We start from the raw sequence: 57,671 nt of genomic DNA, 5'->3' as shown, positions 1-57,671 counted from the left end.
CTGGCCGGGGTCGGGGCCGCGGCCGACGATCACCGCGCGCAGCGGGTAGGGCGGGTCGCCGCACAGGTGGTACCAGCAGTAGCCGAACGGCTCCAGCAGGGCCATCAGCCGCTCCGCCACCCCGTGCTCGGGGCGGACCTCGCAGAAGATCCAGGGCCGGAAGCGCCGCAGCACCTCCAGCGCGCCGGCGACCACGTCCGGCTCGGTGCCCCCGGTGTCGATCTTGACGATCGAGGGCGCCGCACCCGCGCGCTCGCGCCAGTGCGACAGGGACTCCACCGGCACGAGCACCCGGCCGAGCTGCGGGCGGTTGTCGGCGGCCAGGGAGCTGGCGGTGTCGGAGACGGGCGAGAGCCGCAGGGCCGCGGTGCCGCTGTGGTTGCTCAGCGCGAGCCGCTCCACATCGACGCCGAGCCCGTTGGCGCGGGCGACGGCCTCGGCGGTGTCGGCGACGCGGGGCGCGGGTTCGAACGCGAAGACGCGCCGGCTGCTGCGAGCCGCCGCGAGCGCGGAGTAGAGGCCGATGTTGGCGCCGACGTCGAGCACCGCGCCGGGCCGGGCGTGCTCCAGCGCGGCCAGGAAGCAGGCCAGCGTCTCGGGCTCGTAAGCGGCCAGGCCGCCGTGGTGCAGGCGCCGCGCCACGCCGTAGTCGCCGGGCGCGGTGATCGTCAGGGACGGGGGCCCGGTGCCGGACCAACCCTCGCGGCGGGGCAGGGCAAGCTCGAACCGACGCTCCCACGGGGGGACGTGCGCCGGATCCAGCCCGCCGAGGCGCTGAGGCAGTCGGATCCGTATCTGGCGGGTGGCGTACCGCACCGCCGGGTATCGGTGGACGAAGGCGCGCATCTGGCCGTGTACCACGGACGGACCCCCACTCGTGTACCTCGCTGCTGCGATCCGCACGGGCTGCGTGTCGGTCGCGGCGCACCGGCGCGGTCGCCCGGCAGCCCCCCAGCGGCCGGGTCGCGCCCCCTCCCAGGTCCGTGCGCCGCATCCGGCGTGCTTTCGCGCAGACGTGACCGGTTCTGAAGTTACTCCGAAACCGGGCAGCGCGCAGGGCGTTTCATCCGAAGATGGAGCGCGTGTCACCGAAAAGTCCGCGTCCGTTCCGTGCGGCGAGTCCGCCCTGCGTGAGCACCTAGACTCGGTCGACGTGAGCCTCTCCATTGGGATCGTCGGTCTGCCGAACGTCGGCAAGTCCACGCTGTTCAACGCCCTGACCAAGAACGAAGCCCTGGCGGCGAACTACCCGTTCGCCACCATCGAGCCCAACGTCGGCGTCGTCGGGGTGCCCGACCACCGGCTCGGAACACTGGCCGGGATCTTCTCCTCGGCCAAGGTCATCCCGGCCACGGTCGACTTCGTGGACATCGCCGGCATCGTCCGCGGCGCCTCCGAGGGCGAGGGCCTGGGCAACCAGTTCCTGGCCAACATCCGCGAGAGCGACGCGATCTGCCAGGTCATCCGCGCGTTCGAGGACCCCGATGTCACCCACGTCGACGGCGACATCCAGCCCTCGCGCGACATCGAGACGATCAACACCGAGCTGATCCTCGCCGACCTGCAGACGCTGGACAAGGCGCTGCCGCGGCTGGAGAAGGACGCCAAGCGCAACGCAAAGGACAAGGCCGCCCAGGAGGCGCTGGCCACCGCACGCGAGGCGCGGCGGGTGCTCGACGAGGGCGTGGGCCTGTCGGTGGGCGCGGCGCCGGCCGGCATCGACGTGTCGCTGCTGCGCGAGCTGAACCTGCTGACGGTCAAGCCCTTCATCTACGTGTTCAACCTGGACACCGACGAGCTCGGCGACTCCGCGCTGCGCGCCAAGCTGTCGGAGCTGGTCGCCCCGTCCGAGGCGGTCTTCCTCGACGCCAAGATCGAGGCGGAGCTGGCCGAGCTGGAGGAGGACGAAGCGGCCGAGCTGCTGGAGTCGATGGGCCAGACCGAATCCGGGCTCGCCCAGCTCGCCAGGGTCGGGTTCGCCACGCTCGGGCTGCAGACCTTCCTCACGGCCGGCCCCAAGGAGTCCCGCGCCTGGACGATCCGCAAAGGCGCCACGGCGCCCGAGGCGGCCGGGGCCATCCACACCGACTTCCAGCGGGGCTTCATCAAGGCCGAGGTCGTCTCCTACGGCGACCTGGTCGAGGCCGGCACCATGCAGGCGGCCAGGTCGGCCGGCAAGGTGCGCATGGAGGGCAAGGAGTACGTGATGTCCGACGGCGACGTGGTGGAGTTCCGCTTCAACGTGTGAGCGCGGAGTCTCCACGGTCGCTGACCTCCTACGGCGCGGCGGGGGCCGCGGCCCGGCGCGCGTCGGGCGCACCGGCGCCCGGCCTCTCGGCGAGGCCGGCTCCGTGTCTCGACGCCCGTCGTGCCGATCGGCCGATCGCGTCGGCGCGGCCGGATGCTCGCGGGTGAGCGGGAGTCCCGCACCGGCATCCGGCGTGTCGATGCGCCACCGGTGCGGTTCGCCTCACCGGGGACGGAGCTGCCCGTTTCGGACAGCTTTTAAGGCTCCCAATCTCTGTCCGGTTATCGGACCGTTTCTGCACTGTGCGTAGTATCCCCAGTTCAGGGGATTGTGGTCGGTGCGGCGTGAATCCGTCGGGAACTCCGGATGAATGACGTCACATCCGTCTCTCGGCGACCGGCTCCGGAGCATGTCCCACCATGGGACCGGCGATCATTCGTGTGGGGAAATGTGCAGGTCGACGCCGTATTCGAGTGTGAAGCGCGACCTCTCTGCAGACGTAAACGCCAGAGGGGGCTTCCTGCTCGGCGGTAGCTTCCTTTCCGGTCGGCCCGCAATCGGCACGTTGACCGTGCCTGTTTCCTGGGTTTTGCTGGTATTGCCCGGCGTGCCTCGAACGCCCCTTGATCACGAGGTGTGCCGGGAGTACACCGAGGCGTCCGGCACGAAACACGGAGGAGTATTGGCGGCTGAGATGCGGAACAATGGCGCACCATAGGTGTGGGGTAGACATGGCACCGGGAATCCGGCCGGTGCACTGTGCCCACGAGGGGATGGGGAGGCGTGATGGCGCGCAAGCCGACCGCGCGACGCGGCGGCGGACCCGTTGGGGAGCCCGCTGAGGCGGACGGCCTCTACGAGTTCGGCGACCCCCCGCGGCGCAGTCGGCGGCCCCGCGCCGGTGCCGGCGGGCGCTGGTGGATCTGGGTCGGCCGGGCGGTGCTGTGGGCCTTCATCATCGTCGTCCTCTTCAACGGCGTCTGGATGCCGCTGCGCCAGGGCATGGCCGAGCCCTCGCCCGAGGAGGAGGCGTCCTCCGGCGGGCCCGAGTTCCCCGAGACCGCCGCATCCGGCTTCGCCGCGCGCTTCGCGGACGTCTACCTGAACGCCGACGGCCTGCAGAGCGAGGAGCGCGCCGACGCCCTGGCCGCGTTCGTGCCCGAGGGCCGCGCCGCGTCCTTCGCCGGCGAGGGGGAGTCCTTCACCGGCGACGACATCGGGGTCGTCGGCGTGCAGGTCCGCGACGACCACAACGCCGTCGTCACCCTCAGCGCCGACGTCAACGGATCGCCGATGAGCCTGGACGTCCCGGTCTACGCGGCCGACGCCGACAACTTCGTCGTCTCGGGCCGGCCGGCCCTGCTCGCCGCACCCGGCCGTGCGCAGCTGCCCGACCCCGAGGTCTCCGAGACCGACGCCGCGGCCCGCGAGGAGCTGCTGCCCCGCCTGGAGCGCTTCTTCGGCGCCTACGCGGAGGACCCCGACTACCTCTCGGACTTCGTCGAGCCCGGGGCCCGGATCGACCGGCTGCCGCCCGAGACCCTGGAGTTCGTCGAACTTGTGGACATCGCCGTCCCCGCCTCCGGATCGGGGGACAATGAGGGGCGGCAGGTCACGGCAGAGGTGGTGTGGCGGCCCGCCGGAGCAGACGAGACCACGGCCGCCGAGCTCACCCAGAGCTATGAGCTCACCGTCGTCAAGGACGGCGAGAACTGGTATGTGCGAGAGATCCATGGAGCCCCGCAGTCGTTCGGCGAATAGCCGCGGCGGCATCCGGCAGGGCCCTGAAGCCGAGGAGACGAGAAACCATGCAGCGCAGACGTGAGACGCGAGGGGACGGCGACTGACATGCACCCCCTGGTCACGGGTCTCACCCAGGCGATGGCCGACACCGCGGGCCCGATTGCCCTCGCCGCGACCGAGAACGCCCCGGACACGTCCGGGCTCGCCGATTTCCTCCGCGGCTTCTTCGGTCCCCTCTTCCTGGTCATCGTCTCGGTCGTCGCCATCTTCTTCCTGTTCACCAGGGAGATCACCCGATTCGCGCAGTTCATCATTCTCGCCATCTTCATCGGAATCGTGTTCTACGTGCCGGGGATCATCGAGGTGACCGCGCGGGCCATCGCCCAGGCGATGGGTGTGACGACCGAGTAGGAGGCCCCAGACGTGGACCTGCCCACGTACACCAACATCTGGCGTATCGAGAAGAAGCTCTACAAGCTGTATGACTTCCGGCTCCCGCAGCCGGTCTCGGTCGTCTACATCGGTGTCGTCGTGGGTGTGGGCTTCGTCTGGGTCATGCTGCTGCGGCTCATCGGCGTCCCGCTGGAAATGCCGCTGCACGTCGTCTACATCGTTCCGCCGTTCGTCATCGCCTTCCTCGCCACCCGGCCGGTCGTCGAGGGCAAGCGGCTCAGCGAGCTGATCGTCTCCCAGATCCGGTTCACGGCCGAGCCGCGGGTCTTCACCCGGCTGCGCCCCGAGCGCGAACCCGCCGCGGTCGAGGTCACCGTGCGGGTCTGGCACCGCGACCCCCAGGCGGGGCCGCTGCCCGCGGTCGCCGCGGACGCCGACGTGCGCGAGCGCGGGAGGGAACGCGGCGGGGTCCCGGCGCGCCGGACCTCCACCGGGCCGAACCGCACGGCGGAGCAGGCGCCCTCCCTCGCGGGTGCGCTGCCGTCCGCGCCCCCGCAGGCGACCGGCGGCCCGGCGGAGGAGGAGGGCGCACCCGAGCCGCTGTGGGACGACGCCGTCGCCGCGCCGAAGGCGTCCGTGAACGGATCCCGGGCCGAGCCCCTGTACCCGGCTGCGCGCACCGGCGCGTCGGTCGCCGAGCCCGCGCCTGCGCAGGAACCGGAGCCCGCGGGCCGGGAGCGCGGGGCCGGAGCGGCGACCGAGCCCGAGCCGGTCGGCGCATCCGCGCCCGCACCGGCCGAACCTCCGGACCTCCGGGGCGAGTGGGAGCGGGACGACGGCGCGGAGCCGAGGCGCGGCGGAGCCCGGCGCCGGGGAGTCGGGCTGCGGGTCCTCAACTACTTCGGATTCGCCCTCGACCGGCAGCCGGGCCGCAGCGGTGCGTCCGAACACCGCGGCGAACCGGCCCCGGGAGTGCGTCGGCGCCCGGCCCGCGGCCCCGTATCCGGTCCCGTACCCGGTGCCGCGCGCACGCCGGTGGAGCTCGCCGAGCACCTCGCCGCCGCCGAGCACCCGTCCCGGCGCGAGCGCCCGGAGGAGGCGTCCGGCACGGCGGCGCCCGCGTCCACCGCCGAGGCGGCAGACGCCCCGGCGGTCGCCGAGCGCCCCGAGCCGCCCGGCTCCAGCGCCCGCCGGCGCGCCGAGGAGATGATGGCGGCACCGGCGCCCGCCGAGCCGCTTGCGGCCGCGCCCCCCGGCGCGGACGCATCCGGCGCCGAGACTGCGCGCCCCGCCGCCGAGCAGGGCGGGGCGCCCGCAGCCAAGCAGCGCCCGCAGCGCCGTCTGCGCGGCCGCGCACAGGGAATGGAGGTCGCCCGCCGACTGGAGCGCGAGCGGTCGACCGGGGACGCCTCTGCGGCGGCTCCTACCGCGGAGTCCGCCGCCGGCGCCGAGCGGGCGGTCGGCACCGAACGCGCCCGCGCTCCGCAGCCGGCCCGCCCCGCCCCCGGCGACGGCGCCCCTTCGGGTCGGCCGTCCCTGCGCGAGCGGCGCGCGCAGCGCCGCCCGCACGCGGCCCCGTGGGATCTGCCCGTTCCCCTGGCCGGAGCCGACGCCGACCGGCCCGACGGCGGCGACGAGCGCCGCGAGGGTGCCGAATCCGACGCGGACGGCGCCGCCGGCCGCGTCCGGGAGCGTGGCGCACCCGGCGCTCCGCCCGCCGACGCGCGGCGCCCGGCCGGCGCCGCCCAGGACGGCCCGTGGGCGGCGGACAAGCCCGCCCTGGAGCTTGACCACGGGACGGGCGAGCACGAGAACCTTTCGGGAGTGGTGCGGGTGTTCTCCGCGCCCGCGGCCCCGGACGCGCCGTCCACCGGCAACGGGCACCCGTCCGGAAGTGGCGACGAGGGCGGCGGAGCGGCCGGCGCCCACGGGCCCGCCGCCGCGCCGCAGAACGGCGGGCCCGGCGAGGCCAAGCCTCCTCTGCAGCTCGACCACGGCACGGACGAGCACGAAAGCCTGTCCGGGGTCGTCGGGGTGTTCGCTGCGCCGTCGGACGGAGGCGTCCCGGAGCGGACCGATCCGGTCGCCGGATCCGCGCAGGGCGAGCGCGGTGACCGCGCGGTCGCGCCGGGACCGCCGCAGGCCGTGGACGCCGAGCAGCCGCCGAGCGGCGCTCCGTCGTCCTGGGCCGACGGTTCGGACGACGCGCCCGCCGACACCGCCGACCGCCCCGCGCTCGGATCCGCGGCCACCGGAACCGCCGAGACACCTACCGCCGAACCGGCGGCCGGATCGGACCGGGGTGCGGACCCCGGCACCGGCGTCGACCGCGCGGACGGCGAGCCCGAGGACGGCCGGGACGACGGACGAGCCGGGGCGGCGAGCGGCGCGGGGGCCCCTTCCGACGCCCCCGACGAGCGGCTGTCGGTTTTGAACCGCTACCTGAGCCGTACCGACACTCCGGCGCCGCGCCCGCCGCGCTTCGCCGAGGCCGGCGGCCACGAGCCGCGGCGTCCGGTCGCCTGGTTCACCGACGCCCCCGACCCGCACGACGCCCCCGCAGCCCCCGGCGAGAGCGCCCCCGGCCCCCGCCCCGACCGAGCGGACGCCGTCTCCGTGAGCGACGGCCGCTCTGGCGCGGACGCGCCGCGCGAGGGAGCCCCGGAGCTGCCCTCGGACGGGCAGGACGCGGCGGCGGCGTCGGCGGGTTCCGCTGGTCGGCGTGCGGGCGGTGAGCCGGTCGGCGACGGTGCCTCGGACGAGCGGGCGCCTTCCGGCGTTGGCACCGGTACCGGCGGGTCCGCTGAGCGGGTGGCCGAGGTCTCGGGCGAGGGGCGGTTCGGGGAAGGCGGGTCGTCCGGCGACCGCGAGCCAGGTTCCGCCGTCGGCCACGCCGGGGGCGCGGACACGGCCGCTCGCCCCGAGCCCTCGCGCGAGAGCCGCAGTGGCAGCGACGCGTCGCAGGACGCGGCGGCGGCGTCGGCTGGTTCGGCCGGTCGGCGTGCGGGCGGTGAGCCGGTCGGCGGGGGCGCCTCGGACGAGCGGGCACCTTCCGGCGTTGGCACCGAATCTTCCGCCACTCGGGCGGGCTCCTCCGTCGGCGACCGTGATGGCGACGCCGGGGGCGCGGCCGCTCGTCCCGAACCGTCGCCTGATCACGAACGTGACCGGCGAGGCGCCGAACGTTCCGGCCGACCGGAGCACGTCGCGCAGTCGGCCGCCGGAAACCGGAGCGAGGAGAGAGCGCCGTCCCGGAAAGCTGAAACCTCCGACGGGACCGCCGAGCGCACCGACGCGCTCGGAGAAGGCACTCCCTCCGAGTCCGAAGGGTCCGAGGCCGAGAACACCCCGGAGCCCGCCTCCGGCCTCCAGGACGCCCGCCCGGCGGTCGGTCGGCAGTCGCTCCCGCCGCTGGCCGGGCCACCGGTCGACACCGGACGGACCTCGTCGCTGCGCGGCGACGCCGCCACCGACGACGAGGGCGGCGCGCCCGAAGGCGCCGACACCGGAGCCTCCGGCGGCCGCACCGATGCGGAGGCGGCCGGTACGGGCCCCGACCGCGGCGGCGCCCCCCGTGCCCGCGTGCACGGAGCCGTCGAAGCCGGCCGTACCGCGGGCGGCGACGAGGCGGACGGAGCGGAGCACAGCGCCGCGGCCGCCCAGGGGGCCCTCCCACCGCTGGCCGGCGCTCCTGAGGAGTCCGGCGCCAACGCCCCCGTCCGAAGCGGCGCCGCCGCAGAGGACGCGCTCCATCGCGGCGGGGAACCGGATGAGTCCGGCGAGGGCGGTCGGTACCGCGAGGACGACCGGCCGGGTGCGGCCGCCTCCGGCGCCGAGCGCCGCACCGGCGACTCCGCCGCAGCGCCGCGGGCCGACGTCGCGCCCTCGGTCGCCGTGCCCGCGAAACCGCCGCTGGAGCTGGACCACGGCACCGGCGAACACGAGTCCTTCGGCCAGGTGGACGCTCCCGACCGCCGCACGACCGCGGCCGACCTGGAGGCGGCCGAGGCGGCGGCCATCCGGGCGCGCGCCGGCCGCACCGGGCGGACCGATGCCCCCGGGGACGCGGACGGCGATCACGAGCCGACGCGGGACCGGTCCGACCGCCCCGACCCCGCCGCCGCCGAGCGGGTCGAGCCCGGTCGGGCCGCCGCCGATCGTCCCGATCCTGCCGCCCACCCCGACCGCTCCGACCGGCTCGCACGCACCATCCGGTCCAGCCCCACCGGCGGCTCGCCCGCGCCCGCCCGCGACGCGGCCGACGACGGCGCCCGGCGGAACGAGGGCGGCGACGCGGAACCCGACACCCGCGAGCGGCGCCTCCGCAGTGCCCCGGCCGCCCGCGTGGACGACGGCGTCTTCAGCCGCGTCGCGCAGAACGCCCGCCGCCTCAGCCACCTGTTCGGGCAGACGCCGCCCGGCACACCCCCCGACCCCGCGCCCCGCTCCGAGAGCACGACCGCGGGCGGCACCGCCGGACCGCCCGATCAGCAGGCCGCCGAGCGCCCGGGACCGGCCTCCCCGGCCGACCCCGCCGAGGCCGAAAAGCCCGAGCTCCAGCTCGACCACGGCACCGGCGAGCAGGAGGGGATGGGCCGTACGGCCAAGGGCGCGTCCGCCCGACAGGACCGGCCGAGCAGCGCGGCCGGGACGGCGCCCGGCGACTCCGGGGCCACCCGGGGCTGGCGCCGCCTCGCCCGCGTCGTCACGGGCGGATCGGCGGCCGCGGCCAAGTCCGACCTGCCCGCCGTCGACATCGAGCGGCTGCGCACGCCGCTGCCGAGCCCCCGCAACGTCGTCGTGCTCGGCTGCACCGGCGGCGCCGGCCAGACCGTCACCACCCTCATGCTCGGCCACACCCTCGCCGCCTACCGCGACGAGCGGGTGGTCGCCGTCGACGTCAACCCCGGCAGCGGAGGCCTGTCCCGGCGCATCCGCACCGAGACCCCCGAGACCGTGACCTCGCTGCTGGCCAACGCGGACCGCGTCCACGGCTACGCGGCCATGCGCCGCTACACCTCCCGCGCGGCCACCGGCCTGGAGGTCGTCGCCACCCTCGACGACCCCTACGTGCAGACCCTCGACGACCGTGACTACGCGGGCCTGGCCGGGCTGCTGGAGCGGTTCTACGAGATCACCGTGCTCGACCCCGCCGCGACCGGCGTCGCCCGCTCCCTCCCCGCCGCCGACGGCATGGTGCTCGTGGCGCCGGCCAGCGAGGACGCCGCGCGGGCCGTCGCCATGACCTTCGAATGGCTCGACGGCCACGGCTACTCGGCCCTGCGCTCCACCGCCGTGGTGGTGATCAACGGCGTCAGCAAGCGCAGCCTGGCCGACGTCGACGCCGCCGAGCAGGTGGCGCGCGGACGCTGCCGGGCGATCGTGCGGGTGCCCTGGGACGACCACCTCGCCGCGGGCAAGGTCGTCGACGTCGGCGCGCTCCGCCCCACCACCCGTCGTGCGCACGGAGCCCTGGGCGGGGTCCTGGTGCGCGGCATGGACGGCGGTCCGGCGCCCTCGGGCCAAGCCGTACCGGGAGGCAGGCGACGCAGCCCCTCGGAGACCCGCGGATGACGCGCTCCAGACACCGGCTCCGCACACGCGGCGCGCGCGACCGCACCACCACACGCACCACTGGGGAGGCCACCCGATGAACGGCAGCAGGAGCGGCAGCCGCCTCTCGGTCCGCTACTTCGACGACCGCATCCTGCTCAGCGACGCCGACGCCTGGGCCTACTTCCGGCTGCCCACGGTCTCCTACGAGTTCGCCACCCCCGACGAGCGCGAGGCGCTGGCCACCAACGTCACCATCGCGCTGGCGGCCATCCGGATGAACGACGCGGAGGTGCACCTGCGCGTGGCCCACCGCACCTACCCGGCGGCCGACTGGGCCACCCGGCTCGACGCCACGTCCGACTCCGGGCCGGGCTGGTTCGACTACCTCGACGAGATGTACCGGCACGTGTGGGCCAAGGACTTCTGGACCAAGGAGGTCTACCTGGGCGTGCGCCTGGGCCAGCGCGGCGGCGTGCGCGGCCAGCTCTCGCAGGGCATGTTCGCCCAGCTGGTCAACGCCTACCAGCGGACCGAGCAGGTGCTGGGCATGGAGGACGACGCCACCGACGCCAAGGAGATCGCCCGCTGGAGCGAGCAGGCCGAGCGGCTCGGCCGTGCGCTGGCCGCGAGCTCGCTGCACGCCCGCCACGCCACCTCCGACGAGATCGCGTGGCTGATCCGGCACGCGGTCACCGGCACCATCGAGGAGTCGCGGCGCTCGGCCGCCGGCCGCCGCACCTGGGGCAAGGGCGAGATCGAACAGCTCGTCGAAGGGGTCGTCCACAACGGCCGGTCCATGCTGCGGCTGGACCAGCCCACCGGCTCCACCTACGTCGCCTACCTGTCCTTCTCGCGGTTCCCCGACCTGATGCCATTCCCCGACGGAGAGCCGTGGCTGCACTACGCCGACGCGCTCCCGTTCCCCGTCGAGCTGTCGCTGCGGATGAAGCTCATCCCGCCCGCGAAGGCGAGCAAGGACGTCGGCCGCAAGCTCGCGCACGCCCGCGACATGGACGCCCACATCCGCGAGGCCGGCGTGGCCGCGCCTCTCGCGCTGGCCGAGCAGATCGACGCCGCGCGGATGCTGGAGCACGGCATCACCAAGGAGCGGCTGCCCTTCGTCTACGGGTGGCACCGGCTGATGGTGTCGGCGCCCGCCGAGGACCTGCTGGTGCAGCGGGTGGAGGCCGTCGTCGAGCACTACCGCGACATCGGCATCGACGTCGTCAACTCCACCGGCGACCAGTTCTCCCTGTTCGCGGAGTCACTGCCCGGCGACCGGATCCGGCTGAACGCCTACGCGCAGCGCCAGCCGCTGCGCACGATCGCGGGCGGCATGCCCACGGCCACCATCGACCTGGGCGACCGACGCGACTCCTCCGGCGCGGGGTGGACCGGTCCCTACATCGGCGAGACCCTCGGGCGGGCCCGCTCGGTCGTGCACTTCGACCCGATGGTCGCGGCCGCGCGCAACCGCCCCACGGCGATCGCGATCACCGGTGAACCGGGCGGCGGCAAGACCACGCTGGCGCTGCTGCTCATCCACCAGCTCGCGCTGCGGGGCGTGACCGTCGCGGCCATCGATCCCAAGGGCGACGCGGAGTCGCTGGTGCGGTTGCTGCAGCGGCGCGGCCGCAAGGCGCGGATCATGTCGATGGCCTCGGCCGAACCGGGGCTGCTCGACCCGTTCTCCTTCGGCGACGACCTGTCCACGCAGAAGACCATGGCCACCGAGACGCTGCGCCTCCTGCTGCCGAGAATGAGCGAGGAGCGGGAGTCGGCGATGATCCAGGCGGTCGCCGCCGTCGCCAACCAGCCCCGCCCGAGCCTCGCCAAGGTCGTCGAGCACCTGGAGGACTCCGAGGACCCAGCGTCGCGCAACCTGGGCGCGGTGCTGCGGTCGATGTCGGAGATGCGGCTGGCGAGCCTGTGCTTCGACCCGCAGGGCCAGACCCAGATCGACACCGAGGGCTGGACCACGGTCTTCACCCTCGGCGGGCTGACCCTGCCCGACTCCGCCATCCAACGCGACGACTACTCCTACGAGCAGCGGCTCAGCGTCGCACTGCTGTACCTGGTCAGCCAGTTCGCCCGGCGGCTGATGAACGGCCTCGACCGCCACCTGCCCAAGGCCATCTTCCTGGACGAGGCCTGGGCCGTGACCTCGACCCCGGAGGGCGCCAAGCTCGTCCCCGAGGTCTCACGGATGGGGCGCTCGCGCAACACCGCCCTGATCCTGGTCAGCCAGAACGCGGGCGACCTCCTCAACGAACAGGTGACCAACTGCCTGTCCAGCGTGTTCGCCTTCCGTTCGAGCGAGCGGTACGAGGTGGAGAGCGTCATGTCCCTCCTCGGGGTCGAGTCCTCCGAGGAGCATCAGGCGATGCTCCGCAACCTCGGCAACGGCGAGTCCATCTTCCGCGACCTCGACGGCCGCGCCGGACGGGTCGCCGTGGACCTGGTGTCCGAAGAGCTGCTGGAGTGGCTGGACACCAACCCCACGCGGCATCGGCCGGACGACATCCCCGAAGACGACGGCGCAGGCACCGGTGCCCTGGTTGGAACGGGCGGCACCGGCGGTACCACGAGGATGGGGCAGGACCAGTGACCAACACCGCGACGCCGTCCGCAGCGTTCGGGCGTGAGGACGATTCGCCGATCTCGGGAGAAGCGCCGTCGGCCGACGGGCCGGCGGCGGACGACCCCCCGCGCGGCCGCCGATCGGGCCGGGGCCGGAGGCGCTTCAAGCGCAACCTGGTGATGGCCGGGTTGATGCTCGCCTTCCTGATGAGCCCGCTGGGCAGCGCGCAGGCCGCACCGGTCTGCGAGGGCGAGCCCGCCCCGCAGCCGGAGGCGGCGGGCAGCGGAGCCGACGGCCTGCTGGTGCCGCCGCAGTCGGCCGAGGCGGTCGCCGCGTCGCCGGACGGGCTGCCTCCGGACTCCAGCGTCTACGGCCAGTACGGCACGGCGGGCCAGCAATGGCACGTCATCCGCGAGTCGTGCGTGGACAAGCTGGGGTCGGCGTCCGTCGCCACCCTGAGCAACACAGCTTGGGACCTTTCCAAGACCATCAATCAGTCCACGATCACCGTCTACCAGGCGGCCACCAGCGACGGGCTTCTGGCCAGTTTCAACCAATTGGTCGAAAACGTCATCGGTCAGCTCCGCGAAGGGCTGTGGAGGCCGCTCCTGCCGACGATGATTATTCTCGGGGCTGTCTGGCTCGGCTGGTACGGGTTGATCCGCAAGCGACTGACCCTGACGCTGGAGAGCGCAGTGTGGATGGTGCTCGCGACTACTCTCGGGATCTGGATCCTTGTCAATCCTGGTCAAATATTGGGAATGGCTGGGAGCGTGGTGAACTCGGGAGGGCAGTTGGTGAATTCAGCTGTCTCGCAGGTTACTGTCCCAGGCGTATCTCAGACGTGTCCAGTGGGTGGACCTGAGGCAGAGAAGGCGGAGTGGGAGAGTCCCAGCGACTTCGTCGTCCGGAATAATTCACAGATGCTCTGGTCGGGACTAGTGTGTCAGCCGTGGATGGCGGGAGAATTCGGTTCCGGACCTCAGGCCGCGAGTCTCCAGCAACAGTACGGAATGGACCTGCTGGCTGCTCAAGGCATCAGTAGAACCGAGATGCAGCAGGTCGCTGATGGCGAAGTGGACGCCGCGCAACTCCGCGAAGAGAAGATGGCTGATTATGAGGACATAGCGAGCGACATCAGAGATACTTACCCAGGTGTCTACCCGCTGTTCGAGGGCGAACAACAGAGTAGTCGGTTGGGCGTTGCCACTCTTGCGTTGTTTGCAGCGATATTCGCTGGTGGGCTCATTCTTGCCGCATCTGTGGCGCTCATCGTTTTGAAGATCGGGTTCCTTCTTCTTCTGCTGCTGGCTCCGGTGTTCCTGCTCATTGGTATTCATCCTGGGTACGGGCGGACCGTCCTGCTTAGGTGGTTCGAGATGCTTCTTGGAATCTTGCTTAAGCAGATATTCATAGTGCTGTTGATCTCGTTGCTCGTGATGAGTTACGTCCTTGTGATGGGATCAGCTTTGGGTTGGGGACTTCAAATCATCCTGCTGTCCTTGTTCACTCTTGCACTATTCGTCTACCGGAAGCCGTTCGCTCACCTGTTCGCCTCCATCAACGCCAACACCTTCACGTCGCGGATGGTCAGCGATGCCGTGTCGAGCAGTGCTCTCAGCAAGAGCGCGAACGTCCTCCCACCCGTCGCCTACATGCGGGCCCAGAAGTGGGGGCTCAAGCGGAGTCCCCAACTCGCTGCGGCCGCGGCGGCGGTCCCCGCCGGCGGCGGTGGAGCGGCTGCCGCGACGCCGGAAGCGGGCGAAGCGGTGCGCGGTGGAGCCGCACCGACCGCGGCCGAAGCCGAAGGCGGCCGCGTCCGAGGCGACGCGGGACGAGCGCGCGCCGGCGGGGGCTACGGCCGAGTCAGGGGCAACGCCGCTCCTCCGCCGCTCAAACTCGGCCAGACCCAGGACCAGGACCGAGGCCAGCAGCGCGCCGCCGCCGCGGCCGGCCGTTCCACCTCCGAGGCCCCCCGACTCAGTGAGGCCGCCTCCGGAGGATTGGGCGGGAGCGCCCGCGCGGCTTCCTCCGGCAGGGGCAGCATCCCTCCGCGCCCCTCGGGCGGTTACACCGGCACGGGCGACACAGGCTGGGCCTCCGTCTTCGGTCGCGGGGGAGGAGAGCAGCGCTCCGCCCCGCCGCAGGGTGCCGAGCAGGCGCCGTCCCGCGAAGGCCAACGCGGCGCTGACCCGAACACCGGCGCCGGCATCTTCCGCGGCCGGGAGGCCACGCCTCCGCAGGGCAACGTCAACCGCGGATCGAGGTGGGGCGGTCCCCGCTCCAAGCAGGGTCGCGGCGCTCCGCCGCCGCGCCAGCAGCGTCCGGCACCCTCCGGTGAGTCCCGCGAAGGCGGTAGCTGGCTCACCGGATCCCGCGACGGCAAGAACGACGCGCCCATCAGCCCCTTCTGGACCGGCGCGGAGTCCCAGCGCCGCCGGGACGTGCGCCGCGACGTCCCGTTCTGGCTGCGGGACGAAGACTGACCCGATACGCCACGACCGCCCTCGCGAGGAACCCCCGACATGCCCAAACCGCTCAGTGAAGGACAGCAGCGCTTCGTTTTCGGCGCTCTCGTCGTCGTCCTCGTGGTCTTCGGCGTCTATCTGACCCTGGGCGGGTGGGGCGACGGCGCAGACGAGGGCGGGTCGAACGAGGAGTCCTCCGCCGCAGGAGACCGGAACGGCGGTCAGGACGCCGCCGGCGACGTCGCGCCGCCGAGCCCGATTCCCACTACGGCCGCTCAGGACATGCAGGTGATGGACTGGTTCCCCTTCAGCGAGGAGGAGTTCAAGTCCGCGGCGGCGACGGCGCAGGAGTTCGCGCGGGTCTACGGCACCATCGATTACTCGCAGTCGCCCGAGGACTATTACGCGAGTATGCAGGAGCTCGCGACCGACGACTACGCCGAGACGCTGGCCCAGAGTTCCGGCGCCGGGGCGATGTGGCAGGAGATGTCGAGCAAGGAGGCCGTCGCCGAGGGCCGGGCGAACGTCGAGTCCATCCGCACCTTCGGCGACGAGTCCGTCACGTTCGTGGTGACGGCGCAGTCGATCACCGAAGGCGGTGGAGGCGCCAGCGAGGACCTCGGAGAGTTCGCGGTCACCGTGGTGGAAGAGGGCGGCGAGTGGCGGGTCTACGACTTCCAGCCAGCCGATGCCGGAAACCTGGGCGACGTGCCCGGCACGCCGGGGCCGGGAGATGCGGCGGGTGAGTGAATGATCGCACTGTTCGCCGGACCTGAAGTGAGGGACGCGGAGAGGGGGGCGTGCGTCACCCGACTCGCGATCGCGATCGGCGTTCTCATGGTGGGAGCGATCGCGGTCGGGGTCGTCATCATCCCCATGACCGCGCTGAATCCGGGAGTTATCAACGCTGTCGGTGCGCTGCAGTGCACCTCCGACCAGTCCGCCCAGCAGGCGGAGAGCAGCGGTTACGCCGAGGACTCCATACCGGAGAACTACCTGGAGATCTACAAGTCCGTCGGCGAGGAGAAGGGGATCCCCTGGAACGTCCTCGCCGGTGTCGGGCAGGTCGAGAGCAAGCACGGGCGCTGGGAGGGGCCGGGGATCACGGAGGGCCACAACGACTGGGGCGCCGCCGGCCCGATGCAGTTCGGCGCCCTCGACGGTTCGGCCGCGGGCAACAGCTGGGGCGGCGACCCGATCATGGACACCGACGACCGCCCTGAGAACGGATACGGGCAGGACGGCAACGACGACGGTGTCGTCAACGTCTACGACCCGGCCGACGCGATCCCCGCCGCCGCCGACTACCTGATCGCCCACGGCGCACGCGATGACATGCGCGAGGCCGTCTACGGCTACAACCACGCCTGGTGGTACGTCGATGACGTCATGAGCTGGGCGGACCAGTACGCCGAAGGCGACTTCGAGACCAGCGGTTCCGTCGAGCAGGCCGTCAACTGCGAGGTCACGGCCGAGGGCGAGCCGATCGGACAGGCGCCGAACGAGCTGGCGCAGGCGGTCGTCGACTGGGCCCTGAACCAGCGCGGAAAGCCCTATCTGTGGGGCGGCACGGGGCCGAGCGCCTTCGACTGCTCGGGACTGACGATGCGCGCCTACGAGAGCATCGGGGTCTCCATTCCGCGGGTGTCGCAGGACCAGTGGACGTTCGGGCCCAAGGTGCCCGAGGGCGAGGAGCAGCCCGGCGACCTCGTCTTCTTCGACGTGCACCAGCCGGGCGCCGGAAGCCCGGGGCATGTGGGCATGGTCATCGGCGACGGGCTGATGGTCGAGGCCTGGTGCACCGACTGCGGACCGATCGCGGTTCACGACTACCATGCTCCCGGGCGGTCCGAGATTCTCGGGTTCACCCGCCCTCTAGAACACCCCGACGTGAAGGCGCAACTGGACGATCAGGCGCAGTAGGCTTCGATCGCTTCCCCGTCACCGCTGAGGATCGAAAATGTCTGAGAATAAGAGTGCGCCCCGGAGAAAGCAGGGAGTCCACGGGTGGCGTGCCTTTTTTCTCATGTTCGGGTGCGGAACCGTCGCTGCTCTCCTAGTCGTGGGAACTTTTGTGGGGGTAGTTCGCCTGGCCGCCTCATCGCTCACGGGGGCTGGGAGTCCCGGTGATTCGGGAGCTTCTCCGACACGAAAACCCGTAACGACCATGACTCCCGGAGCGATTGACCTGTGTGAACTGATAGGCGATGCCCCACCCGTCACGCTGACCTCACGGATCGATGAGGCGGATGGCCCAGAGGAGGTCGGAGTAAGCAAGGAAGGCGAGGCATGGAGGGTATCCGATGAGTGCTCATGGGGCTTCATCGGTCAGGACTCGCAGGAGTGGACGTTGCAGTTCTCCTATACGGCGATCATCAAAGCCGGAGGTCATGACCAACGCTTCGATATGGCGCAGGACGAGTTTGGCGAGAATTATTCTTCCGCGCAGGACGTGTTCGGGAAAACCGCATCTGACGAGGAAAGCTCAGATAAAATCGGCCGCCAGCGAGAGCTTTTCGGTACGTTGGAAGACGGAACCCAAGCGTATATCCTGGTTCGTCAGGTAAAGAGCAGCGTCTACGTCGTGGACATCAGGGGAAACCCGTCAAGCTCTGGTAGCGAAGATTACCGGGTGCATCAGTTCGCTTCTCAGGCCTCCGCGGTCTCGACCCTGGTCGACAACCCGCTTCGTGACGTGGTTCCGGACTGACAGGCGGAAGTTATCCACAACCCTGTGATCCGAGTGGCCCATCCGGCCTGAGGGCTCCGACCCTTGAAGCATGATCTTCAAGCAGTCACTCCCGTGCCAGGGAGACGAAGCCGTCGCACTCTTCGCGGCGGCTCAGTTCGGACTCATCAGTCGGGCGCAGGCGCGGCGGGCGGGGCTCTCGCCCGACGACGTCGCTGTTCGCCTGCGCCGCGGAATGTGGGCACGCACACTGCATTGGGGCGTGTTCCGGGTGCTGGGATTCGGCACGCTCGCCTCGCCGCTCAAGCGGGCCGTCGTCGCCGCCCAGCTCGCCCTGGCCCCCGGCGCCTTCGCCTGCCGCGACACCGCGGCGCGCCTGTGGCGGCTGGACGGGCTGCCGCCGTGGGACGGGCACACGGTCGACATGGGTGTGCGCTCGCGTTCGGCCGCGGTCGGCGTGCGGGCCGTCTCCCCGGCCGTGCGCATCCACAGGCTGCGCGTCTCCGAGGGAGACGTCGTCCGCCGCGCTCCCATCCGGCTGACCGGCGTCGGCCGCACTCTGCGCGACATGTCGACATGCAGCGGGAAGCGCACGCGCACGCGGCTGTGCGGGTCCGCGGTCGGGCGCGGACTGGTCGTGTCCGGCGGAACGAAGCCCCGTCCCCATCGCAGGCTCGCGGCCTCCCACGGGCGCGGACTGCACGCGACGCCTGTTACCGCCGCCCGGAACACGGGGCCGCCTCGTGCCGACGCGGCCGGCGACGGGGACCGGACCGGCGGCCGGACGGCGGACCCGACATGACCGAACCCGATATGAGCGATCCCGCCCGCGTGCCGAACGCCCACCACGCACCGCCGCAGCCGTCACCCCGTCGGCCACAGCCGCGCCAGACCGCGAGTCAGACCGTGCGGCAGCTCGCGCGGCGGTCGTGGAAGCCGCACGTCGACCTCGTTCCAGTGGGTCCTCAGCATCTCGCGGACGGCGGCCGGTATCGCGGCGCCGGTTGGAGGCGGCTCGGCACCGCTCGCGGCGAGCACCTCCCGCAGCAGCACCGTCGAGTCCGGGCGCGCGGCGGGGTCCTTGGCGAGGGCCGAGAGCACGAGCCGCTCCAGCCCGGCGGGCAGGCGGTCGAGGTCGGGCTCCTCCCGAAGCACCCTGCGGGCCAGCTCCTTGGGATGGCCGTGCCCGAACGGGTTGTGGGCCGCCGCCGCGAACGCCACCAGGCAGCCCCACAGGAACACGTCCGACCGGTCGGTCGCCGGCTCGCCCCGGTACTGCTCGGGGCTGATCCAGCCCGGCGTGCCCAGGCGGTCGCGCGGTCCTTCGGCGGGCCGCTCGTCGGGCTGCGGCAGCCCGTCCGGCGCCCGGACCCCCAGGCGCCGCAGCCCGTCGCGGAAGCGGCGCAGGCGTATCCACCGGGTGGGGTCCTCCGGCGCGGTGGGACGGGCGATCCCGAAGTCGAGGATCTTGGGTCCCGGCGGTGCGATCACCACGTTGCTCGGCTTGAGGTCGCGGTGCACGATCCCGACCGAGTGGACGGCCCTCAGTGCTTCAGCGGCACCCGCCGCCAGGCCGACGAGCATGCCCGGGCCCAGCGGACCGTGGCGTTCGACGTGGTGGCGCACGGTAGGGCCGGGCACGTACTCGGTGGCCAGCCACGGCGGATCGGCCTCCACGTCCGCCTGCACGAACCGGGCCACGCACGGGCTGTTGACCCGCGCGAGCAGCCGGGCCTCGTGGGCGAACTGCCGGCGGAACCCGGCGGTGGCGGCGTGCTCGCCGGCGATGACCTTGACGGCCAGGTACCCGCGGATGCCCGGCGCGGTGGCGGCGTAGACGGTGCCCATCCCGCCGGCGCCCACGCGGCCCACCAGTTCGTATCCGCCCACCTCGGCCGGGTCCTCGGGAAGCAGCCGACCCAGGCGCCGAGTCCCCCGGGCCTTCATCGCGCCTCCAGTGCCCATCACGGCGGAGCCGCTCCCACCGAACCTCGCCCCTTACCCCCGGGCCACGTGATCCGGCGCGGGCATCGAAGCGCCAGTGCACCGGAGGAGGACGGTCCGGGGAACGGAAAGGATGGCGGCAGCGCGCTTTTCAGTGGATCGGAGTCTAGCGCCGAACCTTCCGGACCGCCGCGGTCGCCGGATGCCGGTGTTCTCGACGCCGGACGGGATCAAGTTCCCCGACCTTCGAGCGGCGGCGAGAACACCGGCTCCCTGCCGTTAGTCCTCGCCTCCGCCCAGCAGATCGGCCAGCCGGCGCTTGATCTCCAGGGCGGTCTCGCGGGCGCGGCCGAGCCAGAAGACGCGGTCCTCGGTCGCGTCGACCAGCTCGTCCAGCAGGCCGCGCAAGGCGCGGCGTTCGACTTCGGTGAGGCCGTAGTCGGGGGACGGCGGGTGCAGTGCGCGGTGTTCGTCGGCGTTCACAGGACCACCCCCGCGAGACCGGGGCGGGTCGCCGGTCGCGATTCGACGAGCCGGAGCGTCCCGGCGAACGCGCGGACGCCGGTGTAGCGGCGGTTGCTCCGGAGCGCGGCGAGGGCGTAGGGGCGGATCACCGGCCCGCGGCGCCGGCGTGCGGGAGCCGTGGGCGCGGTCGGCGGGGGAGGGCAGGGGCGAGGCGCGAACGCTCGCACCCGCGCCGCCCTGCGGCGGGCGGCAGGAGGAGGGGCGTCGGTAAGGGGGGCGGGCGTGCGCATGTGGACACGCCGAGGACGTAGGCAGCGCAGCGCGCAGCCGCTAGGGTCGGTCATGTCATCAGCTCCGTGTTAGCTGGTGGCCGCGCCCCGGGGCCGTTCCAGCGGTCGCCGGGGCCTTGCATGGTCAGCTTAAAGGAACCTTACTACCCCCGTCTAGCCCCGTGGGTGGCTATGGCGGGAAGACCCCCCGCGACTATGGTCGGCGTTCATGACCATCGACCGGGAAGGCCCTGTTCCGCCGTATCGCCAGATCGCCGCAGCACTGCGTGAGCGAATCGCGGACGGAACCATCCCTCCAGGTCGGCGGATCCCGAGCTTGGTCGAACTCGAAGCGGAGTTCGGGGCCGCCCGCGACACTCTGCGCAAGGCGGTGCAGCTCCTCAAGGATGAAGGGCTCGTCGAGACGGTCCAGGGCATGGGCATCTTCGTGGTCTCGGACCGGCCGCAGAACGACTGAGCCGTCCCCGGAGTGCACGGTGATGGGTAGAGGGACATTCGTCGCCGAAGACGGAGAACTCCGGGCGCCGCTGACACCGCATCCGGACCGCTCGCCCGTCTCGGTCCGGGCAGCGGAACCGACTTGCGGAATCCAGTGCAGCGGTCGCGGGGATCTCTAGCATTATTGCGCCCGTGAGCGAGCAGGATGTAATCCCGGAGTTCGATCCTCAGGGTCCCGACCTTGTCTATGCCGCCCTTGCCGAGCACGTCGTGGCGCGGGTGGAAGCCGGTGATCTGGTGCCCGGGGCCCGCTTGCCCGCGGAACGCGATCTGGCAGAGGAGTACGGAGTCGCCTATATGACCGTCCGCAGGGCCATGCAGGTTCTTCGCGAGCGCGGCGTGATCGTCACCGTCCATGGCAAGGGGACCTTCATCGCCCAGGACGCCCTCTCGAACATCGGCCGGGGCCGAAAGTAGCGCACTGACCGGCGGTCATCGCCGACGTGGGCGCTCTCCTGTCGCCGCCGGGCGGCATTATGGGGGAACCGAGGTGGCGGAAGGGGTGTCCTGATGGCCAAGGGGTCGCAGCGGTCCGGTTCGGGGGACGGCGGGTTCCGGCCGTCGGTGCTCGAGGGGGTCCTGGAGCGCATCACCTTCGCCAACGAGGAGACGGGCTACACCGTCGCCAAGGTCGACACCGGCCGCGGCGGCGACCTCACCACCGTGGTCGGCGCGCTGCTGGGTGCCCAGCCCGGCGAGTCGCTGCGGATGGAGGGCCGCTGGGGCTCGCACCCGCAGTACGGCCGCCAGTTCATGGTCGAGAACTACACCACGGTGCTGCCCGCCACGGTCCAGGGTGTGCGCCGGTATCTGGGGTCCGGTCTGGTCAAGGGGATCGGCCCGCGTCTCGCCGAGCGGATCGTGGGCTACTTCGGCGTCGAGGCGCTCGACGTCATCGAGCAGACCCCCGAGCGCCTCATCGAGGTGCCCAAGCTCGGCCCCAAGCGCACGCGCCTGATCGCCGACGCCTGGGAGGAGCAGAAGGCCATCAAGGAGGTGATGGTCTTCCTGCAGGGCATCGAGGTGTCCACGTCACTGGCGGTGCGGATCTACAAGAAGTACGGCGACTCCTCCATCTCCGTGGTGCGCAACGAGCCCTACCGGCTCGCCACTGACGTGTGGGGGATCGGGTTCAAGACCGCCGACACCATCGCCCAGGCCGTCGGCATCCCGCACGACAGCCCGGAGCGGGTGATGGCCGGCATCCAGTTCACGCTGTCGGAGTCCACCGGCGACGGCCACTGCTACCTGCCCGAGGAGAAGCTGATCGCCGAGGCGGTGAAGATCCTCCAGGTCGACTCCGGCCTGGTGATCGAGTGCCTTGCGCGGCTGGTGGCCGAGGAGGGCGTGGTCTCGGAGAAGGTCGCCGGCCCCGACGGCGACGGTGTCACCGCCGTCTACCTGGTGCCGTTCCAGCGCGCCGAGGCGTCGCTGGCCTCGCAGCTGCGGGGTCTGCTGAACGCCCCAGCGGACCGGCTGTCGGCCTTCGACGGCGTCGACTGGGAGGTCGCGCTGGGCTGGCTGGGTTCGCGCACCGGCGCCGAGCTGGCCGCCGGGCAGCAGGAGGCCGTCAAGCTCGCGCTGAGCCGCAAGGTCGCGGTGCTCACCGGCGGTCCGGGCTGCGGGAAGTCGTTCACCGTCTCCTCGATCATCACGCTGGCCGCGGCGAAGAAGGCCAAGATCGTCCTGGCCGCACCCACCGGGCGCGCGGCCAAGCGGCTGACCGAGCTGACCGGCCACGAGGCCTCCACGGTGCACCGGCTGCTGGAGCTGAAGCCGGGCGGCGACGCGTCCTACGACCGCGACAACCCGCTGGACTGCGACCTCCTCGTGGTCGACGAGGCCTCCATGCTCGACCTGCTGCTGGCCAACAAGCTCGCCAAGGCCGTGCCGCCGGGCGCCCACCTGCTCCTGGTCGGCGACGTCGACCAGCTTCCCTCGGTCGGTGCCGGGCAGGTGCTGCGCGACCTGCTGGACGAGCGCTCCCCGCTGCCGGCCGTCCGCCTGACGCATGTCTTCCGGCAGGCCCAGGAGTCGGGCGTGGTGACCAACGCGCACCGGGTGAACACCGGGAACCCGCCGGAGTTCGCCGGGATGTCGGACTTCTTCCTGTTCCCCAGCGAGGAGACCGAGGCGACGGCCGAGCTCACCGTCGACGTCGTCGCCAACCGCATTCCGCGCAGGTTCGGCCTGGACCCGCGCCGCGACGTGCAGGTGCTGGCGCCCATGCACCGCGGCCCTGCCGGGGCCGGCAACCTCAACACCCTGCTGCAGCAGGCCCTGACGCCCCCTGGCGAGGGTGTCGCCGAGCGCAGGTTCGGCGGGCGGGTCTTCCGTGTCGGCGACAAGGTCACCCAGATCCGCAACAACTACGACAAGGGCGCGAACGGGGTCTTCAACGGCACTCTCGGTGTCATCACCGGCATCGACGCCGTCGAGCAGTCGGTGCGGGTGCGGACCGACGAGGACGAGGAGATCGGCTACGACTTCGCCGAGCTGGACGAGCTGGTGCACGCCTACTCCGTGACCGTCCACCGCTCGCAGGGCAGCGAGTACCCCGCCGTGGTGATTCCGATCACGACCAGCGCGTGGATGATGCTTCAGCGCAACCTGCTCTACACCGCGATCACCCGCGCGAAGCGGCTGGTCGTGCTGGTGGGTTCGCGCCGGGCGCTGGCCCAGGCGGTCCGCAGCGCGGGCGCCGGGCGGCGGTTCACCGCCCTCGCGCAGCGTCTGGCTGATTTCTGACCCCGGTCCCGAATCGCTGATACCGGGACCTTCGGTTTAGACCACCAGAAATGGTGGCGAATCAATCAGGACCATCCCCATTTCACTCCTAACTTTTTGTGGCAAATCAGACGATTCGGACTGATCCTCTCGCTCGCTTCGACGGAACTTCTAGCGAGATTCGTATAAGTGGACAACTGAAATATCCGGGATTGTGCAGTACTGTGATCCGGGTCGGGCGCGGCGCCGCTCCCTCTCCCCGCGCCGCAGCCCGTCGGCCGCTGTCGCGTCCGATCCCTCCCGGTCCGCGACTCGGCCGGCCGGGGCCGTCGCCTTCCCCTCGGGGGCGGATGTCCGCATCCGCCCGGGTGTCGCGAATTGCGGGGATCGGCGGCGGCACCCGGCCCGTCGCGCCGTGTCCTCCCGGGTTTTTCGATTTCCGCCCCGAGTGCGCTCTCCATTGAATAGGCTTCCGTTATGAAGCGGAAACCGAACGGGAATCCGCGTTCGGCGGAGCGGGTCGTGCCCGCTTCGGCTGCCGGAACCGGCGCCGTGCGCCGGTCGGCCGCCGGGGCGGCCGCAGCGTTCCGGCGGCCGCCGTTTCCCCGCAGGGGCTCCGTCGCCGCAGCCGCTGCGGCACTCGGCTTCGCCGCGCGGGGTAAGCGGTTCCCGCCCGGCCCGCTTCGGGGTGCCGCACCGGACCACCCTCCCCGATCGGTCGCCGTCGGGCGCCCGACCGGACGGTGCCGGCCCCAGGGTCGACAGCGCTGCTTCGCTCGAACGTCGGCGCTCTCGCCACTCCCCCCGGAGAGTGTCGGCCCGCCTCGGGCGCCGGCTCCGGTCGGCGCCCGAGGGTCGCTACCCCGATGCCGACCGGCCTCAGCCGCGCTCGGACGAGTGCGGCCCGCTCCGCCGCAGCACCGCCTTGCCGCACGTGACGGTGAGCCCCGCCCCCTCCCGCGCGATACCGAAGTCCAAGCGCATCGAGTCGGGGTCGTGGTGTGACGCCACGGCGGTCACGAGCGGTTGCGGCCACGGATCGGCGGACTCGTCGAAGTAGCTGAAGTCCGTGACGCCTTCGAGCACCAGCGTGTAGTCGGCCGGTCCGCCCGCCCGCTCCAGACGCAGGCCCAGGGTCACCCGGTGCGCGGGCGCGTCGACCCGGACTCCCGTCAGCGCCGACCCGCGCAGCATGTCCAGCCCCGCCATGCGCGCCACCTCCCCGCTCCGCCGGCGGCGACCGCCGAGCCACGCCGGAGAGTGCCCGCTGGAGCCGGTGCGACACCGCCGCGGCCGGTTCCGGACCTGCTGGAATCCGTCCGGCAGTCTGACCGTCCGCGCACCGGTCCGAAAGGCCGTCGGCGGCCGACTCGCCGACCCGCATCGGAGCTCCGGCGAAGCACGCACGGTCGCCGCGCGGTCACTCGTTGATCGATCTGTGACCGAATCGAAGGCGATCGTTTGCGGTCTGCCGAATCCGGGGATTAGCGACGGCGACGACAGGCGCGCCCGTCGTCGAGCCGACCGCAACGCCGCAGCGGGCGAGCACCGCGCCCGCAGGTGCCGACTGGAAAGGCCGCCGTCCGTGGGTACCCTTTCGACGATCTCCGCCGCAGCCCCCGCGACCTCCGCCGAAGCCGTCTCGCGGTTGTGCGCCCTGCTCGCCGCGCCGGGCGGCCCCCGGCTCTACCCCGGCGCGCTGGGCCCGGTGGCGGTCCTCTCCGCGGGCAGCGACCTGACCGTGTGGTGCTGGGGCGGGTTCTTCCGCTGGAGCGACGACGGCGGCACCCGGGTCACCCACCCCGCCGCCGACCCCGAGGGCGCCGCCCGCCGCCTGGGCGCCGAGCGCCACTCCCACGGACAGCGCACCCGCACCGCGGCCTGAGGGCGGGCACCGAGGCCGCCCCGATGCGGCTCGCGGATCCCGCTGCCGGACACGGGCACCGGAGCGGGGCCCGACGTGTCGGGCCGGAGACGTCGGGCCCGAGAGGAGGCCGTACGACCGATGAGTTTCCGCGCGATCCGCAGTCATCCAGGGCGAGCCGGTGGACGCGGCGAGGCCGCGCAGACGGAGCGGACACCGGCCGACCGGCTTCGATCAGCTACGAGAACCCCAGGAGACCCCGGATGCGCACTCTCATCAGCACCGCGTTCGTATCGCTCGACGGCGTCGTGGAGGCGCCCGGCGGCGAGCCCGGATACCGCAACTCGGGCTGGACCTTCAAGGAGGTCGAGTTCCTTCCGGAGGCGTATGAGCTCAAGGAGAGGGAGCAGGAGGAAGCCGGCGCGATGATGGTCGGCCGGGTCAGCTACGAGGCGTTCAGCCCGGTATGGCCCGGCATGGAGGAGTTCACCGAGTACAACGCGATGCCGAAGTACGTGGTCTCCACCACGCTCACCGAAAGCGACCTGGTCGCGAACTGGGGCGAGACCACGATCCTGCGCTCGCTCGACGACGTCGCGGCGCTGAAGGACACCGAGGGCGGCCCGCTCATCGTGCACGGCAGCGCCACCCTCAACCGCGGCCTCGCGGACGCCGGCCTGATCGACCGCTACCACCTGCTGGTGTTCCCGCTGCTGCTCGGCGCGGGCAAGCGGATGTTCAGCGACTCCGACAAGGACACCCAGAAGCTGAAGCTCGTCGCGTACGAGGCGTACTCCAACGGCGTGCAGAAGAACGTCTTCGAGGTCGTCCGCTGACGAACCGCTCCCGCACCAAGCGCGGGGACGCTGTAGGGGCGCGCACGCGGGCGCGGCCGACCGGTCGCCCGGCATAGGTCCGTCCGCCGGGCGGCACCGTGCGCGGCGCGGGCGACGGCCGCGCGGTGCGCCCGCCGCGTCCGGCCCGGAGGCCGGGTCCGGCGGCAGGCTCGCCATGGCGGTCGGCCGAAGCTGCCCGACCCGGCGGGAAGTGCCTCAGTCGCACGAGCAGTCGCAGTCGCAGCAGCCCCCGTCCCCGCCGTCTCCCTCGCCGCCGCTGCCGCCGCCGGTGTTGCCGCCGCAGCCGCAGTCGAGGCAGGAGCCGCTGCGCTCGCCCGACCACGGCCCGGGGTGCGGGTCGCGGCAGCAGTGCTGGCAGGTGCAGCACATGAACAGGGCGACACCGCACCCGGCGAGGAACCCGAGCCTCTTGGGCGGCTCGTAGATCTTCGGCGTCTCGCAGTTGCAGGTGCAGCAGCAGCCGCCCTGGTCGCCGACCGGCCTGTGCCCGTTCCGGGGGCCTCCCGCGCCCGGCGGCGGCTCGACCGGTCCGAAGGCGCTGGTGTAGCCGTGGTCCTGCGGCCAGCGGGGGCCGCTGCCCCCGCTCCCTCCGCGCTCACCCGGAGGCCCGTGCTGCTCCGTCGGCCCGTGATGCCCCGCCGCCGTGAAGGTCCGCGACACCGACCGCCGCAGCTCGTGCACCAGCAGCGCGCGCACCAGCCGCCCGTCGTCGAAGTCCGCCTCGGCCAGCGCGAGCTCGACGCCCAGGGCCGCGTCGTCGCACAGCCGGCGCGCCTCGGCGGCCGACGCGCCGGTCGCCTCCACCGGGTTCCACGCCCCCGCCGCGCGGTCGTCCTCCAGATCCTCGACGGCGTCGAGCAGGTGGGCGATCCGGCCGAACAGCCGCCCCGCCTCCCGCAGCGGACCGCGGTTGCCGGGGCGCCCCGCCAGGACCGCCGTGTGCGCGAACGCCTCTCCCGTGGCGAACTCGGTGGGGCGCGTCGCGGCGAGGACGCCGGCGCCGTTCTCCGCCGCCGCCTCGGCCAGCGGCTGCCCGTCGAGCGCCTCCAGCAGCACGCCGGCGTCGAAGCCCAGCTCGCCGCTGCCCAAGCGGGCGGCGCGCTCCCACCGTGCGGCCAGCGTGCGGGCCGCCGCCCGCACCGGCCCCCGCGCGCAAAGGCCGTCGCCGTCCGTGATGTGGTCGCCGATCCTGGCCGCGGCCAGCAGCAGCGACACCGACGCGGCCAGCTGCGCCCCCGCCCCCTGCGCGACGTCGGCGCCGCGCATCCCGCGCAGGGGGCACGGCCCCGCCGCGCGGGTGGCGGCCGCCGGCTGCTGGGCCGCGGTCAGCGCCGAGACCAATAGTCCGTCGTAGTTGGTGGCGGTGCGGGCGAGCTGGCCGTGTCCGTCGCGCAGCGCCAGGCACAGCCCGCACAGATGGGACACCCACGACGCCGCCAGGTCGCCGGGCAGGGTGCGGCGGCACGGACGCAGGACTCCGAACACCGGACGTCTCCGATCGGTCGCGGGGCGGACACGTCTTCGACCCTCGGACGGCTCCGCCGGTTCCCGCGGGCGCGCGTGCCCAAGTCCCCGGCGTGCGCCGCCGCGCCGGGCTAATCTAGGCGGGTGCCAGACACGCAGATCGTCGTGGGCGCCGCGATCCTTCGCGACGGCGCCGTGCTCGCCGCCCAGCGGTCCCACCCGCCGCAGATGCGCGGCCGCTGGGAGCTGCCCGGCGGCAAGGTCGACCCCGGAGAGTCCGACACCGCCGCGCTCGTGCGCGAGTGCGAGGAGGAGCTGGGCGTGCGCATCGCGCCGCTGCGCCGCCTCGGCGGCGACGTCTCCTTCCCCGCCCGCGTCGGCGGCCCGGCCGCCGTGCTGCGTGTATGGCTCGCCGAGCTGCCCGACGGCCAGCCCGAGCCCCGGGCGCTGGAGCACCTGTCGCTGCGCTGGCTGAAGGCCGACGCGCTCTCCGAGGTCGACTGGCTGCCGGCCGACGTGCCCTTCCTCACCGACATCCGCCCGCTCCTGGTCGGCTGAGCGCGCTCGGCGGCCGGGCGCCCTGCAGAGCTGCACTGACCAGGCCGTTTCTCCGCGGACCCGGCGAGCCCGCATAAACTGGCAGTGTGCCGCGGGAGTCGCGGCTCTTCCCACCAGATGAGATCGAGACACTCGCATGTCCAGCGCCACGCCTGTCGAAGGCTCCGCACGTAGGACTGACATCCGCAACGTCGCCATCGTCGCCCACGTCGACCACGGCAAGACCACGCTCGTCGACGCCATGCTCTGGCAGTCGGGCGTCTTCCGGGAGAACCAGGACGTCGACGAGCGCGTGATGGACTCCAACGACCTGGAGCGCGAGAAGGGCATCACCATTCTCGCCAAGAACACGGCCGTCCACTACACCAAGCCCGATGGCGACGACGTCGTCATCAACATCATCGACACCCCCGGCCACGCCGACTTCGGTGGCGAGGTCGAGCGCGGCCTGTCCATGGTCGACGGCGTGGTGCTGCTGGTCGACGCCAGCGAAGGGCCGCTGCCCCAGACCAGGTTCGTGCTGCGCAAGGCGCTGGCGGCCAAGCTTCCGGTGATCCTGGTCATCAACAAGGTCGACCGGCCCGACAGCCGCATCGCCGACGTCGTCGACGACGCCTACGAGCTGTTCCTGGACCTCGACGCCGACGAGTCCCAGATCGAGTTCCCGATCGTCTACGCCTGCGCCCGCGACGGCAAGGCCTCGCTGGATCGCCCCGCCGACGGCGAGGTCCCCGACAACGGCGACCTCGTCCCGATGTTCCACACCATCCTGGACACGGTCCCGGCTCCGGAGTACACCCCCGGCGCCCCGCTGCAGGCCCACGTCACCAACCTGGACGCCTCGCCGTTCCTGGGCCGCCTCGCGCTCTGCCGCGTGCACCAGGGCGAGATCCGCAAGGGCCAGACCGTGGCCTGGATCAAGGGCGACGGCACCGTCGACCAGGTGCGCATCAGCGAGATGCTGATGACCGAGGCGCTGGAGCGCAAGCCGGCCGAGAAGGCGGGCCCCGGCGACATCATCGCCATCGCCGGCATCCCCGACATCATGATCGGCGAGACCCTGGCCGACCCGCAGGACCCGCGCCCGCTCCCGCTGATCACCGTGGACGAGCCGGCCATCTCGATGACCATCGGCATCAACACCTCGCCGCTGGTCGGCAGGACCAAGGGCGCCAAGGTCACCGCGCGGCTGGTCAAGGAGCGGCTCGACCGCGAGACCGTCGGCAACGTGAGTCTGCGGGTGCTGCCCACCGAGCGCCCCGACACCTGGGAGGTGCAGGGCCGCGGCGAGCTCGCGCTGGCGATCCTCGTCGAGCAGATGCGCCGCGAGGGCTACGAGCTGACGGTCGGCAAGCCGCAGGTGGTCACCCGCGAGGTCGACGGCAAGCTGCACGAGCCCGTCGAGCGGCTCACCGTCGACGCGCCCGAGGACTACCTGGGCGCCATCACCCAGCTGCTCAGTGTCCGCAAGGGCCGCATGGAGCAGATGACCAACCACGGCACCGGCTGGGTGCGGATGGACTGGCTGGTGCCCTCGCGCGGCCTCATCGGGTTCCGCACCGAGTTCCTCACCGAGACCCGGGGCACCGGCATCGCCCACCACGTCTTCGAGGGCTTCGAGCCGTGGTTCGGCGACCTGCGCACCCGCCCCACCGGCTCCCTGGTCGCCGACCGCACCGGCCAGGCCATGACCTACGCCATGTTCAGCCTGCAGGAGCGCGGCGTCCTGTTCGTCGATCCGGGCACCGAGGTCTACGAGGGCATGATCGTGGGCGAGAACTCCCGGGCCGACGACATGGACGTCAACATCACCAAGGAGAAGAAGCTCACCAACATGCGCTCCTCCACCAGCGAGGAGCTGGAGCGCCTTGTGCCGCCGCGCCGGCTGTCGCTGGAGCAGGCACTGGAGTTCTGCCGCGAGGACGAGTGCGTCGAGGTGACACCCGAATCGGTGCGCATCCGCAAGACCGTCCTGGACTCCAAGGAGCGGGGCCGCATGGCCGCCCACAAGAAGCGCGGCTGACACGCGACCGCCGGATCCGGCCGCAGCGGCCGGATCCGGGGCCCGGTGGCCCGCGGCCCAGGCGCCGCGCACACCGCCGGCGGTCGGGAGGCGGCGCCCCGCCGCGCCGCCGCCGGACGCCTTTTCGGAGGACACGCCGAGCCGGCGGCGGCGATAAGTACTCCGCGTTACGTGGCGGCGCCGCACCGGATTCGACCGAAACCCGGTGTTCCGTAGCGCGTACGGGTCGGCGGCCCTAGCCTTGGAACCCCAGGGTTCCGAGTACGGCTCCGGCCGCGGAACCGCGCGTTGACCCCCGCGAAGGACGAGCCCTATGGCAGAGCCGCACGCCGTCGTCGTCGGAGGCGGTATCGGCGGGCTGTCCGCGGCGCTGGCCCTGCGCCGGGTCGGCTGGACGGTCACCGTCTGCGAGCGCGCCCCCGGCATCGAGCCCGCCGAGCTCGCCCTCGCGCTGGCCCCCAACGCGCTGCGCGCCCTCGACTCCCTCGACCTCGGCGAGGACGTCCGCAAGCACTCCGCGCAGCAGGGCGTCGCCGCCATCCGGCGCCGCGACGGCGCGTGGATCCTGCGCGTCTCGGCCGAGCGCACCCGCCGGCGGTTCGGCGACGCCGTGTGCGTCCTGCGCCGCGGCGAGTTGGCCGCGATGCTGCTGGAGCGGCTGCCCGGCTCCGCCGTGCACACCGCCGCCACGGTGACGGCGGTCGAGCCCGGCGACACGCGCCGCCCCGCCCGAGTCGCGACCGACGCAGGCGAGCACACCGCCGACCTGGTGGTGCTGGCCGACGGCGCGCGCTCGGCGCTGCGCACCGAGCTGTTCCTGGAGCACCCCGGCGCCGTCTACGCAGGCTTCGCCTGCTGGAGCGCGATCGTGCCCCGGCCCGAGCCCGCCATGGCCTTCGGTGAGAGCTGGGGGCGCGGCGGCGTGGCCGGGGTGCTGCCGCTCAGCGGCGACGCGGCGTTCTGCTACGCCACCGGCAACGTACCCGCGGGCGGGCGGAGCCCCGACGAGCACGCCCGGCTGGCCGAGCGGGTCGAGGGATGGCACGACCCGCTGCCGCGCCTGGCGGCCGCCGCCCGTCCGGAGTCGGTGGTGCGCACCGACGTGTGGCACGTCGACACCCCGCTGCCCGCCTACCACCGGGGCCGCGTCGCGCTGGTGGGCGACACCGCCCACGCCATGACCCCCAACCTGGGCCAGGGCGCCGCCCAGGCGCTGGAGGACGCGGTCGTGCTCGCCCGCCACATCAGCGGGTCGGTCGCCTACGTCCCCCGGGCGCTGCAGTCCTACTCCGACGCCCGGCTGGGCCGCACCTGCGCGCTCGTGCAGCGCTCCGCCCAGCTGGCCGAGGCGGTGCAGAGCGAGTCGCCGCTGGCGGCGCGGGTGCGCGACACCGCAGCCGCGGTGGTTGGCGCGGCCGCACCGACGCTGCTCGCCCGCTACACCCGCCCGGTCGGCGACTGGCGCTCACCCGGCCGGCTGTGACCGACCGGGGCGCCGCCGATCGGCGCGCGGAGCGCGGCAGGCGTCCCGCACCTCTGCCGCGGCGGGGGCCGCCCCGCGGCGGCCCCCGCTCCGGCTACTGCTCCGGTGCGGAGGAGGGCGTGCGGGTGTTGGGCGGCAGCGGGGTGTCGGCGCCCTTGCGCAGGCCGATCTTGGAGCCGAGCCACACCAGCGGGTCGTACTGCCGGTCGGCGACGCGCTCCTTCAGGGGGATCAGCGCGTTGTCGGTGATCTTGATGTTCTCCGGGCAGACCTCGGTGCAGCACTTGGTGATGTTGCAGTAGCCCAGCCCGAACTCCTCCTGGGAGATCTTGCGGCGGTCGGCGGTGTCCTCGGGGTGGAGCTCCAGCTCGGCGGCGCGCATGAGGAACCGGGGGCCGGAGAAGGCCTCCTTGTTCTCCTCGTGGTCGCGGATGACGTGGCACACGTCCTGGCACAGGAAGCACTCGATGCACTTGCGGAACTCCTGGGACCGCTGCACATCGGCCTGCGCCATCCGGAAGTCGCCGGGCTCGGTGCCCTCGGGCGGGGTGAACGACGGGATCTCCCGCGCCTTCTGGTAGTTGAAGGACACGTCGCACACCAGGTCGCGGATGACCGGGAAGGTGCGCATGGGCGTCACGGTGATGCTCTCGTCCGGTTCGAACGTGCTCATGCGCGCCATGCACGACAGGCGCGGGCGCCCGTTGATCTCCACCGAGCAGGAGCCGCACTTGCCCGCCTTGCAGTTCCAGCGCACGGCCAGGTCGGGTGTCTGCGTGGCCTGGAGGCGGTGCAGGACGTCGAGCACGACCTCGCCCTCGTTGACCTCGACCTCGTACTCGGCCAGGTCGCCTTCGCCACCGCCGCGCCAGACGTGGAACGTCCGCTTGGTCATTCGTTGTCCTCCTTCGCGGTCTCGGCGCCGTCGGACCGGTCCGCGGGGGGAAGTTCCTCCTCAGTGAGGTACTTGCCCAGCTCCTCGCGGTCGAACAGCTCCATCAGGTCGGGGCGCAGCGTGTCGAGCGGCTGGCGGCGCAGCCGGATGCGGTCCTCGCGCAGCGAGAGCACCAGGTTGCTCCGCCGCCACTCCGCCGACATCGCGGGGTGGTCGTCGCGGGTGTGGCCACCGCGCGACTCCTGGCGCTCCAGCGCGGCCCGGGCCACGGCCTCCGAGACCAGCAGCATGTTGCGCAGGTCGAGGGTCAGGTGCCATCCGGGGTTGTAGACGGTGTCGCCCTCCGCGCGCACCCCGGCCACGCGCTCGCGCAGCTTGTCCAGCGACTCCAGCGCCTGCTCCATCTCCGGACCGCGCCGGATGATGCCGACCAGGTCGTTCATGGTCTGCTGGATCTCCTGCTGCAGCTGGTAGGGGTTCTCGCCCGCCTCGTGCTCGAAGGGGGCGGCGGCCTCCGCGCCGAGGCGCTCGATCACGTCGGAGTCGACGGCGGGGCGCTCCTCGCCGAGGCCGTCGAGGTAGGAGGCCGCCCCCAGGCCGCAGCGGCGGCCGAACACCAGCAGGTCCGACAGCGAGTTGCCGCCCAGCCGGTTGGAGCCGTGCATGCCGCCGGCCACCTCGCCGGCGGCGAACAGGCCGGGCACCAGGGAGGCCCCGGTGTCCGGGTCGACCTCGACACCCCCCATAACGTAGTGGCAGGTGGGCCCGACCTCCATGGGGCCGGCGGTGATGTCGACGTCGGCCAGCTCCTTGAACTGGTGGTGCATCGACGGCAGCCGGCGCATGATCTCCTCGGCGGGCAGCCGGGTGGAGACGTCCAGGAACACCCCGCCGTGCGGCGAGCCGCGGCCCTGCTTGACCTCGTTGTTGATGGCCCGGGCGACCTCGTCGCGCGGCAGCAGCTCGGGCGGGCGCCGGTGGCTGGCGGGGTCGGCGTACCAGCCGTCGGCCTCCTCCTCGGACTCGGCGTAGTGGTCGCGGAACACGTCGGGCACGTAGTCGAACATGAAGCGGCGGCCCTCGGAGTTGCGCAGCACACCGCCGTCGCCGCGCACCGATTCGGTGACCAGGATGCCTTTCACCGACGGCGGCCAGACCATGCCGGTGGGGTGGAACTGCACGAACTCCATGTTCAGCAGCGTGGCCCCGGCGCGCAGCGCCAGCGCGTGGCCGTCGCCGGTGTACTCCCAGGAGTTGGAGGTGACCTTGAACGACCTGCCGATGCCGCCGGTGGCCAGGACGACCGCGGGAGCCTCGAAGACGAGGTAGTCGCCGGTCTCGCGGACGTAGCCGAAGGCGCCGGCGATGCGGGTGTCCTCACCGCCGGGCTCGCCGTCGAGCAGCAGCTCGGTGACGGTGGTCTCGGCGAACACCTTGAGCATGGCCTCGGGGTGGCCGAACTCGGCGGCGTCGGCCTGCTGGAGCTGGACCACGCGCTGCTGCAGGGTGCGGATCATCTCCAGGCCGGTGCGGTCGCCGACGTGGGCCAGCCGCGGATACTCGTGCCCGCCGAAGTTGCGCTGGCTGATGCGCCCCTGGGGCGTGCGGTCGAACAGGGCGCCCCAGTACTCCAGTTCCAGGATCCGCTCCGGCGCCTCCTTGGCGTGCAGCTCGGCCATGCGCGGGTTGTTCATGAACTTGCCGCCGCGGATGGTGTCGCGGAAGTGGATCTTCCAGTGGTCGCTGCTGTTGACGTTGCCCAGGGCCGCCGCGGCGCCGCCCTCGGCCATGACGGTGTGGGCCTTGCCGAAGAGGGACTTGGAGATGACGGCGGTCCTCTTGCCCTGCTGTCGGGCCTCGATCGCGGCGCGCAGGCCCGCGCCGCCGGCGCCGATCACGACGACGTCGTAGCTGTGCCGTGTTGTCTCGGACATCTTCCTGACTTTCGTTGCGCCGGTTCCGGCGTGGTCGCGCTCGGGCGCCTGGAGTGCCGGATACCCGCGGTTGGGGGCTGCCTAATGCGGACTCTCGGGTGCTAGCCGAAGATCCGCGGGTCGGTGATGGTCCCGCTCGCGACCAGCGCCACGTAGAGGTCGGCGAGTACCAGCGATCCCAGCGTGATCCAGGCCCACGTCATGTGCCGGGTGTTCAGCCGCGAGATCTGCGTCCACATCCAGTAGCGCACGGGCTTGCCGCCGAAGCTGTTCAGCCGTCCGCCGAAGACGTGCCGGCAGGAGTGGCAGCTGAGCGTGTAGGCCCACAGCAGCACCACGTTGGCGATGAGGACCAGGTTGCCGAGCCCGACCCCGAACCCGTCCGCGAGGCCGCCGTAGAGCGCGAGCCCCGCGTCGTAGGTGTTGATGAGGGAGATGACGACGGCGATGTAGAAGAAGTAGCGGTGCAGGTTCTGGCCGATCATCGGGAACCGGGACTCGCCGGTGTAGCGGCCGTGCGGCTCGCGCACGGCGCAGGCGGTGGGGGCCTGCCAGAACGCGCGGTAATAGGCCTTGCGGTAGTAGTAGCAGGTGAAGCGGAACAGCAGCAGGAACGGCAGGCTGAACAGCGCGTAGGGCAGGAACCAGGGGAACTCCCAGGGCAGGGTCCCGAAATGCGCTGATTCGGGCACGCAGGACGCCGACAGGCACGGCGAGTAGAACGGCGTCAGGTAGTGGTAGTCGGCCACCCAGTAGTTGTCCTGCTGCAGTACGCGGACCAGCCCGTAGACCAGGAACGCGGTCAGCCCCAGCACGGTCCACACCGGACCGGCCCACCAGCGGTCGGTGCGCAGGGTCCGTGCGGCGATGCGGGGGCGCTTGAGTCCGGCCCGCTCCGGCGGGGGAAGCGTCGATGTCATTTCGCTGCGTCTCCATCTTGGCGCGGGCGGCCCCGTCGATGGCGGAGCGCGGGGCTCGGGCCGCTCCCGCAGCCGTCTGATCAGGCAGTGCGGACGGGTTAGGGAAGCCACGTTAGGCCGCAGCGATCACGAATTCAGCTCGAAAATTACCCGAAATGAATGTGAAAAATGCCACGCCGCGTATTCGCGGGTGGCTGGTTTGCGGAGAAGTGGGGCTGTGTGAGGCCCTTTGGGTTTAAGTGAATTTTGTGAAATATGAAGGCATGTGCCCGTTATGTGAAAGTAAGCCGAGCCTTCATGAACAGAATTTATCGCATATCCGCGCCGCCGGTGGGACGCGGCGCGCCGGGGTGGGGCGCCCGCCCGCGTCCGCCGCGCCGTCGGGGCTTTCGATCAGGGGTGCAGCGGCGCGATGACCTCCAGGTCCTCGCCGAGGTCGTCGCGGGTGAGGTGCGTCAGGTAGGCCATGAGGTGCCGACGGAAGGCCCGCGCGGTGTGCGAGGGGTCGACGTCCTTGCGGTGGGCCAGCGCGATGGTGCGCAGCAGGCGGGGCTGGGCCAGCGGCGTGCCCCGCAGCCCGGGCCGGTTCTTCAGCACCATGCTGGGCACCACCGCGATGCCCAGGCCCGCCTCAACGAAGCGCAGCACCGCGTCCATCTCGCCGCCCTCGACCGCGAGCCGCGGCTCGAAGCCCGCGGCGCGGCAGGCGTGCAGCGTCGCCTCGCGCACGTCGTAGCCGTGCCGGAACATCACCAGCGGACGGTCGCGCAAATCGGTCATGCGCATCGACGCGCGCTGCGTGGGCGGCGGCGCGTCGGCCGCGTGCACCACGACCAGGTTCTCCCGCAGGATCGGGGTGGTCACGAACGCCGGGTCGCTGCTCTGCAGGGGCAGGATGATCAGCGCCAGGTCCAGCTCGCCGCGGCCCAGGGCGCGGATGAGGTCCCGCGACCCGCTCTCCTCGACCTGCAGCTCGACTCCGGGGAACCGGTCGTGGAAGCCCGCGAGCGCCTCGGCGAGCAGCCCGGCGCACAGCGAGGGCGTGGCGCCCAGCCGCAGCCGCCCGCGCCGCATCCCGGCGAGCTGCTGCACCTCGTGGCGCGCCGTCTCGGTGTCGGCGACGATGCGCTGGGCCAGCGGCAGGAGCGCTTCGCCGGCGGGCGTGAGTGTGATATTTCCCCGCGCCCTGCTGAACAGGGAGGCGCCCAGCTCTTCCTCCAGGTTGCGGATCTGGCGGCTCAGGCTGGGCTGGGCGACGTGCGAAACCTCGGCTGCGCGGGTGAAATGGCGCGTCTCGGCCACGGCGAGGAAATACGCCAGCTGCTGGAACTGCATGACCATAGCCTACGGCTATCGACACCAGCACTCTCATGACTTAGACGTTGTTCTTTATCAAGTCTTAAAGTGACGAGTTGTGGCGAACAGTACCCTGACCAAGCAGCGATCGGAGGCACTCGGCTCCACGGTGGCCCTGAAGTCCGCGATGGCGGTCACCGGTGTGATCCTCGTGCTCTTCCTGATTGCGCACATGTACGGCAACCTCAACGTGTTCGCGGGCCGGCAGGCCTTCGACAACTACTCCCACCACCTGCGCGAGCTGGGCGAGCCCATGCTGCCCCACGGGGGCTTCCTGTGGATCATGCGCGTGGTGCTGCTGGCGAGCGTCCTCATCCACACCTACGCGGCGGTCGTGCTGTGGCGGCGCGCCGACCGCGCCCGCCCGGTGCGCTACCAGGTCACCAAGCGCGTGCAGCGCAGCTACTCCTCCTACACGATGCGCTACGGCGGCATCGGCATCGCGCTGTTCGTGGTGTTCCACGTGCTGCACCTGACGACCAACACCATCCACCCGGGAGGCCCCTCGGACAGCCCGTACGAGCGGATGGTCTCCGGTTTCCAGCCGGAGTTCTGGTACGTCACCCTGTTCTACGTGGCCGCCGTGCTCGCCGTGGGCCTCCACCTCCGGCACGGGATCTGGAGTGCGCTGACCACGCTCGGCGCCAACCGGCAGAGCCGGCAGCGCTCGCTGAACATCATCGCGACCGTGATCGCGGCGGGCCTGACGATCGGCTTCCTGCTCACGCCGCTCTCCGTGACCTTCGGGCTGGTGGGATAAATGAAGGACCTCTACATCGAAGGCGACGAAATCCGCGACGAGAAGGCGCCTGCGGGACCCGTCGCCGAGCGCTGGGACAAGCGCCGCTTCTCCGCGAAGCTCGTCAACCCCGCCAACCGCCGCAAGCTGTCGGTCATCATCGTCGGCACCGGCCTCGCCGGCGCCTCGGCGGCCGCCACGCTGGGCGAGGCCGGGTACAACGTGAAGTCGTTCTGCTACCAGGACAGCCCGCGGCGTGCGCACAGCATCGCCGCGCAGGGCGGCATCAACGCGGCCAAGAACTACCGCAACGACGGCGACAGCATCTACCGGCTGTTCTACGACACCGTCAAGGGCGGCGACTTCCGCTCGCGCGAGTCCAACGTCTACCGGCTCTCCCAGGTCAGCGTCGAGATCATCGACCAGTGCGTGGCCCAGGGCGTGCCGTTCGCGCGCGAGTACGGCGGCCTGCTCGACAACCGCTCCTTCGGCGGCGTCCAGGTCTCGCGGACCTTCTACGCCCGCGGGCAGACCGGGCAGCAGCTGCTCATCGGCGCCTACCAGGCCCTTGAGCGCCAGGTCCAGGCCGGCACGGTGGAGATGAACACCCGCCACGAGATGCTGGAGCTGATCGTCGTCGACGGCCGGGCGCGCGGCATCGTCGCCCGCGACATGGTCACCGGCGAGATCGAGACGCACTTCGCCGACGCCGTCGTCCTGTCCTCCGGCGGCTACGGCAACGTGTTCTACCTCTCGACCAACGCCATGGGGTGCAACGTCACCGCGACCTGGCGGGCGCACCGCAAGGGCGCGCACTTCGCCAACCCCTGCTACACCCAGATCCATCCCACCTGCATCCCCGTCAGCGGCGACTACCAGTCCAAGCTGACGCTGATGAGCGAGTCGCTGCGCAACGACGGCCGCATCTGGGTGCCCAAGGAGGCCGGCGACAAGCGCGACCCGCGCGAGATCCCGGAGGACGAGCGCGACTACTACCTGGAGCGCATCTACCCCGCCTTCGGCAACCTGGTGCCGCGCGACATCGCCTCGCGCGCCGCCAAGAACGTCTGCGACGAGGGACGCGGCGTGGGCCCGGGCGGACTGGGCGTCTACCTGGACTTCGCCGACGCGATCAAGCGCATGGGCCGCCCGGCGGTCGAGGCCAAGTACGGCAACCTCTTCGACATGTACCAGCGCATCACCGGCGAGAACCCCTACGAGGTTCCGATGCGCATCTACCCGGCCGTGCACTACACCATGGGCGGACTGTGGGTCGACTACGACCTGCAGAGCAGCATCCCGGGCCTGTTCGTGACCGGTGAGGCCAACTTCTCCGACCACGGCGCCAACCGGCTGGGCGCCAGCGCCCTGATGCAGGGCCTGGCCGACGGCTACTTCGTGCTGCCCAACACCATCAACGACTACCTCGCCGCCGGCCCCTTCGAGAAGGTCGACGAGAGCTCCCCGGAGGTCGAGGAGGCGGCCGCGGCGGTGCGCGCGCGCATCGACAAGCTCCTCTCGATCAACGGGGACCGCACCGTGGACTCCTTCCACAAGGAGCTCGGCCACATCATGTGGGACTACTGCGGAATGGAGCGCAGCGAGGAGGGCCTGCGCAAGGCCGTCGAGCGCATCCGCGAGCTGCGCGAGGAGTTCTGGCAGAACGTCCGCGTGCTGGGTACCAACGAGGAGCTGAACCAGTCGCTGGAGAAGGCCGGCCGCGTCGCCGACTTCTTCGAGCTGGCCGAACTGATGTGCATCGACGCGATGCACCGCAGGGAGTCCTGCGGCGGGCACTTCCGCGCCGAGAGCCAGACCGAGGACGGCGAGGCGCTGCGCCACGACGACGAGTTCGCCTACGTCGCCGCGTGGGAGTTCGGCGGGACGGGCGAGCCGCCCGTCCTGCACAAGGAACCCCTGGAGTACGAGTACGTCGAGATGAAGCAGCGGAGCTACAAGTGAACATCACCCTGCGCGTTTGGCGCCAGAAGGGCCCCGACGACAAGGGTCGGATGGTCACCTACAAGGTGGAGGACGTCTCCGAGGACATGTCCTTCCTGGAGATGCTGGACGTCCTCAACGAGAAGCTCATCCTCGAGGGCGAGGAGCCGGTGGCCTTCGACCACGACTGCCGCGAGGGGATCTGCGGCGCCTGCGGCGTCGTGATCGACGGCGAGGCCCACGGTCCCGAGACCACCACGACCTGCCAGCTGCACATGCGCAGCTTCTCCGACGGCGACACCATCACGGTGGAGCCGTGGCGGGCCAAGGCGTTCCCGGTCATCAAGGACCTGGTCGTGGACCGCGGCTCCTTCGACCGGATCATCCAGGCCGGCGGCTACGTCAGCGCGCCGACCGGCACCGCGCCCGACGCCCACGCCATGCCGGTGCCCAAGGCCGACGCCGACCGCGCGTTCGACGCGGCGACCTGCATCGGCTGCGGCGCGTGCGTGGCCGCCTGCCCCAACGCCTCCGGCATGCTGTTCACCGCGGCCAAGGTCACCCACCTGGGCATGCTGCCGCAGGGCCAGCCCGAGCGGGAGGCCCGCGTCGTCCAGATGGTGAACCAGCACGACGCGGAGGACTTCGGCGGCTGCACCAACATCGGCGAGTGCGCCGCGGTGTGCCCCAAGGGCATCCCGCTGGACACGATCTCCCAGCTCAACCGCGACCTGCTGGGTTCGCTGACCAGCAGCAGGTCCGAGTAGCGGCGGGGACCGACGCATCCGGGGGCCGTTCCGCGCGCAGCGGGGCGGTCCCCGATCGCGTCCGCGCCCGTCCGCGGGACCGGCCGGGAGGGCGCCCGCGCGGGTGCGGGAGCGCTCAGGGCCGCTGCTGGAAGACGTGTGCCCGGACCCAGGCGTGCATGGCGATCGCGGCCGCCGCGCCCGCGTTGACCGAGCGGGTGGACCCGTACTGCCCGATGGACAGCACCGCCTCGCACACGGCCCGCGCCTCCGCCGAAAGCCCGGGGCCCTCCTGGCCGAAGACCAGCACGCACGCGCGCGGCAGCGGGTAGGTCTCCAGCGGCACCGCGCCCGGCAGGTTGTCGACGCCGACGAGGGGCAGCCCGCGCTCCCGCGCCCAGGCGACCAGGCCGGAGGTGTCGGTGTGGTGGTGGACGTGCTGGTAGCGCTCGGTCACCATGGCGCCGCGGCGGTTCCAGCGGCGCCGGCCCACGATGTGCACGGCCTCTGCGGCGAACGCGTTCGCCGTGCGCACCACCGAGCCGATGTTGAAGTCGTGTTCCCAGTTCTCCACGGCCACGTGGAAGGGGTGGCGCCGGGTGTCGAGGTCGGCGACGATCGCCTCGCGGCGCCAATACCGGTAGCGGTCCACGACGTTGCGGCGGTCGCCCTCGGCCAGCAGTTCGGGGTCGTAGTGGTCGCCCTCGGGCCAGGGCCCCCGCCACGGGCCCACACCGATTTCGTGCGGGTCGCGGCTCCCGCCGCGGGTGTCGGGGTCTGCGGAGTCGGGAGGGGCCTGGTCGGTCACGCGCCCCAGCTTAGGGGCGGTCGAAGCGCACACCGCCGTGGATGTCGCGGGCCTGGACCACGGTTCCGCTGACGCCGCCCTGCACCGTGTTGACCACCCCGCCCTCGGCGGCGCCGAAGTGTGGGCGCAGCTCCTCGGTGAGCCTGCCGATCGCGGGGTCGGAGGCGGCGGCGGAGTCCAGGTGCCCCGCGAGCGCCTCGACGGCCTCGCCGTCCTCGTTGTCGATCTGCGCGGCCTCCAGGGCCCCGCGCGCCTCCGGATCGTCGCGGAAGCGCTCGATGACGGCCTTGCGCAGACCGCGCAGAGCGGATACGGCCTGCTCGGTCATCGGTTCCACGGCCTTGCCGGCTACGGCGGCGGCGATGGCGATGAGCACCTGGTCGACCACAGGGCCCTCCCGGGCGTCGGCGGATGAGCGGGAAGCGTTTCGGTGCCCCATACTCTCGGACCGGCGCCCGCGCCGCCAGGGTTCGCCGGTACCGGCCGCGCCCCCGGGCAGCGGCGCGCGCGGGAGGGAGCGCCCTCCCGCGCGGCGCTTCGAGCCGGATGCGGGGGTCACCGGCGGGACGTGTAGCGGCTCGCGACGCGCCTGGCCTTGCGGCGGACGCGGCGGACGGTCTCGCGGGGTGAGGCCACCCGGCGGTACTCGGCCATGCGCTGGCCGCGGGGGTGGCCCCACTCGCCGATGCTGCGGAACCGCCAGCCCGCCACGTTGGCAGCCCAGGCGAGCTCCTCGGGCCGGTACTGGAAGGGGTCCTTCTCGGGGTAGCGCTTGCGGTGCGGCTTGTCGAACGGCTCGTCGGCGGGGGCCTCGAAGTAGGTGGCGTAGAACCGCCCGCCGGGCGGCATGACCTTGGCCACCCGGTACAGGCACAGCCGGATGTGGTTGAGCGGCAGGTGGGTGAACACCGACTGGGCGAGCGCGAAGTCGAACCTGACCCCGAAGTCGCAGGCGAACCGCGACGTCACCCGCAGGTTGTCGGCGGGCAGGCGCTCGCTCAGGCCGACGGCGGGCAGCTCGTGCTCCAGCCCGGCCTTGACCAGCGCGGGGTCGACGTCGATGCCGTAGTAGTTGCCCGGGTTCAGGTGCCGGATGAAGTGGATGCCGCCGCGCAGGGAGCCGCACCCGACGTCGAGCAGCGTGGAATCAGGAGTGAGCCCCTGTTCGACGAGGAACTTGTACTGCAGTCGGCCGATCTCGTCCCAGTAGGCGCCCACCCGCTTGCGGTGCGCGCCGGAGGCGATCTCCTCCGGCGTGTACTCCTCGATCTGGCCGTACTTGTTGATGGCGCCCATCGGGTTGGGCATTGTGACCCCTTCCGTCGGCGGACCGGGCCGCGTTCAGCACGCGATTCGGCTGGTCGCCTCAGCGCCCGGGGGGACGCGTGCCGGCCGACGCGGCGGCCCGAAATCTGGGAATTCGCTGTGAATCCTGAGTGTAGGCTGAGCGCGCAACCGCTCGCGCGGTTCCCGCGAATCCCTTTCGGCTCAGGAGGCTCAGGCCTTTCGGGCGCCGCGGCGGTGCCGGGGTGGGGACGCGGCATCGCGTCGCCGCGTGCGGACACGAGTGACCGCCCCCGGCGGCTCGCACGGGGGCGGGTACGGAGGAGGCGCAGGGTGCGGCCCCAGCCGCGCGCTCCTAGTCGGCGGGGGTGTCCGCGGCGGCGGGGGTGCGCCGGCGGCGGAGCAGGGCGGCCAGGGCGCGCCAGCCCAGGAGGGTGACGCCCAGGAAGACCGCCGTCACGACGACGAACGAGAAGGGGGCGTCTTCACCGGTGGCCTCGCGCAGCTGCATCGCTCCGCCCACCGTGATCAGCAGCACGAGCCAGCCGGTCGACACCACGGCCTTCGGGTTGCGCCACGGCCGCCACGGCAGCACCGCCAGCCATCCCGCGACGAGCGCGGCGGCGAAGGGCCCGAACGTGAGCGCCACGCCGGTCGGCGTCAGGCCTTCCGCGTGGTTGACGCGCCCGACGACCACGAACGCGAGCACTAAGGCGGCGTCGAGCAGGAGGGCCGACAGGACATAGCGCATGGCCACATTCTAGGGACGGCGAGCCGCCCTCCCGCCCGCGTGCGGCGGCGCGAAGGCGGCCCGGAAGGCCCGGGGAGCCGGCCGGCGTACGGGGGAATGGATGCGGGTGGGATACGCCGACCGGCCTCGCGCACCCGGGCGTTGCGATGCGCGAGACTCCGGCGCCCCTGTCGGCACCGGAGTGCTCGTGAAGCCGCTGGGTCGGCGGGGCGCCGCGTGCGCACCGCCTCCGGTGCCCTGCTCGGTGCCCCTGCGACATATCGGTCCGATTCCGGCTATTGCCACATACCGACGAGCCTCAGCGGCAGCTTAGCCCGTGCGTGGGTTCGGCCCGAACGCATGGGGCGCCGGATCCCCGCCCACAGCGGCGTTCCGGCCTCCCGCGCCGGCCCCCGCGCCGGGTCCGAACGTGACGCCCAGCTCGTCGTGCGCGGCATCCGGGACGCCGGGGGCGAACGCCTCGCCGAGGCGGGCGCGGAGCCGCTCCGCGGCGGAGCGCGCGACCGGCTCCGTCCGGGATGCGGCCGCCGTGCCCTCAGCGGTCGGCGCGGCCGGACCGGGGGTGTGCCGCGGCGCCGCGTGCGCCGAGCCGGGCGAGCCCGCGGAGACGGACACGTCCTGCGGAACGGGGGTGTGGTCGGCGGTCGTCGCGGCACCGGCGACGACGAGGCCGAGGGCGACGGCTGCGCTGCCGAACGCCATGGCACAGGGGGACTTGCGCACTGCTGTTCTTCCAGGGGTAGCGGGGTGGCGGGCCCCGCCGACGAGCGGGGACTCAGCGGGGGCCCGCCGGCGGCAGGCGGTCGCACGCAAGGAGGGGGACACAAGACCGCCGTGCCCGCCCACCGACTTTCGGCGAGCGCCCGAAACCCTAGGTCATAGCCGGCTGCCGCGACAGTTGGCGGAGCGCTCCCGCCGTCACCCCACGTCGCCCCCTGCGGCGGCACAGGGCGGGGCGCGCGGCGCCCGGGAGCCGGAGGGGAGCCGGGAGTGGCTCCGCGGCCGCATGAGTGCGCAGTGCAGGCCGATACAACCGGTTACCCACAGTCGCTGCAGCACCCGGAATTGGCCGGATTCGGCCACGCGGATGCGCCAACCCGAGGTCGGGTAGCGCGTCCCCGGAGCGGGGCGGGTAGGGCTCCCGCAACGGACCGGATGGCCCTACCCGCCCGGGCGCCGCCGGACGAGAAGCGGCGGTTATGAGTCCGCGCCGGCGCCCAGCGACCGGTGCAGGAACTCCACCTGAAGCAGCAGCAGGTTCTCCGCCGTGGTCTCCTCGGAGGCCATGTGGGTGATGCCCGACAGCGGTAGCACCGTATGGGCCCGCCCCGCCGCCAGCAGCGCCGACGACAGCCGCTGCGTGTGGGCGAAGACCACGTTGTCGTCGGCCAGGCCGTGGATGAGCATCAGCGGGCGTTTCGGCTCGGCCCAGCCCTCCAGGGCGCAGGAGCGCGCGTAGGCCTCCGGCCGGCCCTGCGGCGTACCCAGGTAGCGCTCCGTGTAGTGGGTGTCGTACAGGCTGAAGTCGGTGACCGGGGCGCCCGCCACCGCCGCGTGGAAGACCTCGGGCCGGCGCAGCACCGCCAGGGACGCCAGGTAGCCGCCGAAGGACCAGCCGCGGATCGCGACCCGGTCCAGGTCCAGGCAGCCGAAGCGGGCGGCCGCATCGTGCAGCGCCGAGACCTGGTCCTCCAGCACCGGCCCCGCCAGGTCGCCGTCGACCGCCTGCTCCCACTCGACGCTGATACCGGGTGTGCCGCGCCCGTCGGCGATCACCACCGCGAACCCCTGGTCGGCGAACCACTGCGACGTCAGGTAGGCGCCGCGGGTGCGCAGCACCCGCTGGGCGTGCGGTCCCCCGTAGGGGTCCATCAGCACGGGGAGGCGGGCAGCGGATCCCTCGGCGTCCGGGTCGTACCAGGACGGCAGCACCAGCGCCGCGGGCACGCCCCGTTCGCCCGCCGACCAGAAGCGCACGTTGGGCGCCGGCAGGTCGGGTGCCAGGGCGAGGCTCTCGACCTCGCCCGCGACCTCCGGCCCGCCGCCGGACGCCGACCCGCGCAGCAGCAGCGTGCGCACGCCGTCGGCGTCCATGCCTCGGCGCTGGACGACCAGCGTGTCGCCGCCGAGCCTGCCCGAGAGCACGGCGCCCTCCGCATCCGGGCGGCGGCCGCCGGCGGCCGCAGGCGGCACCTCGACAGCGGAGGTCTCGCCGGTGGCCGTGTCCAGCAGCCACAGCCCCACCTCGCCGGGCCGTCCGTCCGGCGAAGCCGAGTAGAGGACCCGGTCGCCGTCGACGTCGGCCACACCCCGCAGGTAGGCGCCGTCCGGCGGGCCCGCCTCGCGGCCGCCCACCAGCAGGGCGCGCCGCCCGTCCCGCTCGCGGCGCCCGATCCACACTGATTCGCCGCTCGCGGTGAAGGTCGGCACCCCCGGCATGATCTCGACCCACGTTCCGTCGGTCTCGGAGAGCTCGCGGCTCGCCTTTCCCGTGAGCGGATCGGCCCGGAACAGGGACAGCGTGCGCTGGTCGCGGCTTTGCGCGGTGAACACGACCTCGGCGGGCTCATCGGGGCGGGAGGCGTCGGCGGGGCCGCTGCCGGCGCCGCGGCACGTCCAACCGGCGCGGGCGAGGTAGGGCAGCTCCTCACGGTCCCACTCGATCCAGCGCGGCTCGGCGGGGCCGTGCCCGCCGAGGCTCAGCACCGCCAGCCGCACATCGGCGTTGGGCGTGCCCGCCGCCGGGTAGGCCACGGTCTGCGCCGCGGCGGCGGGGTTGGCGGGGTCGCTGATGGTCCACCGGGCGACCGGCGAGTCGTCCACGCGCGCCGCCAGCACCGCCGAGCCGTCGGGCGCCCACCACAGGCCCCGGTAGCGGCTCATCTCCTCGGCGGCGACGAACTCCGCCAACCCCCACGCGACCCCGTCGCCGTCCGGCTCGGCCAGCACGCGGTCGCCGCCGCCGTCGAGCCCGACGACGTGCAGCGCGCCACCGCTGACGTAGGCCGCGGCGTCGCCCGTGGGCGAGACCGCCGGGTCCACGACCGGCGCGACCGCGGCCGCGACCTCGCGCGGGGCGCCCCCGCCCGCGAGATCGGCCGTGTACAGCCGCCCTGAGAGCGTGAAGACGGCGCGGGTGAAGTCCGCGTCGACGGTGTAGGAGACGATGCCCGCGCCGGTCTCGCGCAGCCGCTCGCGGCGGGCGCGCTCCTCGGCGGGCAGGTCCTCGTCGTCGGCGCCGATGGTGCGCGGATCGGCCACCACGCGCTCCGCCGCCTCGTCGAGGTCGCGTATCCACAGGCACGTCGCGGCGTCCTCGCCGTCCCTGCCGCGCAGGAAGGCGACGCGCCTGCCGTCCGGTGAGATCTGGAACGCGCGCGGGACGCCGATGGTGAATCGCCGTGTGCGGGCCTGTTGCCGGGGAAAGCTCATGCCTCGATTGTGGCGCATCGGCCGCGGGGCGGCCCTCCGACGCTGTCCGCGGAGCGCGTGCGGACGTGCCGGGCGCAGTGCCGTGCACAGGGCCGCGACCGGGGTATCGTCCAGACCATGACAGATCGGCGACTGCTGCTGGTGCACGCCCATCCCGACGACGAGTCCATCGTCACCGGCGCGACCATGGCCAAGTACGCCGCTGAAGGCGTCGAGGTCACGCTGGTGACGTGCACGCGCGGCGAAGAGGGCGAGATCATCCCGCCCGAGCTCGCGCACCTGGGCTCCGACCGCGACGACACCCTCGGCGAGCACCGGGTCGGCGAGCTGGACAAGGCCTGCCTCGCGATGGGGGTGCGCGACCACCGCTTCCTCGGCGGCCCCGGCCGCTACCGCGACTCCGGGATGATGGGCGCCGCCACCAACCAGCGGCGCGGCTGCTTCTGGCAGGCCGACGCGGAGGAGGCCGCGCACCTGCTGGCCCAGGTCATCCGCGAGGTGCGCCCGCAGGTCGTCGTGACCTACGACGACAACGGCGGCTACGGCCACCCCGACCACATCCAGGCGCACCGCGTCGCCGTGCGCGCGTTCGAGCGGGCCGCCGAGCGGGCCCTGCCCGGTACGCCCTGGCAGACACGCAAGCTCTACGCCGTCGCCCAGCCCAGGTCGGTGATCGAGGAGTCGGTCGAGCGGCTGCGCAGTGCTCCCGGCCCGTTCACGGCGCCCGCGACCGCGTCCGACATCGCGCCGGGCACCCCCGACCGCCTCGTCACGGCGCGCATCGACGCCTCGGCGCACTGGCCGGCCAAGGTGCTGGCGATGCGCGCGCACGCCACCCAGATCAGCGTCGACGGCGAGCTGTTCGCGCTCTCCAACGGGACCGCCCAGGAGATCCAGGCGGTGGAGTACTTCACCCAGCTCGCCGGTCCGGTGGCGCGCCGGGGGCCCAACGGCTACGAGTCCGACCTGTTCGCCTGACCGGTCGACCCGCCGCCCGCGCCGGTGCCCGGCCGCCCGTCGGGCCCGCGCCCGCCGCGCGTCCGCCCCGTCGACTACGACCACGACCACGAGCACGCCAGGAGGACCTCCCGCCGTGACCGCACAGCAGCAGCCGCCCCCGCCCCGGCCGGGTGCCGCCGCCGAGGGCCGCACGGGCGCGGTGGAGCGGATCGCCGATCCGGTCGTGACCGGACTGGGCTACACGGTGCTGCTCGCCGCGGGAGCGGCGGTCGGATTCGGCGGCTCGGTCCTCGCCGGGTGGCTGTCCTACCTGTGGGTGGCGGGCCCGGCCGGGCAGGCGGTTGCCGCGGTGGCGCTGGTGGCCGTGCTGGCCGCGCTCTTCGCCGGCTGCCGAGGGGCGGGCTGGGGGATGGGCTCGCGGCTGGGCGCCCTGCTGCCGGCGCTGGGCTGGGCGGCCGCCGTGTTCTCGCTGATCGCGGTGACCTCCGGCGGCGACATCGTGCTGACCTCGACCGTGATCGACTACTGCTACCTCTTCGGCGGTCTCACCGCGGTCGGCATCGCCGCCGTGGTGACCGAGCCCGGCCACTGAGGCCGCGCCGGGCACCGCGCCGGCACCGGTGTCAGGACGCCCAGAACCGCAGCAGCACCTCGCCGAACCCGACGTCCACCTGCGGCATTCCCAGGCCCGCGAACACCTGCGTCATCGCCCGCGGCACCTCGACGTTGACCTGCGGCACCCACAGCACCGCGAACACCGCGATGACCCCGAAGAGCGACCACGGGCGCACCCGCTCGGCGATCCTGCCGGGCAGGTACGGCGCGACGACGCCGAAGCCGTCCATGCCGGGAATCGGCAGCAGGTTGAGCACCGCCGCGGTCAGGTTGAGATAGCACAGGTACATCAGCCCGCCGAGCATCCAGTTGTCGGTGAACATGCCGGCGGGTACCAGGACGGCGACGGCGGCGGCCGCCGCGGCGGCCAGCACGAGGTTGACGGCGATCCCCGCGGCGGCGACCAGGCTGCGCCGGGCCCGGCTCGGCACGGCGGCGTCGTCCAGGTAGGTCGCGGGGCCCGGCAGGCCGATCCCGCCCAGCAGGAGGAACGCCACCGGCAGCAGCAGGCTGGAGAACAGCTCGCGGAAGCGGAGCGGGTTGAGCCGCAGGTAGCCGCCGCCGCGCAGCGCCCGGTCGCCGAAGCGGTAGGCGAGCGCGGCGTGCCCGTACTCGTGCAGGACCAGCGAGACGATCCACCCGGTCAGGATGAACACGAAGGGCAGGTACACCCGCGAGTCGTCGCCGGTCCAGTCGACCTCGGCACGCGTCCAGGAGAACCATCCGGCCAGTCCGGCGATCCCCAGCAGCAGCACGAAGACCGGGCTGGGCAGCAGGTCGGCCGCCGACCGCCCGGTGGCCGGCGCGGGAGTGCCGGGGGAGCCCGCGTCCGCGTGCTCCGCGCCGGCCTCGCCGCCGTCCCGCCCCTCGGCCGCCTCCTCGGGCGCGCCGTGGCCCCCGGTGGTGGCCGCGGCGGCGTCTGGCCGCGGTGCGGCGTCTTCTTCCCGGTCGGTGGGCTCAGGCGCGGGCATGGTGCTCCAGCTCGTCGGATAACGGATGTCAACAGGCCGGCGGCGGGCCGCGCGGGTCGCGATCGGCGAGTCGCGCGGCGCCGGGGGCGCGGTGCGCGGGGGATCGGCGGCGGCGCGCCGTCATCCAGGCTAGGCGCACCTGCCCGGACCTGCGCACCGGGTCGCCGAGCGCGCCGCCCGCCCGCTGTGCGCCGGGCGGGCGCGGGGGCGCACCCGCGTGCGACGCTCGCTGGGGACGGACCCGTCGAACACGCCCTAAAGCGAGGTCGGGGGAGTGGTCGCCGAGATGTGCATGGCGGTGAGGGAGAACGCGTGCCCGGCTTTGGTGAGCTGGTGGCTGCCGCCCTCGCCCAGCAGGTCGCCGCCCACGACGAAGCCGAGCGTCTCCAGCAGCCAGGTGACCGTGATCAGCACCGAGCCCACCTGCTGGGTGTCGGGCAGTCGGCTGGAGGCCTCGCTGCCCCAGCCGGAGTCGGCGAGCACCAGGCGGGCCTCTTCGGCGATGTCGCCGCAGGTGCCGCGGGCGTGGCTGCCGGTCGAGCGCGACGAGAAGGACAGCAGCAGCCCGAGCAGGGTCTCGGTGGCGGCCTGGGCGAACCCGTCGGTGTCGAGCACGCTCTCGGCCACAGCGCGCCACAGCGCCTCGGTGTCGTCGTGCAGCATCCGCCCGCGCCGGGTGAGCACGAGGCGCCGGCCCGACTTGCGCACCGCCCGCATGGTGCGCAGCAGCTTGTGCAGCGCGATGAGCTGGGTGGAGTCGGTCTCGCTGCGCGGCGGCGAGGGAGAGGTGTCCCAGCCGAACTCGGCGCAGAGCTCGCGCACCACGCTGGGCGAGATGTAGCCGATCTGGGTGAGCCCGATGCCGTCGTCGGCGTAGTCCAGCAGCCGCACCACCGGCGCCAGCGCGGCCGCGGCGTCGGGCGGGGTCTCGGCGCCGCTGATGAGCTGTCCCAGCAGCGGCCACAGCCGCTGGCGGTGCGGGTGCGAGGGGGAGGACAGCCAGGCGCGCACCCGCTCCTCGCGCACGCGGTCGAGCCTGCTGCGCCCCTGCGGGTCGGGCTGGGTCAGAAACGCCCGCGTGCGCTGCTGCTGGGTGTTGCGCCAGGCGGGCGTCCCCGGCCGCAGCTCCTCCAGCGCGACGGCGAGCTCCAATGACGCCGAGGTGGCCTGGTAGGCCGCGATCTCGGCCGAGCCGAGCGTGCTGCCCCAGGTCAGCTCGGGAAGGTCGGGCGGCTCGACGCCGGAGGCGCGCATCGCCCGGCGGTAGGCCTGGTGGCCGGAGTCGTGGCTGACCCGGTGGTTCTCCAGGATCTCGCGGGTGGTGCCGGAGGTGCAGATGGCGGCGTAGCGGTCCAGGCCGAGCAGGGAGAACAGGCGGCCCAGCGAGCGGGCGGCGAACGCCCGCTCGGCGGAGTCGGCGGAGAAGCGCACCGGCAGCACGTACCAGCAGAACTCCTGGACGGAGTGCTGGGTGAGCGCTTCGAGGTTGCGGCCGTCGGTGAGGGTGGAGAGCGCGGTTTCGGCGACCTGGGCGGCACGGCTGTCGGAGCGGGCGAGCTGGGCGAGGGCGGAAGCGACGGTCTCCTGCATGGCGTGGACTCGCCACCTCCCCCTTCAACATCGGCGTCCGGCGGGCACCGCGGGGAGCGCCCGCGGTGCGGCTCGCGCGCGGCGGGCCGCTAGCCGTCCGTCGTCGGCCTCTCGGCCCCCCGCCTGCGTGTGGGCGGTCGTTGCGGCACGATACGGCTTCCTGCGACGTCCTCGGCGGTGACCTCTGTCACATTTCCGTCGCGTCGGCGCAGTCGCAGCAGGCCGTCCTGCCAGGACTCCAGTACCCCGACGATATCCCGGAACCCGCCGCCGGACAGCCGCAGGCGCACAGTGGCGCGCCGACCGATGTCGCCAGGGGTCAGCTCCTGGCGCATGCGCGGGCCTGGACCCATGGGATCGACCCCCAATTACGCGGAAAAGCCCGGTGGGCGCAATACTGGAGACTGCGAATCGTGTGTCAGATGCCCGGCGGTCCCGCTCCGGACTCCCGGCATCGCCCAGGCTATGTGACAGCGAAGACACTTACGCGCGGTCAACGTGGCGAAGACCGAAGAGGAGTACGACGTGACCTACGTCATCGCGCAGCCCTGCGTCGATGTGCTCGACAAGGCGTGCATCGAGGAGTGCCCCGTCGACTGCATCTACGAGGGCAAGCGCATGCTCTACATCCACCCGGACGAGTGCGTCGACTGCGGCGCCTGCGAGCCGGTGTGCCCTGTGGAGGCCATCTACTACGAGGACGACCTTCCGGAGCAGTGGTCGGAGTACTACAAGGCCAACGTCGAGTTCTTCGACGAGATCGGCTCTCCCGGCGGCGCTTCCAAGGTCGGCCAGCTCGACACCGACCACCCCGTGGTCGCCAAGCTGCCCCCGCAGGCAGAGGAGTAGGGCGCGGACTCCGGCAGGCCGCGCGCGCGGCGGTCCGCCCTTCGACCGGGCGGGCCGCCGGCAGCGGGCCGCCCGCCTGCCGGACCCGCCCGCTCGCCGGAAGCCGGAGCCCGCCGCGCCGCGGCGGCGGTGCGTCATGTGACCGGTCCCCACCCGGGCCGGCGATGATCGAGGGATGGACACCATGGCCGATCGCAGGCGAGTGGCAGACCGGCTGCCGACCTTCCCGTGGGACCGCCTGGCCCCGCACAAGGCGACAGCGGAGGCCCATCCCGACGGGGCGGTGGACCTGTCGGTCGGCACCCCGGTCGACTCGGTGCCCGAGCGCGTGCGCGAGGCGCTCGCCGCGGCCTCCGACTCCCCGGGCTATCCCGCCACCTACGGCACGCCGCAGCTGCGCGCGGCGGCTGCCGACTGGCTGGGGCGCTGCCACGGGGTGAGCGTGGACCCCGCGGCCGTCCTGCCCTCGCTGGGCTCCAAGGAGTTCGTGGCCTGGCTGCCGACCCTGCTGGGCCTGGGCGAGGGCGACACCGTGGTCCACCCCGAGCTCGCCTACCCCACCTACGACGTCGGCATCCGCATGTCCGGCGCCGCACCCGTCGCCTCCGACGGCCTCACCGCGCTCGGGCCCGCACCCGTGCGGCTGGTGTGGGTCAACTCCCCGGCCAACCCGACCGGCCGCGTGCTGGGCGTCGAGCACCTGCGCAAGGTCGTCGCCTGGGCGCGCGAGCGCGGCGCCGTGGTCGCCTCCGACGAGTGCTACATCGGCCTGGGCTGGGAGGGCGGCGACCCCGTCTCGGTGCTGCACCCCGACGTGTGCGGCGGCTCCCACGAAGGGCTGATCGCGCTGCACTCGCTGTCCAAGCGCTCCAACCTCGCCGGCTACCGCGCGGCGTTCGCCGCCGGCGACCAGGCGCTCGTCGACGAGCTGCTGGCGGTGCGCAAGCACGCCGGCATGATCATGCCCGGCCCGGTCCAGGCGGCCATGCGCGCCGCGCTGGACGACGACGACCACGCCCGCGAGCAGAAGGACCGCTACGCCGCCCGCCGCACGGCGCTGCGCGGCGCGCTGGAGGCCGCGGGCTGGCGGATCACCCACTCCGAGGCCGGGCTGTACCTGTGGGCGGCCCACCCCGAGCACGACGCCTGGGGCTCGGTGGCGCTGCTCGCCGAGCACGGCGTCCTCGTGGCGCCCGGCGACTTCTACGGCCCGGCGGGCGCCGGGCACGTGCGGGTGGCCTTCACCGCCACCGACGAGCGCGTCGAAGCGGCGGCCAAGCGCCTGCGCGCCCTGGCCTGACCCCGGGCCGGCGGGCCGGGCGGCCCGCCGGCCGAAACGCGGTCGCAGGAGACCTAGGAGACCTAGGAGGCCGAGGAGAGCGCGATCTCGCCGCGCGGCGCGGCGTCGGGGACCGTCTGCCAGCCCTTCTCCCCCGCGTCGACGCGCCACCGCTGGTCCTGGTAGGTCACCGAGCTGATGCCGTACTTCCCGGCGTTGGCCACCGCCCACTGCGCCATCGCCCAGCCCAGGTCGCCCGTCTGGTAGGAGCCGCCGGGCGGGATCGCGCCGGGGTCCTCGCCGAAGACGCGGACCATCTCCTCGCGTGCGGCGTCCAGGTCGGCCTTGCCCACCCCGTCGGGCAGCACGCACGCGACCGTGGGCCCCGACGCCCCGGTGAACGCCTCGGCCATCTGGCGGGCCACGGGCTCGTGCTGGTCGTAGGCGAAGCCGTCGGCGCTGCGCTGCACGGCCTGGGCCGCTTCATAGACCGGCATGTCGGTGTAGCCGTCGATCTCGGTGAGCTTGTCGTAGAAGGCCCCGCTCGCATACACGGGATCCATCAGCTGGTCGGGCTCTCCCCACTTCTGCGAGGGCCGCTGCTGGAACAGCCCGACCGAGTCCCGGTCGCCGTACTCGATGTTGTAGAACTTGGACTCCTGCCAGACCGTGGCGTAGGCGATCACCACCGCCTGCCGGGGCAGGTCGCGCCGGAGCGCCACCCCGGCGATCGTCGCGGCGTTGGCGGCCTGTTCGGGTTCGAGGGAGTCGGTGTCGCCGTCGGCGGTGAACGTGCACTTGTCGACGGGCTCGGGTTCGTCGGCGACCTCCAGCGGCCGTACCGAGGAGATCACGTAGTACCCGCCGGCGACCAGCGCTCCGCAGACCACCGTGAGCGCGATGAGGATCTTGAAGAAGGCGGAGACCCTTCTGAGCTTTCGAGGCACAGGCAGACCGTAGTGGTTGGGGGCGCGGGCGGTGCAGCCGCGCGCCTCGGTTGGCAGGATCGACCCCGCGCGGTCCCGGGCGCGGCACCGGCCGCCGCGCGTCTCGAAGCCGGGGTCTTCACGCATAGTAAGGCGTAGGGGAAAACCGCGCCCGCGCGTGACGGAGCGTATCCGGGACTGTACGGCGCCTTAAGCCGCCGGATCCGCCGCGGCGATGGCGGTGCGGCCGCGTGCGCCGGGTTGGGGAGCGGGTCGGCCACCGGTAGGCTCCGTGGCCATGACCACCGCGTTCACCAGTCCGCTTCCCGAGGAGCTCGACGCCCTCTGGGAGCGCCGATCCGAACTGACCCCTGACCACACCGAGGCCCGCGACCTGATCGTGGGCGCGGTCGACGAGCTGGACACCGGCAAGGCCCGGGTCGCCTTCGTCGACGAGGCCACCGACCAGGTCGTCGTCGACGAGCGCGCCAAGCGCGCCATCCTGCTGAGCTTCCGCGTCCTCGGGATGCAGGAGGCCGCGGTCGGCGACTTCCACTACCACGACCGCATCCCGCTCAAGACGCGCCTGGACGGCGTGCGCGTGGTGCCCGGCGCCATCGCCCGCTGGGGCTCCTACCTGGCTCCCGGCGTCGTGCTTATGCCCTCCTTCACCAACTTCGGCGCCTGGGTCGGCTCGGGCACGATGGTCGACACCTGGGCCACCGTCGGCTCCTGCGCGCAGGTCGGCGAGAACGTGCACCTCTCCGGCGGGGTCGGGGTCGGCGGCGTCCTGGAGCCGCCGCAGGCGTCTCCCGTCGTCATCGAGGACGACGCGTTCCTCGGCTCGCGCAGCATGGTCGTCGAGGGTGCCCGCGTGCGCCGCGGCGCCAAACTCGGCGCGGGCACGATCCTGACCTCCTCCACCCGGGTCTTCGACGCCGAGTCCGGCGACGAGCTACCGCGCGGCGAGGCCCCCGCCTGGTCGGTGTGCGTCACCGCCAACCGGGTCAAGAGCTTCCCCGGCGGCGACTTCGGCATGCCGTGCCTGCTGGTGCTCAAGCGCCTGGAGGCCGGCCAGGAGCACGACAAGCTGGCGCTGAACGAGCTGCTGCGGGAGCACGGCGTCAACGCCTGAGCCCGATCCCGCGCCCCCGTACGCGTGCGGCACCGCGCCGCGAGCGGCCGGGCGCCTCCGGGGGACCGGCGCGGCGCACCGCCCGCGCGCACCCGCGGGTGCGCCGCGCCTTCCGCAGACCCGAGACGAACCGAAGGCAGCCGACATGCTGGATCTGACCGCCGACGTCCGCACGCTCACGGCCGAGCTCGTCGACACCGAATCCGTCAGCGGCGGCGAGCGCCCGCTCGCCGACGCCATCGAGACCGCCCTGAGCCGGCTGCCGCACCTCGCGGTCGAACGCGACGGAGACGCGGTCATCGCCCGCACCGAGCTGGGCCGGCGCCGCCGCGTGGTGCTCGCCGGGCACATCGACACCGTGCCCATCGTCGGCAACGTCCCCTCCAGCACGATGGACGGGCGGCTGTACGGCTGCGGCGCCTCGGACATGAAGAGCGGGGTGGCCGTCCAGCTCCGGCTCGCCGCCGCGGTGCCCGAGCCCGCGCACGACGTGACCTTCGTGTTCTACGATTGCGAGGAGGTCGACGCCGAGCGCAACGGCCTCCGCCGGCTGTCGCGCACCCGGCCCGACCGGCTGTGGGGCGACTTCGCGGTCCTGCTGGAGCCCACGGGCGGCGTCATCGAGGGCGGCTGCCAGGGGACGATGCGGGTGGAGGTCATCTCCCGAGGCGAGCGCGCACACAGCGCCCGCTCGTGGATGGGCAGCAACGCCATCCACGGCGCCGGACCGATCCTGGACGTGCTGCGCTCCTACACGCCGCGGCAGCCGGTGGTCGACGGGCTGGAGTACCACGAGGGCCTCAACGCGGTGTTCGTCTCCGGCGGCGTGGCCGGCAACGTCATCCCCGACGAGTGCACCGTCACCGTGAACTACCGGTTCGCGCCCGACATCACCTCCCTCGACGCCGAGCAGCACCTGCGCGAGCTGTTCGAGGACTTCGACGTCCGGGTGACCGACTCCGCGCCGCCGGCCCGGCCCGGGCTGGACGATCCCGCGGCGGCCGACTTCGTCTCGGCCGTGGGCGGCGGAGAGGTCCGCGCCAAGCTCGGCTGGACCGACGTCGCGCGGATGGCGGAGCTGGGCGTGCCGGCGGTCAACTACGGACCCGGCGACCCGACCCTGGCGCACACCCGCGACGAGTGGGTCGCGCTCGACGCGGTCGCCGAAGCGGAGGCGCGGATGGCCTCCTGGCTGTCCGGGACGGGCTGAGGAGCCGCACAGCCTTCCCCCGGGGCGGACGCGAGCCCGGTGCCGCCGGGGCCGACAGGCGGCGGTCCGATTGTGGTCGCCCGGGTGTGGCCTGGGATTCAGCATGGCGCTCGCCGAATCCGGATAGCGTTGCCGCATGACGGAACATCGGAAAACCCGCAGCGCGGGACCCCTCACCTACCGTGGAGACGCAATACCGGAGACGACGACCGATCAACGGCTGCTGGACCGGCGCGGACCGGCCGACTGGGTGCACACCGACCCCTGGCGCGTCCTGCGCATCCAGTCCGAGTTCGTCGAAGGGTTCGGACTGCTCTCCGAGGTCGGCCACGCGGTCAGCGTCTTCGGATCGGCCCGCACGAAGCCCGGAACCTCCTACTACGACCTCGGCCAGGAGATCGGCACCAAACTGGCCTCCTCCGGCTACGCCGTCATCACCGGCGGCGGGCCCGGCGTGATGGAGGCCGCGAACCGGGGGGCGCAGGACGCCGGCGGCACCTCGATCGGCCTCGGCATCGAGCTCCCGTTCGAACAGAGCCTCAACGACTTCATCGACATCGGCGTCACCTTCCGGTACTTCTTCGTGCGCAAGACCATGTTCGTTAAGTACTCGCAGGCGTTCGTCGTGCTGCCCGGCGGGTTCGGCACGCTGGACGAGCTGTTCGAGTCGATCACCCTGGTGCAGACCGGGAAGGTCACCCGGTTCCCCGTGGTGCTGGTCGGCACCGAGTTCTGGTCGGGACTGCGCGACTGGATCCGCAACACGCTCCTGGAGGAGGGGACGATCTCACCGGGCGACCCGGACCTGCTGCACCTGACCGACGATCCCGACGAGGTCGTCGAGATCGTCCGCAAGTCCCAGGTCGACCTCGCCCGCCGCGAGTTCGAGGCCGCGCGCGTGGCCGACGAGGCCGCGGACCTGCAGTCCGCGGAACGGGCCGCGGAGTCCTCCCGGGACGTGTGACGGGCGCCGCCGCGCGCGGGCCCGGGCGTCGGCGCGCACGCGCGTCCGCCGCCCGGGGCGCCGCCGCACCCGCCGCGCGGGTGCCGCCGCGCTGAGGCGTGTTCTGCGGGTCGCTGTCCTCCTGCGCGGTGTGCCGGCACCGCTCCCGCTGCCTTCTCGTTCGCCGGCGGGGGAGCCGCCCCGGCTCCTTCCTCGGCTCGGCGAGAGCGGCACCGGTTCCTTTCGCAGGGGCCCGCGCCGGAAGAACGCTTCGCGCCCGGGGCGCGGGGCGCACCTGCGTGCGCCGCCCGCTAGATGAGTGAGTCCGATGTCTTCAGTGGTCGTAGGCGATCAGCGACCGTTTGACGGGTGCGTCGGTCTCCCAGTTGTGGCGGATCGCCGCAGCCAGGGGCCAGCAGCCGCTGTCCGGTGCGGGCATAGACTCCGGCCGGGGTGCGCCCGCCGTGGGACTCCAGGCCGAGTTGGCCCTTGAGGGTGTCGATGACGGCTTCGATCCACTGGCGGAACCGGGCCAG

General features: G+C 72.7%; 45 protein-coding genes and 1 pseudogene (1 of these 46 running past the window's edge). 28 read left to right on the top strand and 18 right to left on the bottom strand.

Annotated elements, in window-relative coordinates; all coding sequences use genetic code 11:
• Window positions 1-846, bottom strand: the 5' portion of a protein-coding gene (locus ABD284_RS16795; protein WP_344144451.1) for an FkbM family methyltransferase. 99 nt of this gene lie to the left of the window's left edge; 846 of the gene's 945 nt are visible here — the first part of the coding sequence; its start codon is at window positions 844-846; its stop codon lies off the left edge, out of view.
• 307 nt (window positions 847-1,153) lie between these two features.
• Here ABD284_RS16795 and ychF point away from each other — a divergent pair, with 307 nt between their 5' ends.
• The 10 genes from ychF to ABD284_RS16745 all read left to right on the top strand — a co-directional run bounded on the left by ychF (window position 1,154) and on the right by ABD284_RS16745 (window position 18,480).
• The gene (gene ychF, locus ABD284_RS16790; RefSeq protein WP_344144449.1) at window positions 1,154-2,248 is read left to right on the top strand and encodes a redox-regulated ATPase YchF; all 1,095 of its coding nucleotides are present in this window, start codon (window positions 1,154-1,156) and stop codon (window positions 2,246-2,248) included.
• Window positions 2,249-3,034: 786 nt separating this feature from the next.
• The gene (locus ABD284_RS16785) at window positions 3,035-4,009 is read left to right on the top strand and encodes a conjugal transfer protein (RefSeq protein WP_344144447.1); all 975 of its coding nucleotides are present in this window, start codon (window positions 3,035-3,037) and stop codon (window positions 4,007-4,009) included.
• Between the two features lie 87 nt (window positions 4,010-4,096).
• Window positions 4,097-4,402, top strand: a complete 306-nt coding sequence (locus ABD284_RS16780) for a hypothetical protein (protein ID WP_386698988.1) — start codon at window positions 4,097-4,099, stop codon at window positions 4,400-4,402.
• A gap of 12 nt (window positions 4,403-4,414) precedes the next feature.
• Entirely contained in the window at window positions 4,415-9,958 is a 5,544-nt protein-coding gene (locus ABD284_RS16775; RefSeq protein ID WP_344144445.1) for a TcpE family conjugal transfer membrane protein, read from the top strand.
• Between the two features lie 76 nt (window positions 9,959-10,034).
• On the top strand, window positions 10,035-12,548 hold the full coding sequence (locus ABD284_RS16770) for an ATP-binding protein (protein ID WP_344144443.1): 2,514 nt from the start codon (window positions 10,035-10,037) through the stop codon (window positions 12,546-12,548).
• A gap of 152 nt (window positions 12,549-12,700) precedes the next feature.
• Window positions 12,701-15,007 (top strand): type IV secretion system protein, encoded by a 2,307-nt coding sequence (locus ABD284_RS16765; protein ID WP_344144616.1) that lies wholly within the window; start codon window positions 12,701-12,703, stop codon window positions 15,005-15,007.
• 39 nt (window positions 15,008-15,046) lie between these two features.
• On the top strand, window positions 15,047-15,739 hold the full coding sequence (locus ABD284_RS16760; protein WP_344144441.1) for a hypothetical protein: 693 nt from the start codon (window positions 15,047-15,049) through the stop codon (window positions 15,737-15,739).
• Window positions 15,740-16,912, top strand: a complete 1,173-nt coding sequence (locus ABD284_RS16755; protein WP_344144439.1) for a C40 family peptidase — start codon at window positions 15,740-15,742, stop codon at window positions 16,910-16,912.
• A 244-nt stretch (window positions 16,913-17,156) separates the two neighbouring features.
• A complete protein-coding gene (locus tag ABD284_RS16750) occupies window positions 17,157-17,699 on the top strand; it encodes a hypothetical protein (RefSeq protein ID WP_344144437.1) in 543 nt (180 codons plus the stop codon).
• A gap of 70 nt (window positions 17,700-17,769) precedes the next feature.
• On the top strand, window positions 17,770-18,480 hold the full coding sequence (locus ABD284_RS16745) for a hypothetical protein (RefSeq protein WP_344144435.1): 711 nt from the start codon (window positions 17,770-17,772) through the stop codon (window positions 18,478-18,480).
• 62 nt (window positions 18,481-18,542) lie between these two features.
• On the opposite strand, the gene ABD284_RS16740 is transcribed toward ABD284_RS16745, so the two are convergent.
• Both ABD284_RS16740 and ABD284_RS16735 read right to left on the bottom strand, forming a co-directional pair.
• Window positions 18,543-19,625: a serine/threonine-protein kinase gene (locus tag ABD284_RS16740; RefSeq protein WP_344144433.1), complete on the bottom strand. Its 1,083-nt coding sequence runs from the start codon at window positions 19,623-19,625 to the stop codon at window positions 18,543-18,545.
• A 276-nt stretch (window positions 19,626-19,901) separates the two neighbouring features.
• Window positions 19,902-20,105 carry a hypothetical protein gene (locus tag ABD284_RS16735; RefSeq protein WP_344144431.1) on the bottom strand — a complete coding sequence of 68 codons (204 nt, stop codon included), beginning with the start codon at window positions 20,103-20,105 and terminating at the stop codon, window positions 19,902-19,904.
• A 480-nt stretch (window positions 20,106-20,585) separates the two neighbouring features.
• On the opposite strand from ABD284_RS16735, the gene ABD284_RS16730 reads away from it, so the two are divergent.
• The 3 genes from ABD284_RS16730 to recD2 all read left to right on the top strand — a co-directional run bounded on the left by ABD284_RS16730 (window position 20,586) and on the right by recD2 (window position 23,623).
• Window positions 20,586-20,834 carry a GntR family transcriptional regulator gene (locus ABD284_RS16730; RefSeq protein WP_344144429.1) on the top strand — a complete coding sequence of 83 codons (249 nt, stop codon included), beginning with the start codon at window positions 20,586-20,588 and terminating at the stop codon, window positions 20,832-20,834.
• Between the two features lie 173 nt (window positions 20,835-21,007).
• Window positions 21,008-21,292, top strand: a complete 285-nt coding sequence (locus tag ABD284_RS16725; protein WP_344144427.1) for a GntR family transcriptional regulator — start codon at window positions 21,008-21,010, stop codon at window positions 21,290-21,292.
• A gap of 93 nt (window positions 21,293-21,385) precedes the next feature.
• Window positions 21,386-23,623, top strand: coding sequence for an SF1B family DNA helicase RecD2 (recD2, locus tag ABD284_RS16720; protein WP_344144425.1), 2,238 nt, complete (start codon window positions 21,386-21,388; stop codon window positions 23,621-23,623).
• Window positions 23,624-24,481: 858 nt separating this feature from the next.
• Here recD2 and ABD284_RS16715 read toward each other — a convergent pair.
• Complete coding sequence (locus ABD284_RS16715) at window positions 24,482-24,811, bottom strand: hypothetical protein (RefSeq protein ID WP_344144423.1); 330 nt, start codon at window positions 24,809-24,811, stop codon at window positions 24,482-24,484.
• Window positions 24,812-25,187: 376 nt separating this feature from the next.
• Here ABD284_RS16715 and ABD284_RS16710 point away from each other — a divergent pair, with 376 nt between their 5' ends.
• A complete protein-coding gene (locus tag ABD284_RS16710) occupies window positions 25,188-25,487 on the top strand; it encodes a hypothetical protein (RefSeq protein ID WP_344144421.1) in 300 nt (99 codons plus the stop codon).
• Window positions 25,488-25,729: 242 nt separating this feature from the next.
• Window positions 25,730-26,302: a dihydrofolate reductase family protein gene (locus ABD284_RS16705; RefSeq protein ID WP_344144419.1), complete on the top strand. Its 573-nt coding sequence runs from the start codon at window positions 25,730-25,732 to the stop codon at window positions 26,300-26,302.
• A 216-nt stretch (window positions 26,303-26,518) separates the two neighbouring features.
• On the opposite strand, the gene ABD284_RS16700 is transcribed toward ABD284_RS16705, so the two are convergent.
• Entirely contained in the window at window positions 26,519-27,808 is a 1,290-nt protein-coding gene (locus ABD284_RS16700) for a DUF5685 family protein (RefSeq protein ID WP_344144417.1), read from the bottom strand.
• 123 nt (window positions 27,809-27,931) lie between these two features.
• Between ABD284_RS16700 and ABD284_RS16695 the strand changes: the two genes are divergently transcribed.
• The 3 genes from ABD284_RS16695 to ABD284_RS16685 all read left to right on the top strand — a co-directional run bounded on the left by ABD284_RS16695 (window position 27,932) and on the right by ABD284_RS16685 (window position 31,851).
• Window positions 27,932-28,345 (top strand): (deoxy)nucleoside triphosphate pyrophosphohydrolase, encoded by a 414-nt coding sequence (locus ABD284_RS16695; protein ID WP_344144414.1) that lies wholly within the window; start codon window positions 27,932-27,934, stop codon window positions 28,343-28,345.
• A 136-nt stretch (window positions 28,346-28,481) separates the two neighbouring features.
• Window positions 28,482-30,368, top strand: coding sequence for a translational GTPase TypA (gene typA, locus ABD284_RS16690; protein ID WP_344144412.1), 1,887 nt, complete (start codon window positions 28,482-28,484; stop codon window positions 30,366-30,368).
• A gap of 313 nt (window positions 30,369-30,681) precedes the next feature.
• A complete protein-coding gene (locus ABD284_RS16685; protein WP_344144410.1) occupies window positions 30,682-31,851 on the top strand; it encodes an FAD-dependent monooxygenase in 1,170 nt (389 codons plus the stop codon).
• A gap of 94 nt (window positions 31,852-31,945) precedes the next feature.
• Here the strand turns inward: ABD284_RS16685 and ABD284_RS16680 are convergent, their stop codons facing one another.
• The 4 genes from ABD284_RS16680 to ABD284_RS16665 form a co-directional block, all read right to left on the bottom strand.
• Window positions 31,946-32,746 carry a succinate dehydrogenase/fumarate reductase iron-sulfur subunit gene (locus ABD284_RS16680; protein ID WP_344144408.1) on the bottom strand — a complete coding sequence of 267 codons (801 nt, stop codon included), beginning with the start codon at window positions 32,744-32,746 and terminating at the stop codon, window positions 31,946-31,948.
• Window positions 32,743-34,680: a fumarate reductase/succinate dehydrogenase flavoprotein subunit gene (locus tag ABD284_RS16675; protein WP_344144406.1), complete on the bottom strand. Its 1,938-nt coding sequence runs from the start codon at window positions 34,678-34,680 to the stop codon at window positions 32,743-32,745. The genes ABD284_RS16680 and ABD284_RS16675 overlap by 4 nt, the downstream gene beginning before the upstream one ends.
• 101 nt (window positions 34,681-34,781) lie before the next feature.
• Window positions 34,782-35,600 (bottom strand): hypothetical protein, encoded by an 819-nt coding sequence (locus ABD284_RS16670; RefSeq protein WP_344144404.1) that lies wholly within the window; start codon window positions 35,598-35,600, stop codon window positions 34,782-34,784.
• A gap of 393 nt (window positions 35,601-35,993) precedes the next feature.
• Window positions 35,994-36,935 carry a LysR family transcriptional regulator gene (locus ABD284_RS16665; protein ID WP_344144402.1) on the bottom strand — a complete coding sequence of 314 codons (942 nt, stop codon included), beginning with the start codon at window positions 36,933-36,935 and terminating at the stop codon, window positions 35,994-35,996.
• A 79-nt stretch (window positions 36,936-37,014) separates the two neighbouring features.
• Between ABD284_RS16665 and ABD284_RS16660 the strand changes: the two genes are divergently transcribed.
• Genes ABD284_RS16660 through ABD284_RS16650 form a run of 3 tightly spaced genes read left to right on the top strand, consistent with a single transcriptional unit; the run spans window position 37,015 to window position 40,403 of the window.
• Complete coding sequence (locus tag ABD284_RS16660) at window positions 37,015-37,716, top strand: succinate dehydrogenase cytochrome b subunit (protein ID WP_344144400.1); 702 nt, start codon at window positions 37,015-37,017, stop codon at window positions 37,714-37,716.
• The gene (locus ABD284_RS16655; protein ID WP_344144398.1) at window positions 37,717-39,657 is read left to right on the top strand and encodes a fumarate reductase/succinate dehydrogenase flavoprotein subunit; all 1,941 of its coding nucleotides are present in this window, start codon (window positions 37,717-37,719) and stop codon (window positions 39,655-39,657) included.
• Window positions 39,654-40,403 carry a succinate dehydrogenase/fumarate reductase iron-sulfur subunit gene (locus ABD284_RS16650; protein WP_344144396.1) on the top strand — a complete coding sequence of 250 codons (750 nt, stop codon included), beginning with the start codon at window positions 39,654-39,656 and terminating at the stop codon, window positions 40,401-40,403. The genes ABD284_RS16655 and ABD284_RS16650 overlap by 4 nt, the downstream gene beginning before the upstream one ends.
• Before the next feature lie 115 nt (window positions 40,404-40,518).
• Here ABD284_RS16650 and ABD284_RS16645 read toward each other — a convergent pair whose 3' ends face one another.
• From ABD284_RS16645 to ABD284_RS16625, 5 genes are all read right to left on the bottom strand, one after another.
• Window positions 40,519-41,121, bottom strand: coding sequence for a TrmH family RNA methyltransferase (locus ABD284_RS16645; RefSeq protein WP_344144614.1), 603 nt, complete (start codon window positions 41,119-41,121; stop codon window positions 40,519-40,521).
• Between the two features lie 79 nt (window positions 41,122-41,200).
• Complete coding sequence (locus tag ABD284_RS16640; protein ID WP_344144394.1) at window positions 41,201-41,578, bottom strand: hypothetical protein; 378 nt, start codon at window positions 41,576-41,578, stop codon at window positions 41,201-41,203.
• A 167-nt stretch (window positions 41,579-41,745) separates the two neighbouring features.
• Entirely contained in the window at window positions 41,746-42,498 is a 753-nt protein-coding gene (locus tag ABD284_RS16635; RefSeq protein ID WP_344144392.1) for a class I SAM-dependent methyltransferase, read from the bottom strand.
• Window positions 42,499-42,829: 331 nt separating this feature from the next.
• Window positions 42,830-43,225 carry a DUF3054 domain-containing protein gene (locus ABD284_RS16630; RefSeq protein WP_344144390.1) on the bottom strand — a complete coding sequence of 132 codons (396 nt, stop codon included), beginning with the start codon at window positions 43,223-43,225 and terminating at the stop codon, window positions 42,830-42,832.
• Window positions 43,226-44,422: 1,197 nt separating this feature from the next.
• Window positions 44,423-46,657 (bottom strand): prolyl oligopeptidase family serine peptidase, encoded by a 2,235-nt coding sequence (locus tag ABD284_RS16625; RefSeq protein WP_344144388.1) that lies wholly within the window; start codon window positions 46,655-46,657, stop codon window positions 44,423-44,425.
• Between the two features lie 117 nt (window positions 46,658-46,774).
• Between ABD284_RS16625 and mshB the strand changes: the two genes are divergently transcribed.
• Together mshB and ABD284_RS16615 are read left to right on the top strand one after the other, a co-directional pair.
• Window positions 46,775-47,635, top strand: a complete 861-nt coding sequence (gene mshB / locus ABD284_RS16620) for an N-acetyl-1-D-myo-inositol-2-amino-2-deoxy-alpha-D-glucopyranoside deacetylase (RefSeq protein WP_344144386.1) — start codon at window positions 46,775-46,777, stop codon at window positions 47,633-47,635.
• A 115-nt stretch (window positions 47,636-47,750) separates the two neighbouring features.
• Window positions 47,751-48,209, top strand: a complete 459-nt coding sequence (locus ABD284_RS16615; protein WP_344144384.1) for a hypothetical protein — start codon at window positions 47,751-47,753, stop codon at window positions 48,207-48,209.
• Between the two features lie 31 nt (window positions 48,210-48,240).
• Here the strand turns inward: ABD284_RS16615 and ABD284_RS16610 are convergent, their stop codons facing one another.
• Both ABD284_RS16610 and ABD284_RS16605 read right to left on the bottom strand, forming a co-directional pair.
• Entirely contained in the window at window positions 48,241-49,203 is a 963-nt protein-coding gene (locus ABD284_RS16610) for a site-2 protease family protein (RefSeq protein ID WP_344144382.1), read from the bottom strand.
• 255 nt (window positions 49,204-49,458) lie between these two features.
• The gene (locus ABD284_RS16605) at window positions 49,459-50,793 is read right to left on the bottom strand and encodes a hypothetical protein (RefSeq protein ID WP_344144380.1); all 1,335 of its coding nucleotides are present in this window, start codon (window positions 50,791-50,793) and stop codon (window positions 49,459-49,461) included.
• Between the two features lie 525 nt (window positions 50,794-51,318).
• On the opposite strand from ABD284_RS16605, the gene fdxA reads away from it, so the two are divergent.
• Window positions 51,319-51,642, top strand: a complete 324-nt coding sequence (fdxA, locus tag ABD284_RS16600; protein WP_344144612.1) for a ferredoxin — start codon at window positions 51,319-51,321, stop codon at window positions 51,640-51,642.
• Window positions 51,643-51,826: 184 nt separating this feature from the next.
• A complete protein-coding gene (dapC, locus tag ABD284_RS16595; RefSeq protein ID WP_344144611.1) occupies window positions 51,827-52,942 on the top strand; it encodes a succinyldiaminopimelate transaminase in 1,116 nt (371 codons plus the stop codon).
• Between the two features lie 62 nt (window positions 52,943-53,004).
• On the opposite strand, the gene ABD284_RS16590 is transcribed toward dapC, so the two are convergent.
• Window positions 53,005-53,868: a VldE C-terminal domain-containing protein gene (locus ABD284_RS16590; RefSeq protein WP_344144377.1), complete on the bottom strand. Its 864-nt coding sequence runs from the start codon at window positions 53,866-53,868 to the stop codon at window positions 53,005-53,007.
• Between the two features lie 277 nt (window positions 53,869-54,145).
• On the opposite strand from ABD284_RS16590, the gene ABD284_RS16585 reads away from it, so the two are divergent.
• The 3 genes from ABD284_RS16585 (at window position 54,146) to ABD284_RS16575 (ending at window position 57,156) form a co-directional block, all read left to right on the top strand.
• Window positions 54,146-54,982 carry a 2,3,4,5-tetrahydropyridine-2,6-dicarboxylate N-succinyltransferase gene (locus ABD284_RS16585; RefSeq protein ID WP_344144374.1) on the top strand — a complete coding sequence of 279 codons (837 nt, stop codon included), beginning with the start codon at window positions 54,146-54,148 and terminating at the stop codon, window positions 54,980-54,982.
• A gap of 145 nt (window positions 54,983-55,127) precedes the next feature.
• Complete coding sequence (dapE, locus tag ABD284_RS16580) at window positions 55,128-56,192, top strand: succinyl-diaminopimelate desuccinylase (RefSeq protein WP_344144371.1); 1,065 nt, start codon at window positions 55,128-55,130, stop codon at window positions 56,190-56,192.
• 136 nt (window positions 56,193-56,328) lie between these two features.
• Window positions 56,329-57,156, top strand: a complete 828-nt coding sequence (locus tag ABD284_RS16575) for an LOG family protein (protein WP_344144369.1) — start codon at window positions 56,329-56,331, stop codon at window positions 57,154-57,156.
• A 313-nt stretch (window positions 57,157-57,469) separates the two neighbouring features.
• Here ABD284_RS16575 and ABD284_RS16570 read toward each other — a convergent pair.
• Window positions 57,470-57,671: pseudogene (locus ABD284_RS16570) on the bottom strand (IS982 family transposase); the annotation flags it as partial.

The sequence above is a fragment of the Streptomonospora arabica genome (assembly GCF_039531585.1).
Lineage (GTDB): Bacteria > Actinomycetota > Actinomycetes > Streptosporangiales > Streptosporangiaceae > Streptomonospora > Streptomonospora halophila.
Note: the sequence above shows the minus strand (reverse complement) of the source record. Positions and strands in the feature narration are given on the sequence as shown.

Bases quoted from the DNA above. Each gene is read 5' to 3' on its own strand.
- ABD284_RS16785 (WP_344144447.1), top strand. From the start codon at position 3,035: ATGGCGCGCAAGCCGACCGCGCGACGCGGCGGCGGACCCGTTGGGGAG.
- ABD284_RS16780 (WP_386698988.1), top strand. From the start codon at position 4,097: ATGCACCCCCTGGTCACGGGTCTCACCCAGGCGATGGCCGACACCGCG.
- ABD284_RS16770 (WP_344144443.1), top strand. From the start codon at position 10,035: ATGAACGGCAGCAGGAGCGGCAGCCGCCTCTCGGTCCGCTACTTCGAC.
- ABD284_RS16765 (WP_344144616.1), top strand. From the start codon at position 12,701: ATGGCCGGGTTGATGCTCGCCTTCCTGATGAGCCCGCTGGGCAGCGCG.
- ABD284_RS16760 (WP_344144441.1), top strand. From the start codon at position 15,047: ATGCCCAAACCGCTCAGTGAAGGACAGCAGCGCTTCGTTTTCGGCGCT.
- ABD284_RS16755 (WP_344144439.1), top strand. From the start codon at position 15,740: ATGATCGCACTGTTCGCCGGACCTGAAGTGAGGGACGCGGAGAGGGGG.
- ABD284_RS16750 (WP_344144437.1), top strand. From the start codon at position 17,157: ATGACTCCCGGAGCGATTGACCTGTGTGAACTGATAGGCGATGCCCCA.
- ABD284_RS16745 (WP_344144435.1), top strand. From the start codon at position 17,770: ATGATCTTCAAGCAGTCACTCCCGTGCCAGGGAGACGAAGCCGTCGCA.
- ABD284_RS16740 (WP_344144433.1), bottom strand. From the start codon at position 19,625: ATGAAGGCCCGGGGGACTCGGCGCCTGGGTCGGCTGCTTCCCGAGGAC.
- ABD284_RS16730 (WP_344144429.1), top strand. From the start codon at position 20,586: ATGACCATCGACCGGGAAGGCCCTGTTCCGCCGTATCGCCAGATCGCC.
- recD2 (WP_344144425.1), top strand. From the start codon at position 21,386: ATGGCCAAGGGGTCGCAGCGGTCCGGTTCGGGGGACGGCGGGTTCCGG.
- ABD284_RS16715 (WP_344144423.1), bottom strand. From the start codon at position 24,811: ATGGCGGGGCTGGACATGCTGCGCGGGTCGGCGCTGACGGGAGTCCGG.
- ABD284_RS16705 (WP_344144419.1), top strand. From the start codon at position 25,730: ATGCGCACTCTCATCAGCACCGCGTTCGTATCGCTCGACGGCGTCGTG.
- typA (WP_344144412.1), top strand. From the start codon at position 28,482: ATGTCCAGCGCCACGCCTGTCGAAGGCTCCGCACGTAGGACTGACATC.
- ABD284_RS16685 (WP_344144410.1), top strand. From the start codon at position 30,682: ATGGCAGAGCCGCACGCCGTCGTCGTCGGAGGCGGTATCGGCGGGCTG.
- ABD284_RS16680 (WP_344144408.1), bottom strand. From the start codon at position 32,746: ATGACCAAGCGGACGTTCCACGTCTGGCGCGGCGGTGGCGAAGGCGAC.
- ABD284_RS16675 (WP_344144406.1), bottom strand. From the start codon at position 34,680: ATGTCCGAGACAACACGGCACAGCTACGACGTCGTCGTGATCGGCGCC.
- ABD284_RS16670 (WP_344144404.1), bottom strand. From the start codon at position 35,600: ATGACATCGACGCTTCCCCCGCCGGAGCGGGCCGGACTCAAGCGCCCC.
- ABD284_RS16665 (WP_344144402.1), bottom strand. From the start codon at position 36,935: ATGCAGTTCCAGCAGCTGGCGTATTTCCTCGCCGTGGCCGAGACGCGC.
- ABD284_RS16655 (WP_344144398.1), top strand. From the start codon at position 37,717: ATGAAGGACCTCTACATCGAAGGCGACGAAATCCGCGACGAGAAGGCG.
- ABD284_RS16635 (WP_344144392.1), bottom strand. From the start codon at position 42,498: ATGCCCAACCCGATGGGCGCCATCAACAAGTACGGCCAGATCGAGGAG.
- ABD284_RS16630 (WP_344144390.1), bottom strand. From the start codon at position 43,225: ATGCGCTATGTCCTGTCGGCCCTCCTGCTCGACGCCGCCTTAGTGCTC.
- ABD284_RS16625 (WP_344144388.1), bottom strand. From the start codon at position 46,657: ATGAGCTTTCCCCGGCAACAGGCCCGCACACGGCGATTCACCATCGGC.
- mshB (WP_344144386.1), top strand. From the start codon at position 46,775: ATGACAGATCGGCGACTGCTGCTGGTGCACGCCCATCCCGACGACGAG.
- ABD284_RS16610 (WP_344144382.1), bottom strand. From the start codon at position 49,203: ATGCCCGCGCCTGAGCCCACCGACCGGGAAGAAGACGCCGCACCGCGG.
- ABD284_RS16605 (WP_344144380.1), bottom strand. From the start codon at position 50,793: ATGCAGGAGACCGTCGCTTCCGCCCTCGCCCAGCTCGCCCGCTCCGAC.
- dapC (WP_344144611.1), top strand. From the start codon at position 51,827: ATGGCCGATCGCAGGCGAGTGGCAGACCGGCTGCCGACCTTCCCGTGG.
- ABD284_RS16585 (WP_344144374.1), top strand. From the start codon at position 54,146: ATGACCACCGCGTTCACCAGTCCGCTTCCCGAGGAGCTCGACGCCCTC.
- dapE (WP_344144371.1), top strand. From the start codon at position 55,128: ATGCTGGATCTGACCGCCGACGTCCGCACGCTCACGGCCGAGCTCGTC.
- ABD284_RS16575 (WP_344144369.1), top strand. From the start codon at position 56,329: ATGACGGAACATCGGAAAACCCGCAGCGCGGGACCCCTCACCTACCGT.